Source organism: Methylobacterium sp. 391_Methyba4 (genome assembly GCF_029691625.1).
In the GTDB taxonomy this organism is placed as follows: Bacteria; Pseudomonadota; Alphaproteobacteria; order Rhizobiales; family Beijerinckiaceae; genus Methylobacterium; species Methylobacterium fujisawaense.
This window is the reverse complement of the sequence record NZ_CP121475.1, coordinates 54,400-107,818: the sequence shown is the minus strand read 5'-3', so window position 1 is coordinate 107,818 and position 53,419 is coordinate 54,400. Positions and strand designations below refer to the sequence as shown.

At 69.1% G+C, this 53,419-nt stretch carries 62 protein-coding genes and 1 tRNA gene (2 of these 63 running past the window's edge); 26 read left to right on the top strand and 37 right to left on the bottom strand.

What is annotated here, in order from left to right; translation table 11 throughout:
• The 3 genes from P9K36_RS00610 to P9K36_RS00600 all read left to right on the top strand — a co-directional run.
• Positions 1–452, top strand: partial view of a 2-dehydro-3-deoxygalactonokinase gene (locus P9K36_RS00610; protein WP_278306471.1) — the 3' portion only. It extends 427 nt beyond the left edge of the window; only the last 452 of its 879 coding nucleotides appear in the window; its start codon lies beyond the left edge, outside the window; the stop codon is at positions 450–452.
• Positions 449–1,084, top strand: coding sequence for a 2-dehydro-3-deoxy-6-phosphogalactonate aldolase (locus P9K36_RS00605; protein ID WP_043754915.1), 636 nt, complete (start codon positions 449–451; stop codon positions 1,082–1,084). The genes P9K36_RS00610 and P9K36_RS00605 overlap by 4 nt, the downstream gene beginning before the upstream one ends.
• 84 nt (positions 1,085–1,168) lie before the next feature.
• Positions 1,169–2,335 (top strand): alanine racemase, encoded by a 1,167-nt coding sequence (locus P9K36_RS00600; RefSeq protein WP_043754912.1) that lies wholly within the window; start codon positions 1,169–1,171, stop codon positions 2,333–2,335.
• A 15-nt stretch (positions 2,336–2,350) separates the two neighbouring features.
• Here the strand turns inward: P9K36_RS00600 and P9K36_RS00595 are convergent, their stop codons facing one another.
• The 5 genes from P9K36_RS00595 to P9K36_RS00575 form a co-directional block, all read right to left on the bottom strand.
• Positions 2,351–2,593, bottom strand: coding sequence for a hypothetical protein (locus tag P9K36_RS00595; protein ID WP_043353734.1), 243 nt, complete (start codon positions 2,591–2,593; stop codon positions 2,351–2,353).
• 145 nt (positions 2,594–2,738) lie between these two features.
• Positions 2,739–2,912, bottom strand: a complete 174-nt coding sequence (locus P9K36_RS00590; RefSeq protein WP_164706330.1) for a hypothetical protein — start codon at positions 2,910–2,912, stop codon at positions 2,739–2,741.
• Positions 2,913–3,059: 147 nt separating this feature from the next.
• A complete protein-coding gene (locus P9K36_RS00585) occupies positions 3,060–3,980 on the bottom strand; it encodes a histone deacetylase (protein WP_278306470.1) in 921 nt (306 codons plus the stop codon).
• A complete protein-coding gene (locus tag P9K36_RS00580) occupies positions 3,977–4,918 on the bottom strand; it encodes an FAD-dependent oxidoreductase (RefSeq protein ID WP_278306469.1) in 942 nt (313 codons plus the stop codon). The genes P9K36_RS00585 and P9K36_RS00580 overlap by 4 nt, the downstream gene beginning before the upstream one ends.
• 175 nt (positions 4,919–5,093) lie before the next feature.
• Positions 5,094–5,178: transfer RNA gene (locus tag P9K36_RS00575), tRNA-Leu, on the bottom strand.
• Positions 5,179–5,304: 126 nt separating this feature from the next.
• Between P9K36_RS00575 and P9K36_RS00570 the strand changes: the two genes are divergently transcribed.
• Both P9K36_RS00570 and P9K36_RS00565 read left to right on the top strand, forming a co-directional pair.
• Positions 5,305–5,886: a YqaA family protein gene (locus tag P9K36_RS00570; RefSeq protein WP_043353820.1), complete on the top strand. Its 582-nt coding sequence runs from the start codon at positions 5,305–5,307 to the stop codon at positions 5,884–5,886.
• Between the two features lie 2 nt (positions 5,887–5,888).
• Positions 5,889–6,377: a disulfide bond formation protein B gene (locus P9K36_RS00565; protein ID WP_043754907.1), complete on the top strand. Its 489-nt coding sequence runs from the start codon at positions 5,889–5,891 to the stop codon at positions 6,375–6,377.
• A gap of 25 nt (positions 6,378–6,402) precedes the next feature.
• Here P9K36_RS00565 and P9K36_RS00560 read toward each other — a convergent pair whose 3' ends face one another.
• From P9K36_RS00560 to P9K36_RS00545, 4 genes are all read right to left on the bottom strand, one after another.
• Positions 6,403–6,861 (bottom strand): DUF1178 family protein, encoded by a 459-nt coding sequence (locus P9K36_RS00560; RefSeq protein ID WP_043754906.1) that lies wholly within the window; start codon positions 6,859–6,861, stop codon positions 6,403–6,405.
• Positions 6,858–7,739: a carbon-nitrogen hydrolase family protein gene (locus tag P9K36_RS00555; protein ID WP_043754904.1), complete on the bottom strand. Its 882-nt coding sequence runs from the start codon at positions 7,737–7,739 to the stop codon at positions 6,858–6,860. Before P9K36_RS00555 ends, P9K36_RS00560 begins: the two co-directional genes overlap by 4 nt.
• Positions 7,732–8,001 (bottom strand): glutaredoxin 3, encoded by a 270-nt coding sequence (gene grxC, locus P9K36_RS00550; RefSeq protein WP_043353813.1) that lies wholly within the window; start codon positions 7,999–8,001, stop codon positions 7,732–7,734. Before grxC ends, P9K36_RS00555 begins: the two co-directional genes overlap by 8 nt.
• Before the next feature lie 118 nt (positions 8,002–8,119).
• Positions 8,120–8,476 carry a response regulator gene (locus P9K36_RS00545; protein WP_003603128.1) on the bottom strand — a complete coding sequence of 119 codons (357 nt, stop codon included), beginning with the start codon at positions 8,474–8,476 and terminating at the stop codon, positions 8,120–8,122.
• A gap of 206 nt (positions 8,477–8,682) precedes the next feature.
• Between P9K36_RS00545 and P9K36_RS00540 the strand changes: the two genes are divergently transcribed.
• Positions 8,683–9,585 carry an N-formylglutamate amidohydrolase gene (locus tag P9K36_RS00540; protein ID WP_043754900.1) on the top strand — a complete coding sequence of 301 codons (903 nt, stop codon included), beginning with the start codon at positions 8,683–8,685 and terminating at the stop codon, positions 9,583–9,585.
• 330 nt (positions 9,586–9,915) lie between these two features.
• Here P9K36_RS00540 and galU read toward each other — a convergent pair whose 3' ends face one another.
• Positions 9,916–10,785 carry a UTP--glucose-1-phosphate uridylyltransferase GalU gene (gene galU, locus P9K36_RS00535; protein ID WP_043380421.1) on the bottom strand — a complete coding sequence of 290 codons (870 nt, stop codon included), beginning with the start codon at positions 10,783–10,785 and terminating at the stop codon, positions 9,916–9,918.
• A 175-nt stretch (positions 10,786–10,960) separates the two neighbouring features.
• Between galU and galE the strand changes: the two genes are divergently transcribed.
• The 3 genes from galE to P9K36_RS00520 all read left to right on the top strand — a co-directional run bounded on the left by galE (position 10,961) and on the right by P9K36_RS00520 (position 14,672).
• Entirely contained in the window at positions 10,961–11,953 is a 993-nt protein-coding gene (galE, locus tag P9K36_RS00530) for a UDP-glucose 4-epimerase GalE (RefSeq protein WP_043353807.1), read from the top strand.
• Between the two features lie 4 nt (positions 11,954–11,957).
• The gene (locus P9K36_RS00525; protein ID WP_278306468.1) at positions 11,958–13,151 is read left to right on the top strand and encodes a lytic murein transglycosylase; all 1,194 of its coding nucleotides are present in this window, start codon (positions 11,958–11,960) and stop codon (positions 13,149–13,151) included.
• Positions 13,152–13,244: 93 nt separating this feature from the next.
• Entirely contained in the window at positions 13,245–14,672 is a 1,428-nt protein-coding gene (locus P9K36_RS00520) for a DUF459 domain-containing protein (RefSeq protein ID WP_278306467.1), read from the top strand.
• 28 nt (positions 14,673–14,700) lie between these two features.
• On the opposite strand, the gene P9K36_RS00515 is transcribed toward P9K36_RS00520, so the two are convergent.
• Both P9K36_RS00515 and gltB read right to left on the bottom strand, forming a co-directional pair.
• Positions 14,701–16,134: a glutamate synthase subunit beta gene (locus P9K36_RS00515; protein ID WP_043353802.1), complete on the bottom strand. Its 1,434-nt coding sequence runs from the start codon at positions 16,132–16,134 to the stop codon at positions 14,701–14,703.
• Between the two features lie 101 nt (positions 16,135–16,235).
• Complete coding sequence (gene gltB / locus P9K36_RS00510; protein WP_043754887.1) at positions 16,236–20,951, bottom strand: glutamate synthase large subunit; 4,716 nt, start codon at positions 20,949–20,951, stop codon at positions 16,236–16,238.
• Positions 20,952–21,489: 538 nt separating this feature from the next.
• Here gltB and P9K36_RS00505 point away from each other — a divergent pair.
• Positions 21,490–22,335, top strand: a complete 846-nt coding sequence (locus P9K36_RS00505) for a hypothetical protein (RefSeq protein ID WP_182592444.1) — start codon at positions 21,490–21,492, stop codon at positions 22,333–22,335.
• A gap of 37 nt (positions 22,336–22,372) precedes the next feature.
• Here the strand turns inward: P9K36_RS00505 and fdhD are convergent, their stop codons facing one another.
• On the bottom strand, positions 22,373–23,155 hold the full coding sequence (gene fdhD / locus P9K36_RS00500; RefSeq protein WP_236962036.1) for a formate dehydrogenase accessory sulfurtransferase FdhD: 783 nt from the start codon (positions 23,153–23,155) through the stop codon (positions 22,373–22,375).
• A gap of 360 nt (positions 23,156–23,515) precedes the next feature.
• Between fdhD and coxB the strand changes: the two genes are divergently transcribed.
• From coxB to P9K36_RS00450, 10 genes are all read left to right on the top strand, one after another.
• On the top strand, positions 23,516–24,355 hold the full coding sequence (gene coxB / locus P9K36_RS00495; RefSeq protein ID WP_043348479.1) for a cytochrome c oxidase subunit II: 840 nt from the start codon (positions 23,516–23,518) through the stop codon (positions 24,353–24,355).
• Positions 24,356–24,405: 50 nt separating this feature from the next.
• Positions 24,406–26,034, top strand: coding sequence for a cytochrome c oxidase subunit I (gene ctaD / locus P9K36_RS00490; RefSeq protein WP_043348481.1), 1,629 nt, complete (start codon positions 24,406–24,408; stop codon positions 26,032–26,034).
• 215 nt (positions 26,035–26,249) lie between these two features.
• Positions 26,250–27,200, top strand: coding sequence for a heme o synthase (locus P9K36_RS00485; RefSeq protein ID WP_043380432.1), 951 nt, complete (start codon positions 26,250–26,252; stop codon positions 27,198–27,200).
• A gap of 5 nt (positions 27,201–27,205) precedes the next feature.
• Positions 27,206–27,370, top strand: coding sequence for a hypothetical protein (locus P9K36_RS00480; RefSeq protein WP_043348492.1), 165 nt, complete (start codon positions 27,206–27,208; stop codon positions 27,368–27,370).
• Between the two features lie 10 nt (positions 27,371–27,380).
• On the top strand, positions 27,381–27,992 hold the full coding sequence (locus tag P9K36_RS00475; RefSeq protein WP_043348494.1) for a cytochrome c oxidase assembly protein: 612 nt from the start codon (positions 27,381–27,383) through the stop codon (positions 27,990–27,992).
• 154 nt (positions 27,993–28,146) lie between these two features.
• Positions 28,147–29,010, top strand: coding sequence for a cytochrome c oxidase subunit 3 (locus P9K36_RS00470; protein WP_043348496.1), 864 nt, complete (start codon positions 28,147–28,149; stop codon positions 29,008–29,010).
• Between the two features lie 146 nt (positions 29,011–29,156).
• Entirely contained in the window at positions 29,157–29,537 is a 381-nt protein-coding gene (locus P9K36_RS00465) for a DUF983 domain-containing protein (protein WP_051044717.1), read from the top strand.
• Entirely contained in the window at positions 29,534–30,298 is a 765-nt protein-coding gene (locus P9K36_RS00460; protein WP_043754874.1) for an SURF1 family protein, read from the top strand. The genes P9K36_RS00465 and P9K36_RS00460 overlap by 4 nt, the downstream gene beginning before the upstream one ends.
• Positions 30,299–30,510: 212 nt before the next feature.
• Positions 30,511–31,626 (top strand): dimethylsulfone monooxygenase SfnG, encoded by a 1,116-nt coding sequence (sfnG, locus tag P9K36_RS00455; protein WP_043754872.1) that lies wholly within the window; start codon positions 30,511–30,513, stop codon positions 31,624–31,626.
• A gap of 42 nt (positions 31,627–31,668) precedes the next feature.
• Complete coding sequence (locus tag P9K36_RS00450) at positions 31,669–32,925, top strand: SfnB family sulfur acquisition oxidoreductase (RefSeq protein WP_043754869.1); 1,257 nt, start codon at positions 31,669–31,671, stop codon at positions 32,923–32,925.
• Positions 32,926–32,930: 5 nt separating this feature from the next.
• On the opposite strand, the gene P9K36_RS00445 is transcribed toward P9K36_RS00450, so the two are convergent.
• From P9K36_RS00445 to P9K36_RS00435, 3 genes are all read right to left on the bottom strand, one after another.
• Positions 32,931–33,818, bottom strand: coding sequence for a cation diffusion facilitator family transporter (locus tag P9K36_RS00445; RefSeq protein ID WP_043348505.1), 888 nt, complete (start codon positions 33,816–33,818; stop codon positions 32,931–32,933).
• A 97-nt stretch (positions 33,819–33,915) separates the two neighbouring features.
• A complete protein-coding gene (locus P9K36_RS00440) occupies positions 33,916–34,134 on the bottom strand; it encodes a hypothetical protein (RefSeq protein ID WP_043754866.1) in 219 nt (72 codons plus the stop codon).
• Positions 34,131–34,388 (bottom strand): hypothetical protein, encoded by a 258-nt coding sequence (locus tag P9K36_RS00435; protein WP_043754863.1) that lies wholly within the window; start codon positions 34,386–34,388, stop codon positions 34,131–34,133. The genes P9K36_RS00440 and P9K36_RS00435 overlap by 4 nt, the downstream gene beginning before the upstream one ends.
• Positions 34,389–34,485: 97 nt before the next feature.
• On the opposite strand from P9K36_RS00435, the gene queA reads away from it, so the two are divergent.
• Positions 34,486–35,550 carry a tRNA preQ1(34) S-adenosylmethionine ribosyltransferase-isomerase QueA gene (gene queA, locus P9K36_RS00430; protein ID WP_043754860.1) on the top strand — a complete coding sequence of 355 codons (1,065 nt, stop codon included), beginning with the start codon at positions 34,486–34,488 and terminating at the stop codon, positions 35,548–35,550.
• Positions 35,547–36,683, top strand: coding sequence for a tRNA guanosine(34) transglycosylase Tgt (tgt, locus tag P9K36_RS00425; RefSeq protein WP_043754857.1), 1,137 nt, complete (start codon positions 35,547–35,549; stop codon positions 36,681–36,683). Before queA ends, tgt begins: the two co-directional genes overlap by 4 nt.
• A gap of 9 nt (positions 36,684–36,692) precedes the next feature.
• On the opposite strand, the gene P9K36_RS00420 is transcribed toward tgt, so the two are convergent.
• Together P9K36_RS00420 and P9K36_RS00415 are read right to left on the bottom strand one after the other, a co-directional pair.
• The gene (locus P9K36_RS00420) at positions 36,693–37,649 is read right to left on the bottom strand and encodes a hypothetical protein (protein WP_236962037.1); all 957 of its coding nucleotides are present in this window, start codon (positions 37,647–37,649) and stop codon (positions 36,693–36,695) included.
• Between the two features lie 714 nt (positions 37,650–38,363).
• Complete coding sequence (locus tag P9K36_RS00415; protein ID WP_124262915.1) at positions 38,364–38,636, bottom strand: hypothetical protein; 273 nt, start codon at positions 38,634–38,636, stop codon at positions 38,364–38,366.
• Between the two features lie 567 nt (positions 38,637–39,203).
• Between P9K36_RS00415 and P9K36_RS00410 the strand changes: the two genes are divergently transcribed.
• The 4 genes from P9K36_RS00410 (at position 39,204) to P9K36_RS00395 (ending at position 40,259) form a co-directional block, all read left to right on the top strand.
• A complete protein-coding gene (locus P9K36_RS00410) occupies positions 39,204–39,386 on the top strand; it encodes a hypothetical protein (RefSeq protein WP_278306466.1) in 183 nt (60 codons plus the stop codon).
• Between the two features lie 12 nt (positions 39,387–39,398).
• Positions 39,399–39,641 carry a hypothetical protein gene (locus P9K36_RS00405; RefSeq protein WP_278306465.1) on the top strand — a complete coding sequence of 81 codons (243 nt, stop codon included), beginning with the start codon at positions 39,399–39,401 and terminating at the stop codon, positions 39,639–39,641.
• Positions 39,638–39,940 (top strand): hypothetical protein, encoded by a 303-nt coding sequence (locus P9K36_RS00400; RefSeq protein ID WP_278306464.1) that lies wholly within the window; start codon positions 39,638–39,640, stop codon positions 39,938–39,940. The genes P9K36_RS00405 and P9K36_RS00400 overlap by 4 nt, the downstream gene beginning before the upstream one ends.
• A gap of 82 nt (positions 39,941–40,022) precedes the next feature.
• On the top strand, positions 40,023–40,259 hold the full coding sequence (locus P9K36_RS00395; protein WP_278306463.1) for a hypothetical protein: 237 nt from the start codon (positions 40,023–40,025) through the stop codon (positions 40,257–40,259).
• A gap of 271 nt (positions 40,260–40,530) precedes the next feature.
• Here P9K36_RS00395 and P9K36_RS00390 read toward each other — a convergent pair whose 3' ends face one another.
• The 19 genes from P9K36_RS00390 to P9K36_RS00300 form a co-directional block, all read right to left on the bottom strand.
• Entirely contained in the window at positions 40,531–41,112 is a 582-nt protein-coding gene (locus P9K36_RS00390) for a hypothetical protein (RefSeq protein WP_278306462.1), read from the bottom strand.
• Positions 41,112–41,459: a hypothetical protein gene (locus tag P9K36_RS00385; protein ID WP_043352743.1), complete on the bottom strand. Its 348-nt coding sequence runs from the start codon at positions 41,457–41,459 to the stop codon at positions 41,112–41,114. The genes P9K36_RS00390 and P9K36_RS00385 overlap by 1 nt, the downstream gene beginning before the upstream one ends.
• 17 nt (positions 41,460–41,476) lie before the next feature.
• Positions 41,477–42,019, bottom strand: coding sequence for a 3TM-type holin (locus tag P9K36_RS00380; protein WP_278306461.1), 543 nt, complete (start codon positions 42,017–42,019; stop codon positions 41,477–41,479).
• Positions 42,020–42,022: 3 nt separating this feature from the next.
• Positions 42,023–42,868: a hypothetical protein gene (locus P9K36_RS00375; protein ID WP_278306460.1), complete on the bottom strand. Its 846-nt coding sequence runs from the start codon at positions 42,866–42,868 to the stop codon at positions 42,023–42,025.
• 27 nt (positions 42,869–42,895) lie between these two features.
• Complete coding sequence (locus P9K36_RS00370; protein ID WP_278306459.1) at positions 42,896–43,054, bottom strand: hypothetical protein; 159 nt, start codon at positions 43,052–43,054, stop codon at positions 42,896–42,898.
• A 28-nt stretch (positions 43,055–43,082) separates the two neighbouring features.
• Positions 43,083–43,529: a hypothetical protein gene (locus P9K36_RS00365; RefSeq protein WP_278306458.1), complete on the bottom strand. Its 447-nt coding sequence runs from the start codon at positions 43,527–43,529 to the stop codon at positions 43,083–43,085.
• 4 nt (positions 43,530–43,533) lie between these two features.
• The gene (locus P9K36_RS00360) at positions 43,534–44,043 is read right to left on the bottom strand and encodes a hypothetical protein (protein ID WP_278306457.1); all 510 of its coding nucleotides are present in this window, start codon (positions 44,041–44,043) and stop codon (positions 43,534–43,536) included.
• Position 44,044: 1 nt separating this feature from the next.
• The gene (locus P9K36_RS00355) at positions 44,045–45,652 is read right to left on the bottom strand and encodes a hypothetical protein (protein WP_278306455.1); all 1,608 of its coding nucleotides are present in this window, start codon (positions 45,650–45,652) and stop codon (positions 44,045–44,047) included.
• 12 nt (positions 45,653–45,664) lie between these two features.
• Positions 45,665–46,345, bottom strand: coding sequence for a hypothetical protein (locus P9K36_RS00350; protein WP_278306453.1), 681 nt, complete (start codon positions 46,343–46,345; stop codon positions 45,665–45,667).
• 71 nt (positions 46,346–46,416) lie between these two features.
• Complete coding sequence (locus tag P9K36_RS00345) at positions 46,417–46,917, bottom strand: hypothetical protein (protein WP_278306452.1); 501 nt, start codon at positions 46,915–46,917, stop codon at positions 46,417–46,419.
• Positions 46,914–47,984 (bottom strand): hypothetical protein, encoded by a 1,071-nt coding sequence (locus tag P9K36_RS00340; protein WP_278306451.1) that lies wholly within the window; start codon positions 47,982–47,984, stop codon positions 46,914–46,916. Before P9K36_RS00340 ends, P9K36_RS00345 begins: the two co-directional genes overlap by 4 nt.
• 3 nt (positions 47,985–47,987) lie before the next feature.
• Positions 47,988–48,689 carry a putative phage tail protein gene (locus tag P9K36_RS00335; RefSeq protein WP_278306450.1) on the bottom strand — a complete coding sequence of 234 codons (702 nt, stop codon included), beginning with the start codon at positions 48,687–48,689 and terminating at the stop codon, positions 47,988–47,990.
• Between the two features lie 13 nt (positions 48,690–48,702).
• Positions 48,703–49,857, bottom strand: coding sequence for a baseplate J/gp47 family protein (locus tag P9K36_RS00330; RefSeq protein ID WP_278306449.1), 1,155 nt, complete (start codon positions 49,855–49,857; stop codon positions 48,703–48,705).
• A complete protein-coding gene (locus P9K36_RS00325) occupies positions 49,857–50,423 on the bottom strand; it encodes a phage GP46 family protein (protein ID WP_278306448.1) in 567 nt (188 codons plus the stop codon). Before P9K36_RS00325 ends, P9K36_RS00330 begins: the two co-directional genes overlap by 1 nt.
• A gap of 22 nt (positions 50,424–50,445) precedes the next feature.
• Entirely contained in the window at positions 50,446–50,958 is a 513-nt protein-coding gene (locus P9K36_RS00320; protein ID WP_278306447.1) for a phage baseplate assembly protein, read from the bottom strand.
• Positions 50,958–52,148 (bottom strand): phage baseplate assembly protein, encoded by a 1,191-nt coding sequence (locus P9K36_RS00315; RefSeq protein WP_278306446.1) that lies wholly within the window; start codon positions 52,146–52,148, stop codon positions 50,958–50,960. Before P9K36_RS00315 ends, P9K36_RS00320 begins: the two co-directional genes overlap by 1 nt.
• Before the next feature lie 12 nt (positions 52,149–52,160).
• Complete coding sequence (locus P9K36_RS00310) at positions 52,161–52,907, bottom strand: hypothetical protein (RefSeq protein WP_278306445.1); 747 nt, start codon at positions 52,905–52,907, stop codon at positions 52,161–52,163.
• Positions 52,907–53,392 carry a DNA circularization N-terminal domain-containing protein gene (locus P9K36_RS00305; RefSeq protein ID WP_278306444.1) on the bottom strand — a complete coding sequence of 162 codons (486 nt, stop codon included), beginning with the start codon at positions 53,390–53,392 and terminating at the stop codon, positions 52,907–52,909. The genes P9K36_RS00310 and P9K36_RS00305 overlap by 1 nt, the downstream gene beginning before the upstream one ends.
• Before the next feature lie 3 nt (positions 53,393–53,395).
• A protein-coding gene (locus tag P9K36_RS00300) for a hypothetical protein (protein ID WP_278306443.1) crosses the window boundary here: on the bottom strand, positions 53,396–53,419 show its final stretch. The gene runs 558 nt beyond the window's last position; the window shows 24 of its 582 coding nt (coding positions 559–582); its start codon lies beyond the right edge, outside the window; it ends in the stop codon at positions 53,396–53,398.

The following is a 53,419-nucleotide window of genomic DNA, read 5'->3' as shown; positions in this document are numbered from 1 at the left end:
GCACACACAACAAGTGGATCGAGACCGTCGATGGTGCGATCACGGATTTCACCACCGTGATGACCGGAGAGATCTTCGCCCTGCTTCGCGCACAGGGCATCCTGGCGGGGATGCTCGACGGTGAGGTCGGGAACGGAGCCGCCTTCCGCGCGGGCGTCGGGCGGGGCCTCGCCTCCCGAAACCTCGCCGCGACCCTGTTCGAGGTCCGCTCGGGACTGCTGCTCGACCGCCTCGCCCCCGATGACGCGGCCTCCTACGCCAGCGGCATCCTGATCGGCGCCGATGTCGGCACCCGGGACGACCTCCAGGGCCGTCCGGTCCATCTGCTCGGCGGCGGCCCCCTGGCCGCGCTCTACGCCGCCGCCATCGCGCAAGCGGGCGGGACTGCGGTGATCGTGCCGGACGGTTCCACCACGTCCGGTATCCACGCCATCTGGAGTCTGCGGACATGACCATCCACGACCGGTTCGAGGCGGCCTTCGCGGGCTGCCCGCTCGTGGCGATCTTGCGGGGACTCACGCCGGACGAGGCGCCGGCGATCGGGGAGGCCCTGGTCGGGGCCGGGTTCACCCTCATCGAGGTGCCGCTCAACTCGCCGGACCCGCTGCGGAGCATCGCGGTGCTCGCTGAGCGCCTCGCCGGACGGGCGCTCGTCGGCGCCGGCACCGTTCTCAGCCGATCGCAAGTCGCCGACGTCGCGGCCGCCGGCGGAGGCCTCGTGGTGTCGCCGAACGCCGATCCGACGGTCATCGGCGCGACCGTCGCGGCCGGTCTCGTTTCCCTCCCGGGCTATCAGACACCCACGGAGGCCTTTGCGGCCCTGGCGGCCGGCGCGACCGCGCTCAAGCTGTTCCCGGCGGACGTCGCGACGGCGCTGGCGCTCAAGGCGCATCGCGCGGTTCTGCCGCCGGGCACCCGAGTCCTAGCCGTCGGCGGGATCCTGCCCGAGACGATCGCGGGCTGGCGACAGGCCGGAGCCGATGGTTTCGGCCTCGGCTCCAATCTCTACCGCCCCGGCAAGGCGGCGGACGACGTGGCGCGCGACGCTGCGGCCTACGTGGCGGCATTGCAGCGATCTGCCTGAAGACACGTACGGGGTCCCGACGGCTTGGACCGGCGCCGAGGCTCGCCTATCAGCCTCTCGCGTCGGATAGGTCGGGAGCGGTAGATGATCGGTGACACTGCGGTATCGCCCGGTGGCGGCGGTTTCGACGGGCTGGAGACACCGTGCCTCCTCCTGGACGCCGACATCCTGCAGGCGAATGTCGACAGGATGCGCAGGCATATCGACGGGTTGGGCGTCACCCTGCGCCCGCATCTCAAGACGGCCAAATCCCTCGCGGTCGCGCGCCGGGCGATGGCCGGTCCCGCTGGACCCGCGACGGTCTCGACGCTCCGGGAGGCCGAGTATTTCGCCGAGGGCGGCGTGCGCGACATGATCTACGCTGTCGGCGTCGCACCGCAGAAGCTCGATCGGGTCGGAGCCATCCGACAGCGCTGGGGGGCGGATCTGGCGATCGTCCTGGATTCGGCAGCCCAGGCCGAGGCTGTGGCGGCCTGGAGCCGGCGCAGCGGCGATGCCCTGCCGGTGCTGATCGAGGTGGATGCCGATGGACATCGCTCCGGGGTCGGGCCGCGGGATGCCGAAGCGCTCGTCGCCATCGGCCGCGCGGTCGCGGACGGCGCGAGCCTGCGCGGCGTGCTGCTCCATGCCGGCGACAGCTATGGGCTGAGCGATCCCGCCGCCCTTCGTCGGGCGGCCGAGGCCGAGCGCGTGGCCGCCGTCGCGGCGGCCGAGATCCTGCGCGGCGCCGGCCTCCCCTGCCCTGTCGTGAGCGTCGGATCGACGCCCACCGCCCGGTATGCGGAGACCCTCGCGGGCGTCACGGAGGTGCGCGCCGGCGTGTTCATGATCGGCGACTTGTTCCAGGCGGGCGTCGGCTCCTGCACGATCGACGACATCGCCCTCACCGTTCTCGCGACGGTGATCGGGCATCAGCGGGACAAGGGCTGGATCATCACCGACGCGGGATGGATGGCACTCTCGCGTGATCGTGGCACCGCGCGGCAGGCGGTCGATCAGGGTTACGGCTTGGCCTGCGACATCGCCGGGCGCCCCTATCCGGACCTGATCGTGCGGGACGCCAACCAGGAGCACGGGATCGTCGCGGTGCGGAAGGGCGCTGCCGCCGGGCTTCCCGACCTTCCGGTCGGCGCGCGCCTGCGGCTTCTCCCGAACCATGCCTGCGCCACGGGTGCTCAGCACGACCGCTATCACGTCGTCGCCGATGGCCGCCTCTCCGGAGAGATCTGGCCGCGCATCAACGGCTGGTGAGGCGCGGCGCCGCGCCTAGCGGCGATTTGCGATGTTCCCTTTCGACCGGTCGGAACGGTCGACGACCGTCCGGCAGGCGGAACTCAACGCCACCCGATTCTCCCGCAGGCAGAGGGTGATAGCGCCCGCATTGGGAATCTGAGAGGCGCAGAGGCGCATCACGTCCGGCGTGCAGGCGGCCCGCTCGGCCCCCGTTTCCGCGAACGCCGAAGCCGTGCCGATGAGGACGACGAACAGTGCGAGGGGGGCGGACTTCATCGCGGTGGGTTCTCCTGAACGGGTCGGGTCGGCGTGCGGCCAAGCCTCGGCATCGGGCGAGAACGTCGACGCCGACCGAGATATCCCGTCACGCTTGTTTCAATCTGACGCAGGGGCGCCGCTCAAGACTACGCAGAGCGCAGGCTCAAGGACGCTCCTGCCGCGTAATCGTTCCGGTGGTGGCCGGCTCGATCAGTGCGGCGCCGACGACCGGTTGCGTTTTCCGCCGGTCGACCTTGTCCGCCGAGACGAGGGCGGCGGCGATCAGGGCCGACACCGCCAGCGTCGCCTTCACCACGTCCCAGACCCGCGCGAGCATGGCCGAACCCTTCCGATGTCACCGAATGCAAGCGGCGGATCCGCGTCGATCATCCGCGCACTCCGGATCCTCGACGGTGGCCGTTCCCAAAACCTTTCCTGCTCGACCGAGACCTGCAGATCGACGGTACCGTGATGCAATCAGGTCTCACTTCGACATCGGCCGAGCGGCCGCCTCGGCGGCCAGGGCTTCGAAGACCAGCGCGTGGCGCCGCGCGAGGGCCTCGACATCGCGGGTGTATCCGCCGCCGATCACCGCAGCGAGCGCGATCCCGCGCGCGCGAGCCTCGGCCACGACGAAGCGGTCGCGGGCGAGAAGGCCATCATCGGTGAGGCAGAGTCGGCCGAGGCGGTCGTCGCGATGCGGATCGACGCCGGCATTATAGAAGACGAGGTCCGGCGCGAATGCGTCGAGCAGCGGCGGCAGACGGGCACGCAGAACAGCGAGGTAGCCGGCTTCGTCGAGCCTGTCCGGCAGGCCGATATCGAGGTCGCCGGCGATCTTCTGCGCTGGATAATTGTTTTCGCAATGGATCGAGAAGGTGAAGAGCTCCGGGCTTCGGGCGAGACAATCGGCGGTGCCGTCGCCCTGATGCACGTCGAGATCGACCACGAGGACGCGCCGGACCAGCCCCTCGGCCTGGAGCGTCCGCGCCGCTACGGCGACGTCGTTCAGCACGCAGAAGCCAGCACCCTGCTGGCGCCGCGCGTGATGGCTGCCGCCAGCGGCGCTGCCCGCCAGACCTTCCGCCAGGGCGAGGCGCGCGGCCAGAAGGGTGCCGCCCACCGATGCGCGCGAGCGCCGGACGAGGGCCGCATCGACCGGTAGCCCGATGGCCCGCTCGATTTCAGGACCGACATCGCAGGCCAGCACCGCATCCACATAGGCGGCATCGTGAGCGCGGATCAGGATGTCCGCCCCGGCCGGCTCCGGCGTGACGAAACCGAGCGGAGCCAGCCCCTTCGCGATCAGCGTCTCCGCGAGCAGGCCGTACTTGCGCATCGGAAACCGATGGCCGACCGGGAGGGACGCCTCATAGGCCGGGTGGAAGGCGATCGGGGGAGTCACGCAGGGTGCCCGAGATCGTTCAGGATAGCGTCGGCGAGCGCCAGCCCGCTGTCGTATGCCGCCTCGATCCGGGCCCCCAGGCACCAATCCCCGGCTGCCCCGAGTCGGCATGCCGGATCGTAGAGGCAGGGCACCTGCAGGGCGTTCTCGACCTGCGCGTAGCGCCAGCGATGGGCTTCCATGTGGGACGGTCGAAGTTCGGAGCCGAGGCAGTCCCGGGTGGCGCGGACAAGTTCGGCGACGATCGTCTCACGGGGCGCTTCGAGATGCCGGCGCGACCAATCCGGGGTCGCGTGGACCGTGAGCCGGATCCCGGGGGGCCGCCCGGGCTTCGACGAATCGCACGCGATCAGGCCGATCGGACCGGCCCCCGGTTCGATCAGGACCTCCGGCGGGGACGTGTGCGCCGCGATCATCAAGGACCAGCAGGGTGCGTATGAAGCGCGGGCGATGTCCGGGAGGGTGACGCCGGATGCCGCGAGCAGCGTCATGACCTGCGGCGCCGGGACCGTGATCGCCACCGCGTCGAACGGCCCGTGAACGGCGCCGGACGCGTCCTCCAGCCGCCAGTGTGCCCCATCTCGGTGAAGACGCAGGATGGTCGTGGCGCTCTGGACCGGAAGACCCGACAGCAGGTCGCGCACGGGCTCGACCATGCTCGGCACGCCAACATGCCGTTCGGAACCGGCCCAGGGCGCAACGATGCCGCTTCGCGCCCATCGATCGATCTGACCCCCGAAGGCGGTACCGCGCGCGCGCATGAATTGAGCGCCATGGTCGAACTGGAGATCACCGACGCGCCGGGTTGCCATCCGACCGCCGACGCCGCGTCCCTTGTCGAACACCCGCACCCGCAGGCCCGCCTCGGCAAGGTGGCGTGCCGCAGCTGCGCCGGCCATGCCCGCGCCGAGAACCGCGACGATCCCACGCTCGTTCAAGTCCCTACTCCGCTCCGCAGGACGGCCAAGCCGGCCGCGTTGCAGCACAGATAGGGGTCAGCGATCAGGAGATCAGGGCGACCGAACTTCGCGCGTCGATGGGATTGGCGCGGACAATGGGTCGCCCCTCTTGGAGCTGCCGGACGGGATAGGTTGCGCGATCGCCGAACGGCCATGGTGCGGGTAGAGGGAATCGAACCCCCACGCCTTGCGGCTGGCGATTTTGAGTCGCCCGCGTCTACCAGTTCCGCCATACCCGCGTACGGAGGGCTCTTCGCATAGGTCGGCGGGTCCGGCCAAGTGTTGTTTTTGCGGTGGGCCCCGATCTGGCCAAGGCGGGACGCCTATGCTCAAAGGGCGACCGATCGCTCACTTCGGGACCTTGCATGCTCCGCCGGCTGTACGCGTGGATCCTGGCCCTCAGCGACAGGCCGTCCGCGCCCTATGCGCTCGGCGCTGTGGCCTTCGCCGAAAGCTCCTTCTTCCCGGTTCCGCCGGACGCGATGCTGGTGCCCATGGCGGTCGCCCGACCGGACCGGGTCTGGCTCTACGCCACGATCACCACCGTCGCCTCGGTCATCGGCGGACTCGTGGGCTACGCGATCGGGGCCCTCCTGTTCGATTCCCTCGGGGAATGGCTCATCCGTCTCTACGGATTGCAGAACTCGGCCGCGACCTTCCAGGATTCCTACGCGCGCTACGGCCACTGGGTGATCCTGCTGAAGGGACTCACGCCGATCCCCTACAAGCTCGTCACGATCACCTCGGGCTTCGCCCATTACAGCCTGTTCTGGTTCACGGTTCTGTCGATCGTGACCCGCGGCGCCCGCTTCTTCATCCTGGCCGGATTGCTTGGACGCTACGGCGTCCAGATTCGGGCCGTGCTCGACCGGCACCTCAACGCGGTTGCGGCGATCTCCGTCGCCGTCATCGTCCTCGGCTTCCTGCTCTTCAAGGTGATCCTGTAGCGATGAATACGGCGGCCGCCCTGCGCCTCAAGACCGCTGGCCTCTGGCTGGCAATCGCTTCCGCCCTCACCGTCGGAGCTGCGCTCGTTCTGCAGTACGGATACGGCTACGCGCCGTGCAAGCTCTGCCTGACAGAGCGGCTGCCCTATTACGCCGCGATCCCCCTGGGCCTTCTGGCCCTGTTCCTGCCGGAGCGCCTGGCACGGATCGCCCTCGGGCTCGCCGCCCTCGGCCTCCTCTACGGCGCCGGCATCGGGGTCTACCACGCCGGCGCGGAATGGGGCTTCTGGCCGGGGCCGGCCGATTGCGGGGGCGGCACCGGGACCAATCCGGGCCAGGTTGGCGACTTCCTCAACGCGCTCCAGATCACGAAGGTCGTCGATTGCTCGGTGGCGGCGCTGCGGGTGGCCGGGATCTCGCTCGCCGGCTGGAGTGCCCTTGTCTCGGCCGTGCTGGCGTCGTTCGCCGGGACTGCCGCCCTGCGGCCCTGAGGCTCGGGGCGGGTCTGGTATCCGCTCAGTTCCGGTCGTCCGGCAGGACCGGGATCGCCGCCACCTCGATGCCCTCGTCGATCAGCGCGCGCGCCTCCGCAGGGGTCGCCTCGCCATAGATCGAACGGCCCTCGGTCTCCCCGTAATGGATCCTGCGCGCCTCTTCGGGAAAGCGCGCGCCGACGTGCTCGGCATTCGCCACCACGTGCTCACGGAGCGCGCGCAGCATCGCCCGCAACTGACGCTCCGGCTCGGCGACCATGGTCACCGGCGCTTCCGCCTCCGCCTTCGCGGGCGGCGCAGATGCACGCGCCCGATCCGTGCGGGCGACGCTCGGCACCATCAGGGCCTTGCTGACCTTTGCGCTGTCGCAGACCGGGCACGTCACGAGCCCGCGTTCGACCTGCGTGTCGTAGGAGTCGGAGGACGGGAACCAGCTCTCGAAGCCGTGTCCGGCCTCGCAGACGAGACTGTAGCGGATCATTCTGTCGCTTGCTGTGCTGCCTGATGCGCCGCTTGAGCCTGGGAAGAGACGCGCTCGATGGTGAAGGGCCGACCGTGCTGCAGCGAGGGGATGCGGGCCCGGGCCTCGGCGACTCGCGCGAGGTCGATCTCCGCCAGAATGATCCCGGGCTCGGCCCCGCCGGCATCGGCCAGCACCCGGCCCCAGGGATCGACGATCAGCGAATGGCCGTAGGTTTCCCGCCCGTCCTCGTGCAGGCCGCCCTGCGCCGCCGAGATCACGAAGGCGCCGGTCTCGATGGCGCGGGCCCGCTGCAGGACGTGCCAATGGGCCTCCCCGGTCTGACGGGTGAAGCAGGCGGGTGCCGTCAGCACGTCCGCGCCCGCTTCGGCGAGGGCGCGGTACAGGGCGGGAAATCGGATGTCGTAGCAGATCGTCAGGCCGAGGGTGGCCCACGGCGTCTCGGCGAGGACCGCGCAGGCACCTCCGGAATACGTGGCGGATTCCCGCCACCGCTCGCCGCTCGGCAGGTCGACATCGAAGAGGTGCAGCTTGTCGTAGGACGCCAGGATCGCGCCATCGGCGCCGATCAGGTAGGCCCGGTTGGCGATCTTGTCGCCGGACCGGACTGCGATCGAGCCGATCTGGACGACCGTGCCGGTCTGGCGCGCGGTCTCGCGGAGGGCCGCCAGGGTCTGGTCCTGCTCCTCGGCGGTGACGTGGGCGAACAGGCGCTCGCGGCTCCGCTCCACCAGGGATGTCATCTCGGGAGTCTGCACGTAGGCCGCGCCCCGGGACGCCGCTTCGCGCACACCCGCCACGGCCGCGTCGCGGTTCGCCGCGGGATCGCGCCCCGACCGCATCTGCACGCAGGCGGCCGTGAAGCGGGCCTCAGGCATCGGCCGTGTCCTTGAGCAGCGGGTCGAGCTTGCCCGCCCGGTCGAGGGCGTACAGGTCGTCGCAGCCGCCGACATGCGTGGCACCGATGAAGATCTGAGGCACGCTCGTACGGCCGCCCGCGCGCTCGACCATCGCGGTTCGAGCACCCTGCGCGCGCTCGACGTCGATCTCCTGGAAGGCCACGCCCTTTTCCTTCAGCAGGCTTTTGGCCGCCGAGCAGTAGGGACACCAGCCCGTGGTGTAAATTGTGACCGGCTGCATCGCGAACGTCGTCCCGACCGTGAACTCCCGCCATATAGGAGTGCGGGACGCGACTTGCCTATGCCCGTGTCGCCACAGGCAAACTCGGTCGCGCCATGCCGGTGGCTCTGCGGCCGGCTCAGGCAGCCAGCAGTTTTTCGACCTCGTTCACGAGATCGCGCAGGTGGAAGGGCTTCGACAGGACCTTCGCATCCTTCGGAGCCTTGGAATCCGGGTTCAGGGCCACAGCTGCGAAGCCGGTGATGAACATGACCTTGATATCGGGATCGAGCTCGGTGGCCCGGCGGGCCAGTTCGATACCGTCCATTTCGGGCATCACGATATCGGTCAGCAGCAGCTCGAACGGCTCCTCGCGCAGCCGGTTGTAGGCCGAGAGGCCGTTGTCGAAGGACAGGACATCATAGCCCGCATTCTGCAGCGCCTTGGCCAGAAACCGGCGCATGTCGTTGTCGTCTTCCGCCAGCAGGATTTTCATCGGCCGGATCCGAGCCTTCGAGTCGAGAAGTTGATCCCATAAAGGGAGGCGATGGTAAACAAGGTGTTAGGATGGAGCGCGCAGCGGGAGCCGCGTGTCTCACGGGCGACTGCCCCATTCGCCGGCACGGAGTGGACAGGCGGTCGATCGCGCACCACAGTGAGCACCTGCCGTCCTCGTTCAACCGCCGGGGTGTCCACCAACCGATGACTGCATCCGAACCGGTACAGCCAGACGCCTTCGGATTTGCCCCGGCCTTTGCGGTCGACGAGCCCGCGGCGCACACCCTGCCCTTCGTCTTCAATACCGGTCATTCTGGAGCCGTCTACCCCCCAGACTTCATCGCAGCCTCGCGGCTCGACGCCCTGGCGCTGCGTCGTTCCGAGGACGCCTATGTCGAGCGCCTGTTCGCGCCCGTCGTCGAACTGGGCGCGCCGCTGCTGCGGGCCAACTTCCCCCGCGCCTTCCTCGACGTGAACCGCGAGCCGTACGAGCTCGACCCCCGCATGTTCGACGGGCGCCTGCCGCCCTTCGCCAACACCCGGTCGATGCGCGTGGCCGGCGGCCTCGGGACGGTCCCGCGCGTCGTCGCAGACGGTCAGGAAATCTACGCCCGGCGACTGCCCGTGGCCGAGGCGACCGCCCGGATCGAGGGCCTGTACAAGCCCTATCACCGCGCGTTGCGCAGCCTCATCCAGCGCACGGCGCGCGCGCATGGTTGCTGCATGCTCATCGATTGCCACTCGATGCCCTCATCGAGCCTGGGCCGCGACCCGGAGATGAAGGCCGACGTGGTGCTGGGTGACCGGTATGGCACGGCTTGCGCGCCCGCGCTGATCGACGGGTTCGAGGCCGCGTTCCGGGCTCGGGGTTTTCGCGTGGTGCGCAACAAGCCCTACGCGGGCGGGTTCATCACGGAGCATTATGGCGAGCCGAACCTGGATCGCCACGCGCTCCAGATCGAGGTCAACCGCGGCCTCTACATGAACGAGGTCAGCCTCGCGACGACGCCGGGCTTTCCGGCCCTGGTCGGAGCCTTGCGCGCCGTGATCGTCGAGGTCGCCCAAGATCTCGCAGATGTCGTTCCGCGCCAAATCGCCGCGGAATAGCGATCGCGCCGGGACGTTCGGCGGAGACGGGAGGACCAGACAGAAAAAAGGCCACTCCCGAAGGAGCGGCCCGAAGTCTAGGGAGGAAACGCCCAAGAAGGGCAGCGGAACCGCGACGCCATCGCGATCCCGCAACGCACAAATTAAAGTGCGCCGCACAAGAAGCAAGGGCAAATCGTCGGATCTCGCTGCTCTGCGTGCATACCTGAGCCGCGTGCGACGGACTAAAGAGGCCCACGCGGTCTCCGGGTGAGCGATCGGCCCCGATCACCGCGTTCGCCGGTCGGGGCCTGGACCTGGGCGGTTCGGCAGCCCCGGAGACGGCGCGCCTTAGCCCTGACGCTTCAGGAGCTTCTCGATTTCAGCCTTCAGCGGCCCCGCGAGGTCGTCGCGATCGAGGGCGTAGGCGAGATTGGCCGTGAGGAAGCCGAGCTTCGAGCCGGTGTCGTAGGTCCGGCCCTCGTAGCGCATGCCGTAGAACGCCTGCGTCTCCATCAGGTCGATCATGGCATCGGTGAGCTGGATCTCGCCGCCAGCGCCCTTCTTGCCATGCTCGAGAATACCGAAGATCTCGGGCTGCAGGATGTATCGGCCGGAAATGATGAAGTTCGAGGGCGCCGTGCCCTGCTTGGGCTTCTCGACCATGCCGGTGATCTGGAACGACTGACCGTAGGTCTCGCCGACGCTCACGATCCCGTACTGATGCGTTTCCTCCGGCTTCACCTCCTCGACGGCGATGATGTTGCCACCGTGGCGCTCATAGGCGGACAGCATCTGCTTCATGCAGCCGCGGCTGAGCATGTCGGGGAGCAGGACCGCGAAGGGCTCGTCGCCGACGATCTCCCGGGCGCACCACACCGCATGGCCCAGGCCCAGCGGGGCCTGCTGCCGGGTGAAACTCGTCTGGCCCGCCTTCGGCAGGTCCTTCTTCAGTTCCTCATAGGCGGCCGTCTTCCCCCGCTCCTGGAGCGTGTGGTCGAGTTCGAACGCCATGTCGAAATGATCCTCGATCACGGCCTTGCCGCGACCGGTCACGAAGATGAAGTGTTCGATCCCCGCCTCACGGGCCTCGTCGACGACATGCTGCACGACCGGCCGGTCCACGACCGTGAGCATTTCCTTCGGGACCGCCTTCGTGGCTGGCAGGAAGCGCGTGCCAAGGCCCGCGACGGGCAGGACGGCCTTGCGGATCGGTTTCATCAAACGGTAACCCCGGAACAGGATGGAGCGACGTGGTCGGCGGTGCCGTCAGTGAGATAGCTTAACGCGAGCCGTCGCAAGGGTTCTACGTCGATAGTATGAAGCAGCGGAGCGTAAATTTCCCGTCTGCAATCGCGTAATCAGGCTCGGCGGGACGGCGTCAGGGTGGGGGGTCATGGCGGTTCTGGTTACGGGCGGTGCCGGCTACATCGGCAGCCACATGGTGCTGGCGCTGCTCGATGCGGGCCACGAGGAGGTGATCGTCCTGGACGATCTGTCCACCGGCTTCGACTGGGCGGTTCCGGAGGGCGTCAAGCTCGTGGTCGGAGACGTGGCCGACCAAGCCCTTGTCACGCAGACGATCCTTCAGCATCGGATCGATGCCCTCGCCCACTTCGCCGCCAAGATCGTCGTGCCCGACTCGGTGGCCGATCCGCTGGGTTACTACCTGTCCAACACGGTCAAGACCCGATCGCTGGTCGAGGCCTCCGTGCGGGCCGGCGTCCGGCACGTCATCTTCTCCTCGACCGCAGCCGTCTACGGGGAGCCCGAGGTCGTGCCGGTTCCCGAGGACCTGCCACTGAAGCCGATCAATCCCTACGGCCGCTCGAAGCTGATGAGCGAATGGATGATCGCCGATGCCGCGGCCGCGCACGGCTTCTCGTACGTCATTCTGCGCTATTTCAACGTGGCCGGCGCGGATCCTGAGGGTCGGTCCGGCCAGTCGACGCCGAATGCCACCCACCTCATCAAGGTCGCCACGCAGGCGGCGCGAGGACAGCGCGCACGGCTCGACGTCTTCGGGACCGATTACCCGACCCCCGACGGGTCCTGCCTGCGCGACTACATCCAGGTCTCGGACCTCGCCGAAGCGCATCGTCTGGCCCTCGACCACCTCCGGTCGGGCGGCGACAGCCTGACGCTGAATTGCGGCTATGGCCGCGGTTACTCCGTGCTGGAGGTCATCGAGGTCGTGAAGCGTCTATCCGGCCGCGACTTCGAGGTCAGGCTCTGCCCGCGTCGTGCGGGAGATCCGGCCCGGATCGTGGCCGAGGGCGCGTTGATCCGCGAGCGTTTGGGCTGGCAGCCCCGGCATGACGATCTGGACGCCATCGTCGCTCAGGCCCTGGCCTGGGAGGAGCGCCTGGAAACGCGCAACCGGATCTGACCGAATGATGTCCCGCAGAGGGCTGCTCGCGGCGGCGGCCTGTCTCGCCGCGGGAGAGGTCCGCGCCGAAGATGCCTTCCGGGCCTTCGTGGCAGCGCTCCGACCGGACGCGGCGGCGCGGGGCGTCTCCGCGCAGACCTTCGACGCGGCATTCCGCGGAATCACCGGCCCGGACCCCGGCATCCTGGCGCATACGCGCCGCCAGAGCGAATTCGTCCGGCCCGTCTGGGACTACCTCGTCGGCGCCGTCTCCCCCGGACGCATCGCGCGCGGACGTGCCCGTGCCGCGGCCGTCGCAACGACCCTCCAGGCCATCAAAACCCGCTTCGGCGTACCGGGGCCGATGGTCACGGCGTTCTGGGGCGTGGAATCGGATTTCGGGGACAGCGCGGGCAGCGTTCCCACCATCCGAGCGCTGGCGACTCTGGCCGAGGCGCGCCACCGCGGCACGCTGTTTCGCGACGAACTCCTTGCCGCTCTCACGATCCTGCAGCGCGGCGACATCACGCCCGACCGGATGAGCGGCAGCTGGGCCGGGGCCATGGGCCAGGTCCAGTTCCTGCCCTCCACCTATCTGGCACATGCGGTCGATTTCGACGGGGACGGGCGGCGCGACATCTGGGCCAGCGCGGCGGATTCGCTCGCCTCGATCGCGGCCTACCTCAAGGATCTCGGCTGGGATCCGGCCCTGTCCTGGGGCTACGAGGTGCGCCTGCCGAAAGATTTCGACCTGAGCCGATACAGCGACGAGCTCGGCTCGTTCGCCGAGCGCGGCGTTGCCCGCACGGACGGGAAACCTCTGCCCGGCCGCGGCCGGGCCAGCCTGTTCCTGCCCGGGGGCCTCGGCGCCCCGGTCTTCCTGATCACCGACAATTTCGAGGTGATCCGAGGCTATAACACCTCGGATTCCTACGCTCTGGCCGTGGGCCACCTCGCGGACCGTCTCGGCGGCGGACCGCCGCTGGCGGCTCCCTGGCCGGCCGCAGGGGCGCGCCTCGACGGGCCGGGCCTTCGGGCCCTGCAGACCGGTCTGGCGGCCGCCGGCTTCTACGACGGTCCGACGGATGGCCGCGCCGGCCCGAAGCTGCGTGAGGCGGTGCGCCGCTATCAGATCAGCGTCGGATTGCCGGCTGACGGCTATGCCACGCCGGCCCTGCTCAGCCGGGTCACGGGACAGCCGGCGTCGCCGCGACGCTGATCCCCGCGAGAGGTTTAGACCCGCCGTCAGCTTCCACCTATACTGTGCGCGTTCCGAACGGGTTGGGTTCGGCGTACAGCGTACGGGATGCGCATGGTAGTCGCTCGTCGGCGTCACTCGGAACGCCCGTTGCTCCTCGGCCTCGCGGCCCTGCTGGGGCTCGCCGGTCTGTCCGTCCTCGGCGGGGGACCGGCCCGCGCGCAATGGGGCGACAGCTATCAGCAGCCCGGCGGCGGCACCTATTACGAGGCTCCGCCGCGGCGTCGGCCACGGGATGCGTATTACCGTGACGACGGCACATACGGGCGCCAACCGCGATATGCGCCGCAGCAGGAGGCGCCGCGCCAGTTCTACTGGCCCTGGGAGGACAGGCCGCAGCCGGTGGCGCCACAGCCGGAGCGCACCTACCGGGCGCCACGCTCACGTCCCCCCTACGCGACCGGGGAGGCACAACGACCGGCTCCCGCGGTGAAGCGGCGGGTCCGCCCGGCGCGGGCGCCGACGCCGCCGAAGCCGGCCGTCGCCAAGACCGAGCCGAACGTCCAGATCGCCGTGTTCGGCGATTCCCTGGCCGACCACCTCGCGAAGGGCCTCGACGACGTCTTCGAGGACAATGCCGACGTCGCCGTGATCGACCGTGCCAAAGGCGACAGCGGCCTCGTACGCAAGGACGTGGTCGACTGGCCGAAGGTTGCCCAGGACTATCTCCAGAGCAACGCGAAAGTGCGCTACGCCTTCGTGATGATGGGCGCCAACGATCGGCAGCCGATCCGCGACGGGGACGAGACGGTCGAGCCGCTGACGGATCGCTGGCGTGCCCTCTATCGCGCACGGGTCGAAGCGCTGGTGAAGGTGTTCGTCGATCGCAAGATCCCGCTGATCTGGGTCGGATTGCCGCCGATGCAGAGCGAATCGCTGAGCCGCGATCTCGCGTCGCTGAACGAGATCGTGCGCGACAGCGTGACCAAGGCCGGCGGCACCTATGTCGATATCTGGCCGGGCTTCGTCGACGATCGGGACCGGTACGCGGCGTCGGGACCGGATCCGGAAGGACAGATCGCCAAGCTGCGCACCGCGGACGGTGTCCACTTCACCAAAGCGGGTGACCGCAAGCTCGCGCATTTCGCCGATGTCGAGCTGAAGCGCCTCATGGGCACCGTGCCGGGATCGGCCGAGCCTTCGCCCACCGCAACCGTTGCGCCGACGGCGCCGTCCTCGACCTCGGGGCCCAGCCTCGACGGGCCCGCGCCGGCAACCGACACCGCGGCGATCGATCGCCAGATCACCGCCATGCTGCCGAGCCTGCCGGAACCCCCCGGTGTGCCGGCGCTTCCGGTCAAACCCGCGGCCGGACCTGTGGTCCCGCTGAGCCGCATGGAGGTCTCGCCCGGCGGCGCCCTCCTGAACGGGCGGCCGCGCGAGCCGGACAACCTCGGCACCGTGGAGCGGACGCTTCTGCGCGGAAACGCCCCCATGCCGCAGCCCGGCCGCGCCGACGATTTCCGCTGGCCGCCCGGCTGAGCCGGGCGCGCCTCTCTCTCGGTCGGCTTCAGCGCGGCAGGACGCTCGCGCCCATCAGGGTCTCGTCGATGGCGCGCGCCGCCTGACGTCCCTCACGAATAGCCCAGACTACCAGGGACTGGCCGCGGCGCATGTCGCCCGCCGCCCAGATCTTCGGATCCGAGGTCTGGTAGTCGTCCTCGTTGGCCTCGACGTTGCCGCGCTTGCTCACGCCGATTCCGGATTGCTCCAGGAGACCCTTCTGGACCGAGCCGGCGAAGCCGATCGCCATGAAGACGAGGTCGGCGGGCAGGACGAACTCGGTGCCGGGAATCGGCTGACGCTTGGCGTCGACCCGGGCGCAGACCACCCCGGTGAGCTGGCCCTTCTTGTTGCCCTGGAGCCGGAGCGTCGCGGCCTGGAACTCGCGCTCCGCCCCCTCGGCCTGGCTGGACGAGGTCCGCATCTTCGTCGGCCAGTACGGCCACACGGTCAGCTTGTCCTCCCGCTCGGGGGGACGGGGGCGGATGTCGAGCTGCGTCACCGACAGGGCACCCTGGCGGAACGCGGTACCGACGCAATCGGAGGCGGTGTCGCCGCCGCCGATGACGACCACGTTCTTGCCGCCCGCCAGGATCGGCAGCTCGCCGTTGCCGCGCATCGGCTCGCTGCTGACCCGGCGGTTCGACTGGACGAGATAGGGCATCGCGTAGTGAACGCCCTCCAGCTCCTGTCCCGGGAGCTGCGGGTTGCGGGGATCCTCGGCGCCGCCGCAGAACATCACGGCGTCGAACTCGGCCTTGAGCTCGTCCACCGACTTCGTCACGCCGATGTTCTGGTTGTAGTGGAAGACGACGCCCTCGGCCTCCATCTGGCGCACGCGCCGGTCGATGTGCCGCTTCTCCATCTTGAAGTCGGGGATGCCGTAGCGCAGCAGGCCGCCGGCCTTCGGCTCGCGCTCGAAGACATGGACGTCGTGACCGACCCGGGCGAGCTGCTGCGCCGCCGCCATGCCCGCGGGACCGGAGCCGACGATGGCGACGCGCTTGCCGGTGCGGGTCTCTGCGGGCTCGGGCTTGACCCAGCCCATGTTCCAGGCCCGGTCGGCGATCGCCTGCTCGATCGTCTTGATAGCGACGGGCTGGTTCTCGAGATTCAGCGTGCAGGCTTCCTCGCACGGCGCGGGGCAGATGCGGCCGGTGAACTCGGGGAAGTTGTTGGTGGAATGGAGGTTGCGCGCAGCCTCCTCCCAATCCGACTGGAAGACGAGGTCGTTCCAGTCCGGGATCTGGTTGTGGACCGGGCAGCCCGTCGGGCCGTGGCAGAACGGGATGCCGCAATCCATGCAGCGGGCCGCCTGTTTGGTCAGGTCGTGCTCGTCGAGCGGCAGCGTGAACTCGCGGAAATGCCGGACCCGGTCGGCGGCGAGCTGGTACTTCTGCTCCTGCCGGTCGAACTCGAGGAAACCTGTGATCTTGCCCATTGGTCCGCCCCTGGGCCGGCCAGTCCGTGACTGCGCTGCCCGCGTCGTCTCACATCATGCGTGCGTGACCGGGCGGCGAACCGCCCGGTTCGGGTGTCCGCCTATTCCGCGGCCACCGGCATCCGCGCCATCTCCATCTCGCGCAGCGCCCGGCGGTACTCCACCGGCATGACCTTCACGAACTTGGTGCGGTAGCCGCTCCAATCGTCGAGGATCGCCTTGGCGCGGGGGCTGCCCGTGTACTTGAGATGGTTGGTGATGAGCTGCGTCAGCCGCTCCTCGTCGTGCCCGGACATGTCGGCCAGGATGTCGACCCGCCCCTTGGTCTCCAGATCGCCGTCCTGGTGGAAGCGACGCATCAGGTCGTCCTCCTCCTCGACCGGCTCCAGATCGACCATCGACAGGTTGCAGCGCGCCGAGAACGAGCCGTCCTCGTCGAGCACGTAGGCGATACCGCCCGACATGCCGGCCGCGAAGTTGCGCCCGGTCTCGCCGATCGACACGACCACGCCGCCGGTCATGTACTCGCAGCCATGGTCGCCCATGCCCTCGACCACCGTGATGGCGCCCGAGTTCCGCACGGCGAAGCGCTCGCCGGCAGAGCCGCGAATGTAGCACTCGCCCGCGATCGCCCCGTACAGCACGGTGTTGCCGACCATGATGGTCCGGTCCTGCGGCGACTTCAGCGCGTCGCTCGGCCGGATGATCAGCTTGCCGCCCGACAGGCCCTTGCCGACATAGTCGTTGCCGTGGCCCGTCAACTCGAGGGTCACGCCGGCCGCCACCCAGGCGCCGAAGCTCTGGCCGGCGGTGCCGGCGAGCTTCACCACGATGGTGTCGTCGGGCAGGCCCTCGTGCCCATGCGCCTTGGCGACCATGCCGGACAGCATCGCTCCGGTCGCCCGATCCGAATTTCGGATCGTGTCGGTCAGGACGACGGGCTCGCCGGTCTCGATGGCGCGCTGGGCACCCGCGATCAGGCGACGGTCGAGGACCGTGTCGATCGGGTGATGCTGCACCTCCACGTGGCGGATCGCCGTGCCCTCGGCCACCTTCGGCCGGTGGAACAGCTTGGTGAAGTCGAGCCCGCGCGCCTTCCAGTGGGCGATGGCGTCGACCTTGTCGAGCAGGTCCGAGCGTCCGACCGCTTCCTCCAGCTTGGTGAAGCCCAGCGACGCCAGGATCTCGCGCACCTCCTCGGCCACGAAGAAGAAGTAGTTCACCACGTGCTCGGGCGTGCCCTTGAAGCGCTTGCGCAGCACCGGATCCTGCGTGGCAACGCCCACCGGACAGGTGTTCAGATGGCACTTGCGCATCATGATGCAGCCGGCGGCGATCAGCGGCGCCGTCGAGAAGCCCATCTGGTCGGCACCGAGCAGGGCCGCGATGATCACGTCGCGCCCGGTGCGGATACCGCCGTCGGCCTGGAGGGCGACGCGCCCGCGCAGGCCGTTGAGCACCAGCGTCTGCTGGGTCTCGGCCAGCCCGGTCTCCCACGGCCCGCCCGCATGCTTGAGCGAGGTCAGCGGCGCGGCACCGGTGCCGCCGTCGAAGCCCGAGATCGTGATGTGGTCGGCCCGCGCCTTGGCGACGCCGGCCGCGACCGTGCCGACACCGACCTCGGAAACGAGCTTCACCGACACGTCCGCCGACGGATTCACGTTCTTCAGGTCGAAGATCAGCTGGGCCAGATCCTCGATCGAGTAGATGTCGTGGTGGGGTGGCGGCGAGATCAGGCCGACGCCCGGCGTGGCGTAGCGGACCTTGGCGATCTTGGCGTCGACCTTGTGGCCGGGCAGCTGGCCGCCCTCGCCGGGCTTGGCACCCTGCGCGACTTTGATCTGCATCATGTCGGAATTGACGAGGTATTCCGTCGTGACGCCGAAACGGCCGGACGCAACCTGCTTGATCGAGGACCGGCGCGAGCGCCCGTCCGGCAGCGGCTTGAACCGCTCGACCTCCTCGCCGCCCTCGCCGGAGTTCGAGCGGCCGCCGAAGGAGTTCAGCGCGATGGCGAGCGTCTCGTGCGCCTCCTTGGAGATGGAGCCGTACGACATGGCGCCGGTGGCGAAGCGCTTGACGATCTCGGAGGCCGGCTCGACCGACTCCAGAGGGACCGGCTGACGGCCGATCTCCGGGGCCGACTTGATCCGGAACAGGCCGCGCAGCGTCTTGAGCTGGTGCTCCTGGCGGTTCACGAGATCGGCATATTCCCGGTAGCGCTCGGGCACGTTGAGGCGCACCGCGTGCTGCAGCGTGGCCACCGTGTCCGGCGTCCAGGTGTGGGTCTCGCCGCGCAGGCGGTAGGCGTATTCGCCGCCGACATCGAGGGCGTTCCGGTAGACCGGCGCGTCCCCGAAGGCGTCGCGGTGACGGCGCACCGTCTCCTCGGCGATCTCGGCCATGCCGACGCCCTCGATGGTCGTCGCAGTGCCGAAGAAGTCGCGGCCCACGAAGGTCGAGTTCAGCCCGACCGCGTCGAAGATCTGGGCGCCGCAATAGGACTGGTAGGTCGAGATGCCCATCTTGGACATCACCTTCAGCAGGCCCTTATCGATCGCCTTGATGTAACGGTAGATGATCTCGTCGTCGGTGAGATCCGGGGGGAACTCATCCTTCATCTCGAGCAGCGTCTCGAAGGCGAGATACGGGTTGATCGCCTCGGCGCCGTAGCCCGCCAGGCAGGCGAAGTGATGCACTTCGCGCGGCTCGCCCGATTCGACCACGAGGCCGACCGAGGTCCGCAGCCCCTTGCGGATCAGGTAATTGTGGACGGAGGCCGTGGCGAGAAGCGCCGGAATCGGGATCCGGTCCGGCCCGACCGCCCGGTCGGTGAGAACGATGATGTTGTAGCCGCCGCGCACCGCAGCCTCGGCCCGGTCGCAGAGGCGGTCCAGCGCCCCGTCCATGGCCTGCGCGCCCGACTCGGCCGGGTAGGTCATGTCGAGCGTCTTGGTGTCGAACCGGTCCTCGAAATGGCCGATCGAGCGGATCTTCTCCAGGTCACCGTTCGTCAGGATCGGCTGGCGGACCTCCAGGCGCTTGCGCCGGGAGGCGCCTTCCATGTCGAGCAGGTTCGGCCGCGGCCCGATGAACGACACGAGGCTCATCACGGCCTCCTCGCGGATCGGGTCGATCGGCGGGTTCGTGACCTGCGCGAAGTTCTGCTTGAAGTAGGTGTAGAGCAGCTTCGACTTCTCGGAGAGCGCCGAGAGGGGCGTATCCGTGCCCATCGAGCCGACCGCCTCCTGGCCGGTGACGGCCATGGGCTGCATCAGCAGCTTGAGGTCTTCCTGGGTGTAGCCGAAGGCCTGCTGACGATCGAGCAGGCTGACGTCGCCGCGCGACTCGCGCGGCTGCACCGGGCGCAGATCCTCCAGGACGATCTGGGTGTTCTTGACCCAATCGGCATAGGGGTGCGCGGCGGCGAGCTCGCCCTTGATCTCCTCGTCCGAGACGATGCGACCCTTCTGCAGGTCGATCAGCAGCATCCGGCCCGGCTGGAGGCGCCAGGATTGCACGATCTTCTCGTCCGGGATCGGCAGGGTACCCATCTCGGAGGCGAGCACCACGAGGCCGTCATCGGTGACGATGTAGCGGGCCGGGCGCAGACCATTCCGGTCGAGGGTCGCGCCGATCTGGCGGCCGTCCGTGAAGGCCACGGCGGCGGGGCCGTCCCACGGCTCCATCAGCGCGGCGTGATACTCGTAGAAGGCGCGCCGCTCCTCGGTCATCAGCGGGTTGCCGGCCCAGGCCTCCGGGATGAGCATCATCATCGCGTGGGCGAGCGGGTATCCGCCCTGCACGAGGAACTCGAGGGCGTTGTCGAAGCAGGCGGTATCCGACTGCCCTTCGTACGAGATCGGCCACAGCTTCGAGATGTCGTTGCCGAACAGGTCGGAATCGACGCTCGCCTGACGGGCGGCCATCCAGTTGACGTTGCCCCGCAGCGTGTTGATCTCGCCGTTATGGGCGACCATCCGGTACGGGTGCGACAGCCGCCAGGTCGGGAACGTATTGGTGGCGAAACGCTGGTGGACGAGGGCGATCGCCGAGACGAAGCGCTTGTCCTTCAGGTCGAGGAAGTAGCCGCCGAGCTGCGTGACCAGCACCATGCCCTTGTAGACGATGGTCCGGGACGACACCGAGACCGGGTAGAACTCCTTCACCCGCGGGTCTTCGAGGGCGTAGACCTTGTTGGAGATCACCTTGCGGGCGACATAGACCCGGCGCTCGAACGCGTCCTGGTCGGTGACCGAGGCCGGCCGGCCGATGAAGACCTGACGGTGATGCGGCTCGGTCGCCTTCACGGCCTCTCCGAGATCCTCCGGATCGACCGGCACGTCGCGCCAGCCGAGCAGCGGCAGGCCCTCGGCGGCGAGCGCCGATTCGACGATCTCCTGAATGATCGCCCGCGGCTCGTCCGCCTTCGGCATGAAGAACTGGCCGATCGCGTACGAACCCGCCGGCGGCAGCTCGAATCCGAGCCGCGAGCATTCCTCGGCGAAGAAGCCGTGCGGAATCTGCGTGAGGATGCCGCAGCCGTCGCCCATCTTGGGATCGGCGCCCACCGCACCGCGATGGTCGAGGTTCTCCAGGATCTTCAGACCCTGCGCGACGATCGCGTGGGTCCGGCGGTCGTGCATGTCGGCGATGAAGCCGACGCCGCAGGCATCGCGCTCGTTCGCGGGATCGTAGGAACCCTGGGCTTTCGGAAGGGCGGGATCGCGCACGATGAGCGGCATCGCGCCGCCGCGCGGGGCGGCAGCCTGGGCCGTGGACGCAGCAAACTCTTCGGCAGCCCTGCGTTGTGACATGCTTCGTCTCGTCCTTCCCTCGAACCCGTCCGCAGCCAAGAACCCGCGAGCATGTTTCATGCCCGCAAGCCGTCGGCGCCCGGCGCTTCGGCCTCTTGCCGCAGGCCATCCGGCCGGTCCGGGTGGACACGTCCGTCGGCTTGCGTTCATCGAGGACCCAGACCGCTCAGGGAGCGGTGCGCTGGCGCGCCCGTATCCGTCAGCCGAAGAACTCGCCCGCGCGCGAGACGGCGACGGCCGGGGTGCACGGCCGATGGGACAGTTGTGCTGTCCTAAGTCGCAAAACTGCCAGATTGAAATGTTTTCAGCAAGAGACTGCTGGCGGCTGCGGCGTCGCCGCTCTGGATGAGGGGGCGGACCCGGCTCCCGGCCTCCGCAATCTCGCCCGAATCGCGGGTTCTACCGGGCAGGCCGAGCACAAGCGGCATGCGGGGCAACGACCTCGCCGGCATGGTCGAGGTCCGGGTCCACCGGCCCGGACCATGCCGGAACCGGACACTCTGCCGGGTCTCCAAACCGAGAACGCACAAGAGTGACGATGAAGAGCAGAGTTGCACGCCTCCGACGACCGACGATCCTGACGCTGGGCGCGGTCGTCCTATCGGCCGCGACCTGCCTGGGTGCATCCAGCGGCGCCCACGCGCAATTCGCTTTCGAGGATGAGGTCCTCCCCCCGCGCGTCGTGGCTTGGCGCCTCGCAGACCGCGGCTTCAGCGGCCTCAGCCGCCCGCGCTTCGACGGGCGGGTCTACGTCGTCGAGGCCGTCGGCCCCGCCGGCGTGCCGGTGCGGCTCTTCGTCGATCCGATGACAGGGGCGATCGTGGGCCGCCAGCGGACGGGCGCGCCGGAAACCTACGCGCGGCTTGAGCGGCCCACACCCGGATTCGGTTGGACCGAGGACGAGGCCCTCCCCCGTCGCGCGATCCGCCCGGCCCCGCCCGCCGAGGACCCGATGGCGCGACCGCAGCGCCGACCGGGTGGCGAAGCCTTCCGACCGGACGTCAATCCCGACGGGCTCAACCCCGACGGCGTCGTCCGCAGCGCTCCGTCCAGAAAGGTCGCACGGGCGACGCCCGCGCGCACGCCGGAGCTGAAGACGCCCCACCGCACCTCACCCGAGGCGCCGGCCCCCAAGATCGCTCCCGCCGACACGGCCAAGAGCGATCCGAATCCGCCCTCAGCGCCCGAGACCAAGGCGGCATCGATCGAGAAATCCCCCTCGCCGGCCCCGACGACGCCTGCTGCAGCACCCTCGAAGCCGGCCGGAGCCCCCGTCGCGGACGCGGCCAAGCCGGCCGCGAAGGACTGGAAGGACCCGCCGTCGGACAAGAAGCCGGTGCGGGTGATCGGCGGTGCCACCATCGTCCCGGGCCCGTCCGAATAGGCGCGCCGGCTCTGGCCTCGGCGTCACCCGCCGGTGGTCAGCCGCCGGCGGTCAGCCTCTCTGCGCCCGTGAAGACCGTGACGGTATCGGCCCGCGCGATGGCGCAGAGCGTCAGGCCATAGGATCGGGCACGTTCGAGGGCCAGCGACGTCGGTGCCGAGATGGCGACGATCACAGCCGCGCCGAGCCGTGCGGCCTTTTCAACCATCTCGAACGAGCAGCGGCTGGTGATGACGAGAAAACCCTCGTCCGCGGGCGTGCCCGCCCGCATCAGGGCGCCGATCAGCTTGTCGAGGGCGTTGTGGCGGCCGACATCCTCACGGACCGCCGCGAGGCTGCCGTCGCGGCGAGCCCAGGCCGCCGCGTGAACGGCGCGCGTCTGCGCGCCGAGCACCTGCGCCCGATCCAGCTCGGAGAGCGCGCGGGCGATGGCCGGTAGAGCGATCCGGACTTCGGACGCGGCCCGCCCCCCGGCCCGCGGCAGTTGCGCCAGATCCTCGATGCCACAGACGCCGCAACCGGTCCGGCCGCTGATGGCGCGCTTGCGCGCCAAGTGCTCGCGAAGCCGACCGGGCGCCAGATCGACGTGAAGGCGCAGGCCGTCCTCGGCCATCTCGACCCGGGTCGCGCGGATCTCGTCCACGCTGTCCACGATCCCTTCCGTGAGGCTGAACCCGTAGGCGAAATCCTCCAGATCGGCGGGCGTCGCCATCATCACCGCGTGCGGCACGCTGCCGTAGACGAGGTTGACCGGCGCCTCCGCTGCGAGCGCCCGCGTGTCCGGCTTCGGCGCCGAACCGTGATAGGCCATCACCTGCATGGACACCGGCACCGCGCAGGGCGGCAGACCGGACGTTCGGCTTCCGGTTTCCGTCGACATCTCGAACTCCGATGGGGTGATACGAACGGCCGGCGATGGCTCATCCCCCGCGCCATGCGACCGTGAATGATTTCGCCGTTCCCTAGTGCGCCGACGCCACGAGACACCGCCAACTGGCTGGAAAGCGCGCGATGCGACGCTTGTGCGGTTGCACCTCGCCGGCCCTTGTGGTCTGAAGCCCCGGTCGGATAATGCCGGGTGACACAACCGGTACTCCGTCACGTCGGTACAATCCCGCACGCAGTCAAGACGGGACGGTTCGGCGGCAGCCAGATAGTTCAAGGGAGCCACGAGAGGCAGATGCGGACGGTGCGGACGATCAACCGGTCACTCTGGAGCCTCGCCGCTCTCGGCGCCCTGCTCTTCCCGATATCAGGCGCGCAGGCTGCGGGCTTCGGTCAGCCCGTGCCGTGGGAGATGGACCGGCAGATTCCGGTCACCGACAACGCGCGCGACATCCTGAACTTCGAAATCGGCCTGCACTGGCTGTCCCTCGGGATTTCCGTCTTCGTCCTGGGGCTGATCCTCTGGTGCATCTACCGCTTCAGCGAGAAGCGGAACCCGACGCCGTCGCGCACCACGCACAACACCGCCATCGAGATCGCCTGGACGATCGTGCCGGTGCTGATCCTGGTCGCCGTCGCGATCCCGTCCTTCCGCCTGCTGCGCACGCAGCTCTCGGATCCGAAGGCCGACATGATCGTCAAGGTCATCGGCCACGCGTGGTACTGGTCCTACGAGTACCCGCAGACCGAGGCCGGCGGCGGCTTCACCTTCGACGCCAACATCGACGAGGACAAGCAGCCGCGCCTGCTCCAGACCGACAACGAGATGGTCGTTCCGGTCAACAAGATCGTGAAGATCCAGGTCACCGCTGCCGATGTGCTGCATTCCTGGGCCATGCCGGCCTTCGGCTTCAAGATCGACGCCGTTCCCGGCCGCCTGAACCAGATGTGGTTCAAGGCCGACAAGGAAGGCACCTTCCACGGTCAGTGCTCCGAGCTGTGCGGCCAGCGCCATGCCTACATGCCGATCGTGGTCCGCGTGGTCAGCGAGCAGGCCTATGCCGAATGGCTGAAGGAGGCGAAGACCAAGTACGCCCGCATCGACAACGGCACGAGCTTCGCCGAGGCCCGCTGAGCCCCGGCTGACCGAACCGAACCCATCAGATTCACAAGGCATTCGAATCCATGGCTACAGCCGCAGCCCATGCCGGGGCCCACGAGGTCCACGACCACAAGCCATCGTTCTTCGCCCGCTGGTTCCTGTCGACGAACCACAAGGACATCGGCACCCTCTACCTGCTGTTCGCCTTCTGCGCCGGCATGATCGGCGCGTTCCTCTCCTTCGGCATCCGGATGGAGATGGAGGCGCCCGGCCTGCAGTATTTCTCGAACCCCGCGACCTACAACGTGTTCGTCACGGGACACGGCCTCATCATGGTGTTCTTCATGGTGATGCCGGCGCTGATCGGTGGCTTCGGCAACTGGTTCGTGCCCCTCATGATCGGCGCGCCTGACATGGCGTTCCCGCGCATGAACAACATCTCGTTCTGGCTGACGGTGGCGGGCTTCTGCTCCCTGCTCTGCTCGCTGTTCGTCGAGGGCGCGCCCGGCGCGTCCGGCGCCGGCACCGGCTGGACCGTCTACCCGCCGCTCTCGACCGCCGGCCATCCCGGCCCGGCCGTCGACTTCGCGATCTTCGCCCTGCACCTCTCGGGCGCGGGCTCGATCCTCGGCGCGATCAACTTCATCACCACCATCCTGAACATGCGCGCCCCCGGCATGACGCTGCACAAGATGCCGCTCTTCGCCTGGGCCGAGCTGGTCACCGCCTTCCTGCTGCTGCTCTCGCTGCCGGTGCTAGCGGGCGCCATCACGATGCTGCTGACGGACCGCAACTTCGGCACGACCTTCTTCGATCCGGCCGGCGGCGGTGACCCGATCCTGTACCAGCACCTGTTCTGGTTCTTCGGTCACCCCGAAGTGTACATCATGATCCTGCCGGCCTTCGGCATCGTGTCGCACATCATCGCCACGTTCTCGCGCAAGCCCGTCTTCGGCTACCTCGCGATGGCCTACGCCATGGTGGCGATCGGCGTCGTCGGCTTCGTCGTGTGGGCCCACCACATGTACACGGTCGGCCTGTCGCTGCAGACGCAGTCCTACTTCGTGTTCGCCACCATGGTGATCGCGGTCCCGACCGGCGTGAAGATCTTCTCGTGGATCGCAACCATGTGGGGCGGCTCCATCCGCTTCACCGCCGCGATGCACTGGGCGGTGGGCTTCATCTTCCTCTTCACCGTCGGCGGCGTCACCGGCGTCGTGCTCGCCAACTCGGCGGTCGATAAGTACCTGCACGACACCTACTACGTGGTCGCGCACTTCCACTACGTGCTGTCCCTGGGTGCCGTGTTCATCATCTTCGCCGGTGTCTACTACTGGTTCCCGAAGATGACCGGCCACATCATCCCCGAGTGGGCCGGCAAGCTGCACTTCTGGCTGGCCTTCATCGGCGCGAACGTCCTGTTCTTCCCGATGCACTTCCTCGGCCTCGCCGGCATGCCGCGTCGCTACGCCGACTATCCGGATGCCTTCGCCCAGTGGCACAAGGTGTCGACCTACGGCGGCCACATCTTCGGCCTCGGCATGTTCGTGTTCGTGATCGGCGTGGTCCTGGCCTTCCGCTCCAAGGAGCGGGCCGCGGACAACCCGTGGGGCGAAGGCGCCACCACCCTCGAGTGGACGCTCTCCTCCCCGCCGCCCTTCCACCAGTTCGAGACGCTGCCCCGCATCGTCGACGAGCCGGGCGCGCACTGATAGAGACCTCGCGAGGGCCGCATCCGCGGCCCTCGCCCTTCCCCGGAGGCCGGTCGGCCGACCTCCCGGCAAGGGCGAGCGTTGAGGGCGATCCGCACGGGCTGAGGACGACGTCCTGGGCCCCGCTCACGCCGACTCTTGGAACACGTCGAATTCGAGAACCGACTCGGCCGTGACGCGCGCGGCCGGGCGCCGACACAGCAGCGGCAGACGCGATGACGAGCCTGACGAACACGATCGGACCGGAGGTCCCCGCCCCGGCCCTCACGAGCGCCGGCGGCGACGTTCCGGACTATTTCGCCCTGCTGAAGCCGCGGGTGATGGTTCTCGTCATCTTCACCGCCCTGGTCGGCATGGTGGTCTCCCACGGGCACGTGCAGCCGGCGATCGGCGCGATCTCGCTGCTCGCCATCGCGGTCGGCGCCGGTGCCTCCGGCTGCCTCAACATGTGGTGGGACGCGGATATCGACGCCGTCATGAGCCGCACGGCGACGCGGCCGATCCCTGCGGGCAAGATCACGTCGGAGGAGGCCCTCGGCTTCGGCCTGTTCCTCTCGGTGGCGTCCGTGCTGGTGCTGGGCCTCACCGCCAATTGGCTGGCCGCGGCGCTCCTGGCCTTCACCATCGTGTTCTACGCGGTGGTCTATTCCATGTGGCTGAAGCGGGCGACGGCGCAGAACATCGTCATCGGCGGCGCCGCGGGCGCCCTGCCGCCGGTCATCGGTCAGGCGGTGGTGACCGGCTCGGTGGGCATCGAGTCCCTGATCCTGTTCGCCATCATCTTCATCTGGACCCCGCCCCACTTCTGGGCGCTCGCCCTAATCAAGGCCGACGAGTACGCCCGCGCCGGCATCCCGATGATGCCGAACGTCGCCGGCCCGGCCTCCACCCGCCGCCAGATCGTGTGGTACTCGCTGCTCCTCGCGCCGCTCGGCCTCGTGCCGGTTGCGCTCGGCTTCGGCGGCCTCGTCTACGCGGTGGTCGGCCTCGTGGGCGGCCTCGGTATGGTAGCCTTCAGCATCCGGGTTCTCCGGAACCGCGAGGGCGATGCCGAGAAGCGTGCCGCCATGGGCATGTTCGGCTTCTCGATCCTCTACCTGTTCGCGCTGTTCTCGGCGCTCCTGGCCGAGCAGAGCTTCGGCCTGTTCCGCCCGGTCCTGGGCTGAGCGCCATGGCGGATCCCGAGATCCAGTACCGGCCACTGACCCCCGAGGAGGAGGCGCGCCGCCGGAAGCGCTCCGTGGCCATCGCGCTGGCCCTCGGCGCCTGGGTTTTACTGTTCTTCGTGCTGACGATCGTCAAGCTCGGACCGCAGATCCTGAGCCGGCCGCTCTGAGGAGTTCGCGATGACAGCTGCCCCTTCCGGACCGGGTCGCGGCGCCAAGCGTACCGCCATCGCCTGCGCCGGTCTCGCCGTCGGTATGGTCGGCCTCGCCTTCGCGTCGGTCCCTCTCTACAACGCGTTCTGCAAGGCGACCGGCTACGACGGAACGCCCCGCCAGGGACCGGCGCTCGCCGCCTCCGCGGCACGCACCGACGACAGCATGGTCGTGCATTTCGACACCAACGTCGCGCCGGGGCTGTCCTGGAAGTTCGTCCCGGAAGTGAGCCGCGTCGAAGCGAAGCTCGGCGAGACGAAGACCGTCTTCTTCCGGGTGCAGAATGTCGGCAGCGCACCGTCGGCGGGTGTGGCCACCTTCAACGTCCAGCCCGGCCTGATGGGCGGCTATTTCGTCAAGATCGCCTGTTTCTGCTTCAACGAGCAGACGCTTCAGCCCGGCGAGACACTGGACGTGCCCGTGGTGTTCTATGTCGATCCGGCCGTCCGGGACGATTCGAACACCGCGCATCTCTCGGAGATGACGCTGTCCTACACGTACTTCGCCTCCAAGAACGGCCAGCCGGTCAAGGCGACGGTGGCGAAATCCGGTTCTTCGGAGACGAAGGGCGATTTCTGATCGCGGACCCGTGACAAGACGGGGCTGCACCGACTAAACGTTCGGGCAAGCTTGGGTGTGGTGTCGGCCGCGCCCGGCCAAGAGCAAGCAACGAACAGCGTAAGGCCGGATGCCGGGAACGGCGCGGGGCACGAGGGTGAGGAGCGACGGGACGATGGCCGAGGCGCACGCCAAGAATCACGACTATCACATCCTGAGTCCGAGCCCGTGGCCGTTGATCGGGGCCTTTTCAGGCTTCCTGATGGCGTTCGGCGCCGTGTTCTGGATGAAGAGCCTCCAGATCGGCACCCTGAGCCCAGGCCCCTACATCTTCGGGGCCGGCACGATCGGCGTCCTCTACACGATGTTCTCGTGGTGGCGGGACGTCGCCCACGAGGCCAATTCCGGCGATCACACCCGCGTCGTCCAGCTGCACCACCGCTACGGCATGATGATGTTCATCGCCTCCGAGGTGATGTTCTTCGTCGCGTGGTTCTGGGCCTACTTCGAGGCCGCGCTCTACACCGCCGATCCCATCCAGGTCTCGCGTGTGGAGTTTACCGGCGGCGTCTGGCCGCCGAAGGGTATCGAGGCCTTCGATCCCTGGCATCTGCCGCTCCTCAACACGCTGATCCTGCTGACATCCGGCACCACGGTGACCTGGGCCCACCACGCGCTGATCGAGGGCGACCGCAAGGGCCTGAAATACGGCCTGTGGCTGACGATCATCCTCGGCGTTCTGTTCACAGCCTGCCAGGCCTACGAGTACAGCCACGCCGAATTCGGCTTCTCAGGAAGCATCTACGCGTCGACATTCTTCATGGCGACGGGCTTCCATGGCGCCCACGTCATCATCGGCACGATCTTCCTCGCGGTCTGCCTGTTCCGCGTCTATGCGGGCCAGTTCACCCCGCGCCAGCATCTCGGCTTCGAGTTCGCCGCATGGTACTGGCACTTCGTCGACGTCGTATGGCTGTTCCTGTTCGCCGCCATCTACGTGTGGGGCTCGGGCGTCTTCCACGGCGGCGGCGCTCACTGAGAGCGAAGCATCCCGCCGATGCATGGCGGACCTGCGAAGGGCGGCTCAGGCCGCCCTTTTGCATTTCCGACGCTTCGTGATCCCCATATCGGATAGGACGGCCCGGGCGCGGGACGACCGGGGTCCGCGCGGAGCTGTTCTGGAGTATGCCCGTGGACAACCGAACCTATTCGCCGCCGCCCCCGATCCCCACCGGCCTGCGCGGCCGGTGCCCGCGTTGCGGCGAGGGACATCTGTTCAAGGGGTTTCTCACCCTGCGCCCCTCCTGCGAGGCCTGCGGCCTCGACTACGCGCATTTCGACTCCGCGGATGGGCCGGCCTTCTTCGTGATGTCGATCGTCGGCCTCATCGTCGTGGGCCTCGCCCTGTGGCTGGAGATCACCTACGAGCCGCCGATCTGGGTTCACGCCACGGTGGCACTGACACTCTCCGTCGGGCTCAGCCTGATCTTGGTTCGACCGCTCAAGGGCCTTCTGGTCGCCCTTCAGTTCAGCAATCGGGCCGAGGAAGGGCGCTTCGAGCCGTGACCGCTGCCGAAACGAAACGGGCTGCCTGGCGCGATCTCGTCGCGCCGGGAATCGCGTCCTTGATCGCTCTGGCCATCCTGCTCGGCCTCGGGACATGGCAGCTCGAACGCAAGAGCTGGAAGGAAGACCTGATCGCGCGGATCGTTCGGCAAAGCCGGGCCGAGCCCGTGGCGCCCCCAACGCCGGAGGCCTGGAATCCGGAGCGTGACGAGTTTCGGCATGTCCGGGTCTCCGGGCGCTTCCTCAACGACCGGGAGACCCTCGTCCACGGCCTGGCAGCCGGCGAGACGCCGGGACGCGCCCTGCAAGGCTTCTACGTTCTCACGCCCCTGCGCCGCGACGACGACAGCATCGTGTTGATCAACCGGGGCTTCGTGCCCACGGAACTGAAGGCGCAGGGTGATCGCCGGGATGGCCTGATCGAGGGGCCGACGACGGTCACTGGAATCCTCCGTTCCAGCGAGGCCCGGGGGATGTTCGTGCCGGAGCCCGACCCGGCCCGTGGCGAGTGGTTCAATCGGGATATCGCCGGCATCGCCGCGGCCCGCGGCCTCGGCACGGTGGCGCCCTACCTGATCGAGGCCGATGCCGTCCCGGGACAGACGACCTGGCCGCGGGGCGGTCAGCTGCGCGTCGACCTCCCCAACAACCATCTGCAATACGCGTTCACGTGGTTCGGCCTCGCCGCCTGTCTGATCGGCGTCTTCTCGGTCTTCGCGTGGCGCCGCCTGCACGATTCGGCCGAGCCCCGGGCGGCCTAGGACAAAATCGAACTCTTTGGCTCCCGGCGAGGAAAAGTCTCGCGGGGTCCGGCTGAAAAACAGCAACCCGTTCCTTTGACCGCGCGCCGTCGCTCCAGAATACTTTCTGTGTTCTGGATCGATCGGCCGCGCAGTGCATAGTGTATTCAGTTCGCGGCGATCTTCCAAAGACGACACGGCGCGTGGCCGCCGTGCAACTGAGGTAGCGCCGGATGACAAGCCATTTCGCCGATGACCCGCGGCGCGAGCCGATCCGCTTCGCCTACTGGGTGCCCAACGTTTCCGGTGGGCTCGTGATCAGCAAGATCCCGCAGTGGACGAGCTGGGATGCGGAGTACAATCGAAAGCTGGCCCAGATCGCCGAGGCGGCGGGGTTCGAGTACGGGCTGACGCAGATCCGGTTCACCGCCGGCTACGGGGCTGAGTACCAGCACGAATCGGTGGCCTTCAGCCACGCCCTGCTTGCCGCGACGACCAAGCTCAAGGTCATCGCCGCCCTTCTACCCGGACCGTGGCATCCGACCCTCGCCGCCAAGCAGATCGCCACGATCTCGCAGCTCACCGAGGGGCGCATCGCGGTGAACATCGTGTCGGGCTGGTTCTCGGGAGAGTTCCGGGCCATCGGCGAGCCCTGGCTCGATCATGACGAGCGTTACCGCCGGTCCGAGGAATTCATCCGGAGCCTGCGCGGGATCTGGACGCAGGACAACTTCACCTTCCGCGGCGATTTCTATCGCTACAGCGACTACACGTTGAAGCCGAAGCCCGCCCAGCCGCTGCCTGAGATCTTCCAGGGCGGTTCGTCCCGGGCGGCGCGCGACATGGCGACCCGCGTCTCCGACTGGTACTTCACCAATGGCGGCACGCCGGAGACGATCCGGGCCCAGGTGGACGACATCCGCGCCAAGTCGGCCGAGACCGGCAATTATCCCCGGATCGGCGTGAACGCCTTCGTGATCGCCCGCGACACGGAGGAGGAAGCCCGCGCCGTCCTTCAGGAGATCATCGACAATGCCGATCCCGAGGCCGTGAGGGCTTTCGGCCACGAGGTGAAGAATGCCGGCAAGGCCTCGCCCGAAGGCGAAGGCAACTGGGCGAAGTCGAGCTTCGAGGATCTCGTTCAGTACAACGACGGCTTCAAGACCAACCTGATCGGCACGCCCGACCAGATCGCCGAGCGGATCCTGGCGCTGAAGGATGCCGGTACGGACCTCGCGCTGCTGGCCTTCCTGCACTTCCAGGAAGACGTCGCGTATTTCGGCGCGCACGTGATCCCCCGGGTCCGCGCCCTTGAGGCCGCCCGGAACCGGCATGCCGAGGCAGCCTGAGCGTCGCACGCCGATCCGTATCCTGCCTGACTGGAGTGAGCCATGAACATCGCCGTCGATGCGCGCACGCTCGCGCCGGAGCGCCGTCAGGGCGCTCCCGGCCCTACGCGACCGCCCTCCCCCGCCCATGTGATCCGTGACGATGCCGAGGCGCTGGCCGTCGCCCAGCGGCTGGCTGCCGCGTTCCGGGGCGGCGCCTCGGAGCGGGACCGCCACGCCGCACGACCGCTGGCGGAACTCGACGCCTTCTCTCAGAGCGGCCTCTGGTCGATCAACGTGCCGCGGGCGTATGGCGGCCCGGAGGTCTCGTACCGGACCCTGGCCCAGGTGATCGCCATCCTTGCGGCTGCCGATCCATCGATCGCGCAGATCGCCCAGAACCATCTCGGCATCCTGGCTGCCATCCGGACTGTGTCGGACGAAGCGCAGAAGCACCTGCTCTTCTCGGAGGTGTTGCGCGGAACGCGGTTCGGCAACGCCTTCTCGGAGCGCGGCACCAAGCGGGCGGCCGATTTCGACACACGCTTCACCGATGACGGCGACCACGTCGTCGTGCGGGGCCAGAAATCCTACGCCACGGGCGCCCTTCTCGCGCATCTCGTGCCGATCGTGGCGCTCGATGGAGACGGGCGTGCTTGGTACGCCATCGCCGAGCGGGACGCGCCCGGCCTGACGGTAATCGACGACTGGTCGAGCTTCGGCCAGCGCGGTACGGCCAGCGGAACCGTGCTGATCGAGGACGTGCGGGTTCCCAAGAGCCATCTCGTCCCCGCCTGGAAGGGCTACGAGGCGCCCACCGCCGACGGCGCGGTGTTCCAGATTATCCAGGCGGCCGTCGATGCCGGGATCGGCCGCGAGGCCCTGGACGACACGATTCGCTTCGTTCGCGACAAGGCCCGCCCCTGGATCGATAGCGGGCTGGAACGGGCCTCGGACGATCCCTACACGATCCACGCGATCGGCGATCTGACCATCCGGCAGCACGCCGCCGAAGCGCTGCTCGACCGGGCCGGGCTCGTCCTCGACGCGGCCGTAGCGCGACCCGATGCCGAGGCGGTCGCCGCGGCACAGATCGCCGTGGCCGAGGCAAAGGTGCTCACCACCGAGGTGGCCTTGGCGGCGTCAAACAAGCTCTTCGAGCTGTCGGGCACCCGCTCGACCCTGGCGGCGGAGAACCTCGACCGGCACTGGCGGAACGCCCGCACGCACACGCTGCACGATCCGGTCCGCTGGAAATACGCGATCGTGGGCAACCACGCCCTGAACGGCGTGAATCCGCCGCTCCACGCCTGGAGCTGACGGTCCTACAGCACGGGCAATCCCCGGGCCTTGGCCTCCTCGCCGGGCTCGACATGGATGGTCACCACGGCGCCGGGAATCGTCGTCTCCAAGGCGGACTCCAGCCGGTCGCAGATGGCGTGGGAATCCTCGACGGTCATGGCCCCGGGGACGACGAGGTGGAAATCGATGAAGGTGGCCTGACCGGCGGAGCGGGTGCGCACGTCGTGCGCCTCCAGCGCGCCTTCACCGTGCTGCGAGATGAGCGACCGGATCTGGCTCACCATCTCGGCCGGGGCGGCCCGATCCATCAGGCCGTCCACCGATTCCCGGACCATGCGGAAGCCGGACCAGAGGATGTTGAGCGCCACGAGCCCGGCCACGACGGGGTCGAGGACCGGGTACCCGGTCAGGATGACGGCGCCGACACCGGCAAGGACGCCGCAGGACGTGACCACGTCGGCGAAGACGTGACGCGCATCGGCGATCAGAGCTGGCGAACGCCAGCGCTTGCCCCACCGCATGAGTGCCACCGCCCAGGCGGCGTTGATGATTCCGGCCCCGAAGTTGATCGCGAGGCCGATCAGGGGCGCGTCGAGGGGCTCCGGAGCGAGCAGCCCGGAATAGGATTCGCGCAGGATCAGCAGCGCAGCCACCACGATCAGCGCGCCCTCGATCACCGCGGAAAAGAACTCGGCCTTGTGGTGTCCGTAGGGATGGTCCTCGTCGGCCGGACGCGCGGCGACCCGCAGGGCCACGAAGGCGCCCACGGCCGCGACCACGTTGATGATGCTCTCCAGCGCGTCGGAGTACAGGGCAAGGCTGCCCGTGAGCCACGCGGCGTAGAATTTCAGCGCCGTAACGGCGAGGCCGATGCCCGCGCTGAAGAGGGCGGCTTTCTGGGTGCGGTCCATGGATTGCGCCGTTGGGGTGACGCCGCGCCCATACGGCACCCGCCGCGGCCAAGGCCACGGCAAAGGTTCGAGACCGTCGAAAACGTGTTAGCCGCGGCTATGTCTCCGACGGGGTCTCGCGGCCCCGGGCAACCTCGCGCCGTCGGCTCAGCTCCGCCTTGGCGTGGGCGACCTCGGCCTTGCGGAGATAGCGCCGACGCTGCCAAGCGAAGCGCGTCGCGGCGGCCAGGGTCTCCAGCCGGGCGGCCTCACGCTCCCAATAGCCGAGGAGCTGGCCGTCCAGGGTGATGGACCGGGGGGGCACGCGGGTCGTCACGCGGGGCGATCCCGCGACGCCGACGGCTCGCCCGTCTCGGCGACGACCAGCGCGTCCGGATCGCCGCGGAAGCTGCCGGCACCGGTATCCGGAACGGGGACGCCGGGGCTGCCGAAGGGCTGGCTCGGATAGGCCGATTCGAACTTCGCGCGCGCGGCTTCGGGATCCTCGGCCTTCAGCACGATCTCGGCTGTGCCGGGCAGCGGCCAGCGGGGGTCGGCGTCATCACGGGGGCGAACGGCGTACCAGGGCATGGATCGAGGACCTCGCGTCTCGGTGACGCGGAAACGGGCGCACTCCCCGGCGGTTCCGCGGTTGAAACCGCGTGCCGTTCGGTGCAGGCAGCCGGCGATGCGCGTAGACCTCTTCGATTTCGACCTGCCGGAAACCAGCATCGCCCTGCGCCCGGCCGAGCCGCGCGATGCCGGGCGATTGCTCGTGGTGCATCCCGGCCTGCCGCCGGCCGACCGGACCGTGCGCGACCTTCCCGGCGCCCTCAGGGCGGGCGATGCCCTGGTCTTCAACGACACGAAGGTGATCCCCGCGCGGCTGAACGGTGTCCGCACGCGTCCCGGCGCCCCGGGCCAGCGCACGGAGGTGTTGCTTCACCTGCGCGAAGCCCCGGATCGCTGGCGCGCCTTCGCCCGGCCGGCGAAACGACTCGCTCCGGGCGATGCACTGCGCTTCGGCGCACTGGGCGCCAACGTCATCGAGAAGGCCGAGGCCGGCGAGATCGTCCTGGCCTTCGACCGGTCCGGGCCCGAGCTCGACGCCGCCATCGCCGCCGAGGGCGCCCTGCCGCTGCCGCCCTACATCGCGGGCAAGCGCGCCACGGATACCCGGGACACCACCGACTACCAGACGGTCTACGCCCGGCATCCGGGAGCGGTCGCGGCGCCGACGGCGGGCCTGCACTTCTCCGAGGCGCTGCTGTCCGATCTCGATGCCGCCGGTCTACGGCGCCACCACGTCACGCTGCATGTTGGCGCCGGGACCTTCCTGCCGGTCAAGGCCGAGGATACCGACGCACACCGCATGCATGCGGAGATCGGCATCCTCGACGCAGCCACGGCCGACGCCCTGAACGCGGCGCGGGCCGCGGGGGGCCGGATCGTCGCGGTGGGCACCACGGCGCTGCGCCTTCTGGAGAGCGCCGCCGGCCCGGACGGAACGCTCGCGCCCTTCTCGGGGCCGACCGAGATCTTCATCACGCCGGGCTATCGGTTCCGCGCGGTCGACGCGCTCGTGACCAACTTCCACTTGCCGCGCTCGACGCTGTTCATGCTGGTCTCGGCCTTCTCCGGACTGGAGACGATGCGCGCGGCCTACGCGCACGCGATCGAGGCGGGATACCGGTTCTACTCCTACGGCGACGCCAGCCTGCTCTTCCCGGGCCCGCGCGCGGACATCCCATGACCGACAGCGTTCCCTTCGGATTCAACCTGCTGGCGCAGGACGACACCGCCCGAACCGGCGTCATCACGACGCCGCGCGGCACGATCCGCACACCGGCCTTCATGCCGGTGGGCACCGCAGCGACCGTCAAGGCGATGTATCCCGATCAGGTCCGCGACCTCGGCGCCGACGTGGTGCTGGGCAACACCTATCACCTGATGCTGCGGCCCGGCCCGGAGCGCATGGCCCGGCTCGGCGGCCTGCACCGCTTCATGAACTGGGATCGGCCGATCCTGACGGATTCCGGCGGCTTCCAGGTGATGTCCCTCTCCGCCCTGCGGAAGATCGACGAGCAGGGCGTGACCTTCCGCTCGCATATCGACGGCACCGCCCACCACATGAGCCCGGAGCGCTCCATCGAGATCCAGGGTCTGCTCGGCTCGGACATCCAGATGCAGCTCGATGAATGCGTGCGCCTGCCGGCCGACCATGCGGCCATCGAGAAGGCCATGCGTCTGTCCCTGCGCTGGGCCGAGCGCTGCCGCGTCGCGTTCGGCGAGCAGCCCGGGCGGGCCATGTTCGGCATCGTCCAGGGCGGCGACGTGCCGGCCCTGCGCGTCGAGAGCGCGCGCGCGCTGACGGATCTCGATCTCAAGGGCTACGCGGTGGGCGGCCTCGCCGTGGGCGAGCCCCAGGAGGTCATGTTCGCCATGATCGAGACCGTGGAGCCGCATCTGCCGGCGGCGAAGCCCCGGTACCTGATGGGCGTCGGTACGCCGGACGACATCCTGGGCGCGGTCGCCCGCGGCATCGACATGTTCGACTGCGTGATGCCGACCCGCGCCGGCCGGCACGGCCTCGCCTATACGCGCCACGGACGGGTCAACCTGCGCAATGCCCGCCACGCCGAGGACACCGCGCCGCTCGACGAGGCTTCGACCTGTCCGGCGGCCCGGGATTACTCCCGCGCCTATCTGCATCACCTCGTTCGGTCGAACGAGATCCTCGGGATGATGCTCCTGACCTGGAACAACCTCGCCTATTACCAGGACCTGATGGCCGGCGCCCGCGCGGCGATCCGGGACGGCCGCTACGCGGATTACTGCACCAGCACCCGCGCGGGTTGGGCTCGGTCCGAGCGCGCCGCCGCCTGACCGCATATCTCAGGGATGTGCCAGCACGCGGTAGACTCCGTCCGGATCGTCTTGGCCCGTCGCGACGGCGGCCTTCAGATCCGAGACGAGGCGCGCCGCCACGGGCAAACGGTAATGGAGCGCGTCCCAGTAATTCGCGTCCTCGGTCGTGAGCGGCGAGATCCGGCGGAAATCCACCACGACGGCGCCGCGGCGTTTCCCGATCATCGCGGTGCGCGCCTTGCAAGCCGCCTCGCGCCGGCCCGCTGCCGAATCCGGCGCTCCCTGCGCTGCCGCATGGACCGGCATGAACGCCACGATCTTCAGCGCCTCCCCCGGTACGCGGCCGAGCAGATCGTCGAGATGGGCGAGGGCCGGCATCGGGGCGCCCGGTGCGTCGGCGGCGGATGACTCGACGGCCCCCGCTCGGATATGCGCCCGCGCGCGGTCGAGGTCGTAGCGCACATCCGATGGCGTGAACACCGCATAGCCGTCGCCGCGGATCCTCGCCCGTGCCAGCCCGAGATCTGCGAACCCGGCTCCGACGGCCGTCGTGACCGAGCGCAAGCTCATCTGCCGCAACACGTCCCCCGGCGCTCCGTCCGCGTAGAGCCAGTCCGGAAAGGCGTTCGCGGTTCGGGCCGGCGGATCGGCGGCGCACCACGTGGCGTCGAGGCCGAACAGGACCGCGCGGATCGGCCTGCGTGCCAGGAACAATCCGGCGAGGCGGGTCTGCTCATCGGGGGTGGCGGCATTCATAGCCAGATTGGCGAACCGCACGCCGAAGGCCGCGTCCAGCGCGACCGGGTCGAGCAGACGTGCGGTCGAGGTCCCGAAGACCGCCGCGTCGAACGGACCGCCGCGGGCGATCTGCGGGTAGGAGAGCCGCTGATTGGTGTCCATGATCGGTCCCGGCGGACGACCGGGCGCGGCCCGCAATCCGTAGGGGTCGATTGCGGCCACGAGGCCGATCGCCGTCAGGCCCATGATTGCGGCGGCCACGACGAAGGTGCCGGCGAAGCCGCTCCATGCTGAAGAGTGGTCGATCGGGCGGTGAGACGGCGCGTCCATCGGCGGGCTCCATACGCCATTCCGCCGCCCGCGTCGCAGCCGGCGACACCGGGCGACGGCGCATCCCCGTGGGTTTGCTCGACCAGGGACACGGGCATGCGCGGAGCCATCACGCCGCCTCCACCGCGACTGACCGCTTCGTCGCGGCACCCAGACCCGTCTCAGATCGAAAAACCTTCGATTCACCATCCTGGACGGAGGCGAAGGCCAAATCCTGATCGAGGCCGTTGGAGGCGCATGGTCTCCTCCGCGCCGCCTGAGAAAGACCCCCTCGCGACGGCGGCGGAAGCGGTCGCCGATCTTCCGACGAATGTCTTCGTTACGCGGTGGCAGCAAATCACGGGTGAGCCGCCCGCGATTCTCTTGAGCTCGTATTCCGAGATGATCGCGCTCTTGGTGGCGAGCGTGCCCATGGCGCCGTTTCCACGTCACGGGCCCGAGCCCGACGAGGCGGGTCTCGACCCCGGTGCGGGCCGAGATCAAAACGAGCCATGACGATCAAGCCGTTGGCGGCCTGTAACTGGGTCCAGCGCCATATCTGGCGGCAGCACGCGCGCGACGCCCTAACGCCGTTTGAGGTCCCGTGCGATAGGCAGGAGTGATACGCGCTCCGTCCGGGTTCCTCTGCTGCTACCCGCCCGGCGTGCTTTGAATCGGCCATCGAATCCGCGCACCCAGGACATCAATCTGATCGCGGCACAGGAATTTGTACTCTGGGGCGCCCTGCGGCCAAACGCTGGGATCGCTGGCTATGCCGAGGCCATTGACGATGAACGAATGCAGCGAGCGGCCGGACAGATTGTCATCGAACTCTATATAGAATTTGTCGCTAAGCCCATTTATCTTTAACAGCTCTTTTAGAGCCGCGACCGCGCTGATTATTGCTTCTGCGCCGTTTGTCATGGCTTCCTCCGAAAACGGAGGTACCACAACCTACGGTAAGCGTCTGTGGCAGTATCGCTACAACCTACGGCGCCCTGTCAGCGCGCCGTCGATCTCCGCGGGGTGCGCACGCCCAGCCTCAGTGATGAACCATGCTGAGATTTCACGGCCCTGGCCCTGGGCGGATTGTGACACCACCAGCCCCAGCTTGAGCAGGACCGGCATCGCCGACGGGTAAGCCTCGTGCCGCAGCCCTTGCGGGTAGAGCAGGCAAGCACGGACCGCGGCGAGCTGTCGGACGCGGAGAGGTGCGGAGGGTTCTAAGGGCATCCGCAGAGAGGGTTTCTGTCGGGATAGCTGTCGGGGCAGCCATTCCGGTCTCTGCTAAGTTTTGGTCGGAGTGGCAGGATTTGAACCTGCGACCCCCACGTCCCGAACGTGGGCTGCGGAAAAACCGCCATTGATTTCATTGGCGAAATTCGATCGCGGTGGACCGGATCGGACCGGATTCGGTCCGCATTCGGTACATGAACCGGTACACGGCTTCGCGGCTCGACGCCCCTCCCCTGCCCGCGATAGCCTCGCCTTATGAGCGAGCCCGACGACCCGGTCCTTGAAGCAGTTGCGGCGCTCCGGGCCGCCGGCGTCGCGGTGGCGCCGATCGGCGACGAGCTCGAACGCTGGCAGATCGGGGATCTGGTCTTCTCGGACACCGATCTGAGGCGCCTCGCCGCGAGCCGAGGACTCGTCGAGGACGGCGAATCGCTGTAGCCCGTCGCTGCCATGCCCTCCGAACCGAAAGCCCCGATTCGCGGCCGCCACCTTGAGGCCCTGCGCGCCGTCGCCGAGAACCCCGGCGGACTGCGGCACGAGGCCTACCCGACCGTCATGCCGATCCTGCAGGAGCTCGGCTACGTCGAGGACCACCCGACCCGCGGGCGGACCAGTCGGCGCGCATGGCACCTGACCCCGGGCGGGCGCGAATTGCTGATCGCCCTCGGGATCCGCGAGAGCGCCGAGCCGTGACCTTCACGTGGCGACGGACGTTCCCGGGCACCCACCGCGACTTCGTGGCCGAGGAAGCCGGCCGGCACGTCGGCCGCATTAAGCGGATGGACGGCGGCCCGCAGAACGGGACGTGGACCTGGAGCTGCACCGGCTGCCAGCGCGGACACGAGGCCGAGGGCGTGCGGCCGCTGAACGGGATGGCCGACACCCGGGACGAGGCAATCGAGGCAATCGAGGCTCTGGCCGCGGCGTGGATCCGGGCGAAGGCGTGGAGCGCACGGACCGGGCTGCCACTGGCGCCGGGCGACCGAGGATGAGGCCGCGCGCGCGGGCAGCGCGGCCTTGATCCCAGGCGCGGGTTGGAGCAGAAGGCGCGCCCGCTCGCAACGTGAGGTCGTGATGATCAAGGAATCTGAGGGCATCCGCTCGAACCACTACACGCTGGCCGACGGTAACGGCGTCGTTGAGGTGAACCCCTATCAGGTGAAATACATCCAGGATGGTGGCGACGGCACCACCGTCATTCACTTCGACCGGGAGCATGTGATCACCGTGCTGGAGCCCTTCGCGAAGATCAGCGAGCACCTCAAGCACGTGTTCGGTTCCCGCGTGAAGCAATGGGGGCCCGGCGTCTAGGACGAAAAAGCCCCGCGCGGCGGTGCCGGCGGGGCTGAGTGAATCCCTGGGAGGAAGGCTGGCCGTCGCAAGGCGCGGGCCATCGGCACGAAAAAGCCCGCCGCGGCGGTGAGCCGGGCGGGCTTGCATGAGGGATGGCATAATCCGCGGCCGATTTCGTAAAATCAGCGCGGCGGCGGATCCTTCGGCGCGGTCCGGTTGCCGAGGATGATGCCGGCCAGGAACGCGAGCAGCGCCCAGACCAGCGAGAGGTCCTGCGCGTCGGGATCCTTCATGGCGCCACCGCCGCGCGCGGCAGGATCTCGAAGTCGAGGGCCGGCAGCATGACGATGATCGACCAGCCGAGCGCGCGCTGGAGCGGGTTGCAGTCGTAGGCGACCACGCCGAGCAGCCGGCCGCGGCCGGGCATCGCGTCCAGCGGGATCACCGGCCCGATGGTCTCTTCCTCACGGCCGATCGGGCCGTAGGCGTCGAAGCGCTCCGGCTCGAAGTCGAGCCGCCGGCCGGCCCCGTCGACGATCCACCAGCGGCGCGTGATCTCGCACGACCGGTCGCGAATCCGCACGCCGCGGATCAGCAGCCTGTCGCCGGCATGGACCTGCCGGCCGGGGTTCACCACCTCGCGAAGGACCTGCCGGACCGGCGGCTCGCGGTCGATCACCATCGCGAAGATCCAGCCCAGCGCCAGGATAAGGGTGCTGTAGTAGACCCCGTTCATGAGCGCCTGGAATCGCCCGCGTTTTCGCGCGACCGCCAGGGCGACCTCGACGCCGCGGGCATAGATCTCGTCGGTCCGATCAGCGTCGTGGAGCATCTGCACTTGGGGGAGGAAGGGGGGCTTGTCGCCGGGCATCAGTGCGGCACCCCGCCCTTCGACAGGACGAGGCCGACGATCGCCAGAACGATCGCGCCGAGGACAGATTTCACCAGCCAGCCGACGTGGTCCTTCAGCTTGGACACGTCGTCGACCACGTCCTTCAGCTCGGTCTTGGTGGCGTAGACGTTGCGCAGGTCCTCCCGGATGCCGCGCACGTCGGACTGGACCGCATCGAGCTTCGTCGCCGAGACCGCGACGTCGACCTGCATCTTCGTCCAGGCGACTTCGTCCTGTTTGTTCGGGGCTTCCGGCATCATGCCCTCTTGATCGTGGAACCGCAGGAAGGCCGGCGGCCGGGTCTGGGCTTCGCGGGCGGCGTCCATGGCGCGAGCATCCGCGCTCAACGCCGCGCCGGCTGCGGACCCGGAGCGGCGCCCGGCACGCCGGTCGTGCGCTCGTAGGTGCGCATCACGCCGAGCCCGAGCATACCGATCAGCACCGGCATGAAGTCGGACACGACGATCGTCGGCGGGGCGGGGAACGCGACGCCCAGCATGACGCCGATGATCGCACCCAGCCACGTGACCATGGGCGCGGCGAGGAATTGGTAGATGAAGGCCGCCACGCACGCCCAGCCGAGCGCCGGCCGCCACCTGGAGGAAAAGCGGTCGTTGCCCTGCGCTTCGGCGAGGTTGATGGCGTTCTGCTGCTCGTTCTGCGCCTGAAGGGCTGCCGTGAGCGCCGTCTCGCGAGCCGTGAGGGCCTGCTCGATCTCGGCCTGGGCTTCGGCCTTCTTCTGCGGGTCCGGGATGGTGCGGTCGACGATGACCTTTGCGATCTCAGCGATGCTCGGGATCGCCGCGCCGATTCCGGCCCCGAGCGCCGGGCCCGCGCCGCCCGTCAGGACGCCGCCGATGATCGAACCGATGATGCCGCCGGCCATGGGTCAGATCTCCTTCTTCGGATAGGCGGTGCGCAGCCGCGCGAGGGCGGAGGCCCAGAAGCCGGGCTTGGCCGGCGCTGTTGCGGGCGGCGGCGCGGCGGCGGCTGGCGCGCCGCTCTTGCGCGGCGCTGGAGCCACAAGCGGACCGGTCTCGGCCGGCGGCACGGGCGCGATCACGACCGGCGCAACCGGCGCTGCGGCAACGGCACCGCCCGGGACATGGCCGGCGACCCTCAGCGCCTTCGCGAAGGCATCGTGGTAGGCGGCGATCGTCTGCGCCTTGTCGGTGCCGTTGATGATCCGGCGAGCGTTGACCGGGTCTTCGAGCTTGCCAGGCCCGAAGTAGTCGGCGAGCTTCTTTCCGGTGAACCAGCCCTCGGCCATGCCCAGGAACATGATCGGCGCCGCGATGTCGGGCGTCATCGCCATGTCGGGCGCAGTGGTGAGATCAAGCGACCGATCCAAGTAACCGCGGTTTTGCAGCTCTCCGGTGGCGCGCCGATAGTTCGTCCGGCCGGTGAGCTGGACGTAGCCGCGGCCCGCGAACTTCGCCCCGTCGCCCGGGACCGTGTTGCCCAGCGTCTTTGCCGTCGCGGGCCGGTCGCCCTGCGGGTCGTACATGCGCCGGAAGTAGGCGTCTCCGCCCATCTCCTTGATCGGCAGCATGGTACGGGCCGTCTCGTGGAAAGCGGTGGCGAGGCAGTAGGCCAGCTCCGCGGTGCCGAGATCGGGAGGGCAGGCGTCGAGGATCGACGTCATGCCCGAGACCTGCCCCTGCGTCAGGGCATTCGGGAACGGGTTCTTGCGCGCAGCCGCGAAGAACGCGGCGCGGTCGAGGCTCGCAGCCATGTGGGTCTCTCGGTTGTGGGGAGGGGGTCAGCGGCGGCGCGCAGGCCGGGCTGAGATCCAGACGGTGCCGGCGCCTTCGATTAAGACCGGGACGGCGTTCGGGCAGCGATGGCGCCGGGCCTCGGCCGCGGCCGGCCACAGAAGCGCGCAGGCGAGCGCGGCCGCCACGAGGAGCGTGCGGGTCATCGAGCGTCCTCGGTTCCTGGTGGCGCGCCTAGCGCAGGGCGACGATGTCGAAGACGACAGGCGCGGTGCTGGCGGAAACCGCCAGCGTTGCCTTGCACGGGACGGCGACCGTGCCGTCGGCCGTAACGGACGGCAGCCCCATCTCGACGCCGGCCGGCAGCTTGGCCCGGACCTCGACCTGCTCACCGGCCTTCAGGATGTCTCCGGCCCGCGCAGGCACGAGCCCGGTCAGCGTCAGCGTGAAGGTCGCGAGCGCGGCGACGCTCGGGAGCTTCGCCGAAGCAGTGAAGTGCGCCACCTCCTCGGGCCGGCCCTCGAGCGCCGCGAGGCGGGCGAGGATCGGAGCGAGCGCGGTTGGGAGACCGAGCAGGTCGACCACCGCGGAAATGGGCGCCATGTAGAAGCGCCCATCCTTCAGGACCCGGACCATCTCGGTGCCGTCGAGCGGCTTGCGGTAGATCGGGGGCGTTGCCACGGGCTCAGCTCGGCAATGCGACGGCTGCGAAGGCGGCGTCGACCTGGGCGGTCGTCGTGATGGTCCCGGCCATCCTTCCTTCGTCGACCTGGCGATAGGCCGAGTAGCAGGCCTGAACCCACAGCCCGACGGCGATGGAGACCGTCTGCATGGTCTGGCTGTCGACGTCGGCCCAGCCGGTCGCCGCCTTGAAGTCGATGGTGTTGTCGGGACGCACCTGACTTAGGGCGTAGGCGCCGTCGATCAGGCCGCGGCTCTCGGCGTCGGTCTTGATGCGCATGCTGCCGACCGTGACCCCGCCATCGCGCAGGGCGGCGTGGGCGGCCGCGATGTAGGTGGCGAGATCCACGCCCGTGAAGGTGGCGAGCAGCGCGGTCGCCGCTCGCCGCTGCGAGGTTGTGGCGGCGGGGTCGAAGTCGATCCGCCATGTCGCGCGGTTGTCCGGGTCGCCGAGCGACACGCCCAGGATCGGGCAGACGGCCGCGAGGGCCGCGTGAAGAGCGGGCGCGTCCATCCTAGAACCTCAATTGCGCGGTGAAGCCCATGAAGCTGCCGCCGATGAACGTGATCGTGTCACCGGCTGAGTCGGAGGACTCCAGCGCCTGCAGGTAATGCAGGCCCAAACCTGGAGCGCCTCGGTAAGGGCTCAGCGGTGTGCCCTGGCCGCCCGCGGAGTTCGGGTAGAACATCGCCTGCACGGCACCGGCCGCGAGCGCCGTCGTGCTGTCCAGGCCGATCCCGATGAAGCCGTAGGCGGTCGTGGCGCCAGGATTGACCCGAACGCTGTACTCCGCCGACACGACGGACTCAGGCGCGCCGGACACGAAGGTGATGCGGTTGCCCGCGCTGTTGTCGGCCGCGCGCATGGCGGTGCCCGCGTAGGTCCAACTCGCATTGCTGTCGCGCACGAACACGGCCACTGGCTCGCGGTTGAAGGCGTTCCAGAACCCGATCCAGGCCGCACCGCCGCCGGCCGCCGCGGTTCCGGGATTGAAGGTGACGGTCGCGCCACCCGCATCGGTCGCGATGGTGCCCACGTGAACGCCGAAGCCAGCGGCCGGGCCGTTGGTGATGGCCACCGCGTTGACGAGGACTCCGCCGACGCGGGTCAGTGCGGACGAGCCGGCCCCCGAGCCACGCTGCGTGTTCGAACCGGCCGTCGCGCCCGCCGACCACGCCGGCCCGCGGGTGACGCGGAAGGTCGAGCCGTCAAGCCACGCGAACAGGTCGTAGACGTTTCCGGCCGCCGCCGCGCCAGGGCTCTTCGTGGCGTCGGACAGGGCCTGGGAGACCTCGGCGAAGACCACCGGGACGGGCGGCGTGGCGAGGCCGGTGCCGATGAGGGCGAGGTCGCCGCCATTGGGCGTGTAGTAGACCACCGCGGCCGCCGTGACCGCACCGGCAAGCACCGGCACGCCGGAGGTCAGGGTGAGGCGGCCCTGCGGCTGAAACAGCGCCCCGACATTGGCCAGCGCCTGGGCAATCGCCGCGGCGTTCGGGTTCTGTGCGGTGTCGTTGCGTACAGCGCCAGCGCCGGGCGAGGCCGCGGCGTAGACGAGGTCGGTGCCATTGGACTGGAGCGTGTAGCCGGATGCCCCGAGAGCGAGCGCGCTCCAGCCAGAGGCTGCACGCACCAGCACCGTGCCGCGGGTCGCGCCGAAGGCGGCGTCGAGAAGCGCCGCCGGCGTCGTGGCGATCGGCGCGGCAGCCGCCGGCCCCGCGCTCGTGTTGGCGAGCAGCGTGCCGGTTGCGATGCCGGCCAGCGCGAAGGAACGGTCGGCGGAGAGATCGCCGCCGCCCGAGAGGCCGGCGCCGGCCGTGACCTGCCGGCTGGTCGGGACCGCACCGAGTGTCTGAAGCGCGGCTGGCGCATCCGCCTGCGTCAGCAGCGAGCGCCCGAAGGCAGTCGTGGCCAGCGCGGCGAGCGCATCGAGCGACGCGCTCCACGCCTGGACCGACGAGCCGATGGCGAGCCCGAGCCCGGCGCGGGCCGCGGCGAGGTTCGGGGCGGTGAGCACCGCCTTCATGCCGGCGGTCACGTCGGTGAGCGCGGCGGCCAGCGTCGCACCCGCCGGACCGGCCGGGCCGCCCGTGAAGACGCGCTTGAGGTGGCCTGCGAGCATCGCGGCGGGTCCTTAAGTCTGAGGCTGGAGCACGACCTGGTGGGTGATCAGGCCGAAGAAGGCGATCACGCGCTGACCGGTTGCCGGGTCGGTGGCGTAAAGGTTGTACGGGTAGGCGGACTGCGACGGCGCGCAGCGCGCCATCGTCGCCTGCGGCACCCGCATCGCCAGCGTGCCGGCCGCGCCGCCGTTGGCGATCGTGGCCGCCGAGCCATCGCCGGGCACTGAGGTCGCCTGCAGCGCATAGGTCGCCGATCCCGCGGCGATGCGGCTGTCGAGGGTGAATACGAGCCCGGTGAGATCGACCGGCACCGGCAGCGTCGTGAGCGCGAAGGTATCACCGACTGCGAGTGCAGGCTGGCCGACGACCTGGCTGAGCGTGAAGGTGACGCCAGCCGCGTAGACCGGCAGCCCGACCACGCCTGATCCAGTGGCGCTACCATCGAGGTCGGCCACCTCGAGGTAGGTCAGGCCGCCCGCGACGGCGCTGACGCGGACGATCTGCACCGCCGCGAGATCGGCGCCAGCATCGACCGCACTGACGACGAGGCTGCCGACGCCGACATTGGCCACCCCCGGGATCGCCCCACCTGGGGCCGGGGTGACGATGACCGGCAAGCCGTCGAGCCAGTCGATGACCTGACAGGTGATGAAGTCCTGCCGCTGCGGCCGGATCAGAGCGAGGTTCGACATGGGGGCCAAGCCTCACGCGAGGATCGACGAACCGCGCCTCAGCGGTGCGGAGCGAGCGGGCTTCGAGAAGGTCAGGAGACGCTGCCCGACGACGCGGGCCAGGAGGCGGCCTCGACATCGGCCAGGGTCTTGATCTCACCCGACGCGATGGCCTCGAAAATCGCAGGCAGCGCATCGAAGGTCGCCTGGAAGAAGTCCTCGACCAACCTCGCCGCCTGGTCGAAATCGTCCGCGGCGATGGTCGCGAACTGCGTTGGCCCGACCTGCCAGCTCACACTTGCCGGCGGGTTCGGCTGGGCGAGGCGCATGGCCTTGCGGTCGAGCGCGGCGAGCGACGCCTCGTCAGTGGCGAACAGGACCGGTTGGCCGGCGATGATCGCGGTGAAGCCGCCGGTAGCGAGTGCCCACTGCCGGGCGTTGGCATGGGCCACGAGCTGCTCGGCGGACGGCGGCAGGGCGAGGGTCTCGGCCCATGCAGTCTGCAGTGCTGCGAAAGCCGGGTCGATATCGACCGCGACGTGCGTGCCGTCGGCCTCGACGGAAAGGGCTTTAGGCGTGGCAACGTCGCTCATGCGTACTTGAACCCCTCAATGCCAATGTACGACCCGCCTCGGATGAACTGGTTGGACCCGTTGGCGTAGAACCTAAGTTTCTGAGCCATGCCGCTTTGAAGAACATTCGACATGAATGACGAAGCCGAATATCCGATACCGTTCTGATAACCCTGAGATGAACCGAACATAGTCACAGGGCTTGTGGGCGAGCCCCGGTATAGATTGCTCAGCACCGTTGCGAACCCCAAGGACAGATCGCAGATCTGACCGAAGTTCAACCCAGAAGCAGCGTAAAGCGGATTTGTGTTGAACGGCGTACTTGCTGTGTACGTGCTGCCGTAGCCAGCGTTATAGTTGTTGGTACCACTGAGGAATGTCGAGCCGTCGAGTGAGACCAGCGCATTGACGTTCGGCACCTGCCCCTTGAGGAAGCCGGTCAGGCGGAAGAAGTCGTAACCGCTCGGGATCGACCAGTCGACGTAGGGCACGTCGCTCGGGATCGCGATGCCCGGCAGAGGCACGAACGAGGCGCCCGGGAACGAGGCCGCGACCGCGCCACCGGCAAGGCGGGCTTTGGCCGAAGCATCGATATCGAAGGTCAGGAACTGCCCCATCTTCCATGCGCCGACGCCGACCGCGCTGGCGCCGTCCGAGGCGACGATTGGGAACGTCACTCCACCGGCGGTCGAGCCGACACCGGTGAGCGTAAGCGTCGGTGTCGCGGTCGCGTTGGCCGACTTCGCGACGCCGCGGACCCGGGTCCCGGGGAGCAGGGCCGGCAAGAACACCGGGTCGGTGGCGGCGTCCGAGCCCGGCATCGTCGCGGCGAGCGCGTCGGCCGTGCCGCCGAGCGTACCGAGCCAGATCGGCCCGCGCGCCAGCCCTTGGACGAGCTGCGTCAGGTCGTCGGAGGGGGTGAGGCCCGCCAGACGGATGGCGGTCAGGATCTCCGCCTCCGCGTCGGTCGACAGGGCGTGCCCGGGAAACGACCCCTCCAGGCCGGCGACGGGATCGCCGTCGAACCACGGCAGCAGGCTCTGATCTTCCAGCCCGGTCGCGGGGCTGAGCGGGAAGTGACGGCGCATGGATCAGGCCCCGGAGTAATCGAAGATCAGGGTGGTGTGCTCGGGCTTGAGGCGCTGGAGGATGCACTCCAGATCCTCGGCCCGCTGGATCGCCAGGAAGGCGTCGTGGCCGAAGCTCGACTTGCCGAACTGGAAGCGGGTGACCCGCCGGCCGGTCACCTTCACGCGCCACGCGTGGCGGGCGCTGGCCTTCATGAACTGGCCGCGCGGACCGCCGAACGAGGAGCGGCCGAACTGGAACGGCCGGAACTCGGTGATGGTGATCGCGTAGCCGATGCTCGCCGCGAGGCAGACGTAGTAGGCCGGCGACTGCCCGCCGACGGCGCCGAAGCGGGCGCGCACGGCCGCGAGCCGGGCCGGCGTGCCGCCGGAGCCGGAGAAGCACGGGTCGGGCAGGCCGAGTTCGCGCTCCCAATCCGGCAGGGTGTAGGAGATCGCCGTCGGGAACGTCTGGGTCGCGGCCGTGAAGTCGAGGCCGAGGTGGTCGGCAACCCAGGAGGCGAGTGCGCGCCAGACCGAGCGCTGCACGGGCGAGGCGCCGCGGCCGTCGCCGACCTCGTCGGTGCCCCAGGCGGCCCCGCGCGGGGTGAGCGCAAGAATCTGCGGCAGCAGATCATCGGCGGTGGGCTGCGCCTCCAGGTCGAGCACCGAGGGCGGCGTCGTGGGCAGGCCCGCGCAGGGCCAGCCGCTCGGGATGTCGCTCACGGCCGGCCCCCGGTCACTGGTACGCGATGGTGCCGAGCACCGGGATCAGGCCGGCCGCGAACACGAGGTCTTCCATCAGAAGGCGATGGCTGTCCTCGCCGGTTGCCCGGGAGATCGCCTCGTCGATCCAGGAAGCCGAGAAGGTGAACGGCGCCGACGGCGTGCCGGGGCGGGCCCGGTCGAGGAAGGTCGCGGCGATCTCCAGCTCGACCGCCGCGCGGACGTTGACGGTATCGGGGTCCAGGTCGGCGATGACGATGTCGACCGGGACTCGGGTCGAGGGGGTCACGATCGGCTGCGCCGTCACCGGCCGCCGGATCGGGTCCTCGACATAGGCCTGCGCCGCCGCGATCTGCCCGGCCGTCGGGGAGATGATCGACGGGTCGGCCACGTAGGCGGCGAGCACCGCGGTCGGATTGCTCGGGTCGATCGACGCCGGCAGGTTGAGGACCGTGAACTGAATCCAGACCGACCCGGCGTTGGGCAGGAAGCGGTCGACGTAGACCGTGGCGCCGGCGACCGCCGCCTGCACCCACTCGACATAGTCCGGCGCGGCGCCGCCCTGGGGCGGGTTGCGCTTGCGGTAGAGCACCCGCACCCGGAACGCTTCGGTGTCCTCCTCGTCGGCGCCGCCGGACAGGCCGGAGCCATCCGCGGCCGCGAGCACCGTGATCGTGGCGGGCGCGCCTGCCGGAGCATCGTCCGAGTTCACGAGCGTGAGGACCGCGCCAGCCTCGGCATTGCCGACCGAGCCCGCCGCGTCGGCCTCCAGAGCGAGAGTCACCGAGTTGCCGGCGGCGGTCGCGGCGGTCAGGGTGGTGTAGGTGACGCCATCGCCGCGGGCGTATTGCAGGCCGGCCGGCACGACGAGGCCGGGCGGGCACGGCCCGACGCCCGAGCCGATCGCTGTAGTGGCCGGGACCGGCTGGAGGCCGAGCTCGAATCCGTGTCGGATCAGCCAGACCCGGTCGGCGGTCGAGGCGAAGAGCTGGCGCACCAGCCACGCGCGGCGCTGCTCCATCTCGAAACCGAGGAGCGCCAGGACCTTCGCCTCGACGCGCCAGACGCTAGGTCCGAGTTTGGCCGCCGTGCCTTGCACCGCCTGCACGAAGGCGCCCTTGGCCTCGGCCGCGAGTTGGGCGAGCGTCCGGACCGTGTAGCCCGCCATCACCTGCCCCCCATCGCGAGCTTCCAGAGCAAGTCGAATTTCTCGGAGAACACCTGCACTCCATCCCTGGCGAACAGGGCGATCGACAGCGTCATCCGATCGTTGACGTAGTCGGGCGTCGCGACGGCCGAGCACTTCACGGCCGCGCCCTGCGCGAGAAGCGGCTGCAGGGCGCGCTTGGCCTCCGCCTGCGCCCACATCGCCGTCTGATCGTTGAGGTCCATCCGGCGCAGGAGCCAGAGCTTCGAGCCCATGGGCTGCTCGCCGGAGGCGCGATCGACATCGAAGCCGTCGCCGGGCCAGCCGCGCTTGTCGCCGGCGCGGCCCGCGTCGATCTCGTAATCCTCGACGCGGCAGTCCGTGAACAGGCACAGGATCACGGCCGTGAGGAGCGGGTTCTTCGCCTCCAGGCCACCCGCGCCCTCGGCCGCGGAAGCCGCCACCGCGAAATCCCCGCGCACGCCGAAGCCGGTCCCGGCGCGGGTGCCGTCAGCCTTAAGCCAGACGATGTCGGGCGGCAGCGCGACAACGCCCGCATCGGCGAGCGGCGTCAGGGTCAGCAGCATGGCGAGCCCGGCGGTTGGTGTGTCAGGTCTTTGCGAAGACGACCGACGACGGGCCGGCCTGCGTCATCACGGGCGAGCCGCCCTCGCCGCCGAGATCCACCCGGTTTGCGGTCACGGTGACGGTCATGTTGTCGACCTTCACGACCACCTTGTCGGTGCCGGTGATCTCGATGGTCTTGCCGGTCAGCTTCTGCGGCCGGTCCTTGGCGTCGTGCCAGATGCCGTCGTCGCCGAGGTAGCGGGTCGCGTTGCCCTTGTCGTCGTACAGGGTCGTCTGCCCGGGCTTCTGCTTGCGCGGGCGGGACGCTGCATGCTCGAGGCCGAGCGCGGCGTTGAGGAGCCGGCTGCCGTCCTGGCCGCCGAACTGCAGGCCCATGCCGTGGGAGCCGACAGGCGGGTTGGAGCTGAGCCCGAAATGCTGGACCCGCGGGACCTTCTTCAGGGTCTCGTTCGGCAGGCCGTAGAGCGTCAGCGTCTGCTGATCGCCCTCGTCGTCGGCCTCGACGTGCTCGACCCGGAACAGGCGACCGCCCATCAGACACCCCCGCGCTTCGAGAACGCCCCGTAGTCGATCTTGGAATCGTCGAGCTGCGCGTCGTCCAGTCCGGCCGTGAAGTCGCTGTCGCTGCCGCCGCCGTCGCCCGCGCCGGACCCGGAACCCTTGCCACCGGACCGGGCGCCGAGCGTGCGCGGGTCGACGAGTGTGATATCGGCCCAGGTGCCGGAGCCCTCGCCCTCGCCGACCACCTGGTTGAAGGTCACGGTGGAGATCGCGAGGTCCTGGTCAATCTTGTCGCTCGGCTTCTTCACCGCCACGAGGTTGCCGGGCTCCCAGAGCTTGCCGTCCTCGTCACGCCACGACGCTACGCGGGCGATGATCGAGATCCCCGACCCGGACCGCCGGAGCTTGCGCCACTTCGCCCGGCGGTTCAGCTCCTGGGAGGTGTCCGAGCCCTCGTTGAACAGGATCTCCGGCCGGTAGCGCTCGACGCTGTCGTCCTGCTCGACCTCCTCCTGGCGGAGGCTGTCCTTGTCGGTGCCGAGGCTCTTCTGGCCGCGCACGTGGATGTGCGAGCGCTTGTGCTTGATCGACAGCCGGAGCTTGATGCTCTTGACCGGGGGCTCGCCCTCGACGAGCGCGCCGGCGTGCCGCTTGCCGCCGGCCCGGGTGATCTTCACGCGCCCGTCCGGCTGGCCGGTCAGGAGCAGCGCCTCGCGCCGCGCCTCCCGCTCCAGCGTCACGAAGAACGGCTGCCCCGGCACGTGCTGGACCATCGGGATCTTGGCCAGCGTCTGGTCGGTGAAGAACCCGATGCCGAACTCGTCGAACTCCTTGGCGACGCCGAGCAGGTCCTTGTTCTCGACCAGCCCGGTCTTGTGCTTCGTCGGCGGGCAGTCGATCGCGTCGCCCGCCTTCGACCGGCCGGCGATGCCGACATCCCGGCGGGCGCCAGGGCCGGTCTCGGACTCGTACTCATCGGCGTAGCCGGTGCACAGCAGGTCGCCGTCGCCGCGCGCGCCGAGCTCCTCGTCGGGCGTCGCGCGGATCTGAACCAGCCCTCCGCGACGAACAGCGTCGGCCTCATCGGTCCAGGACGGGTTCGTACACCGCATCGAGAATGAGATCGCCGCGGCCTCGGCCGACCGGGTGATGTGCACGCCCTGCCAGCCCTGGAGCGCATGGCCGCCCACGACCAAGCTGACGATCTCGCCGACATCGTCCATCGGATCGCCTCGTCAGGCCCTGGTCTTCGGCGCCACGGCCTCGAAGGTCGCGGGCATATGGAACGGCGTGCCGACGCGGTTGCGCGCCACGAGCTCGGAGGCCCGGTCCGGGTCGGCGTAGAGCGACCACGCCAGCGCGGTCGACGGGAAGGACCGCGCCGCCTCCACGCGGATCAGCGGCTGAAGGCTGCCAGTGAGATCGACGAGGTACGCGCAGGTCTGACCGGCGGCGGTCGTGAGGACTTGCGCCGCTGGTTGCCCGAGCGAGGCCGCGACGCGGTCGACGGCGCCGTCCAGCGCCGCGGTGATGCGGTCCCGGGCGGCGCTCGCGGCCTGCCGGTCGCCGAACTCGGTCCGCGCCTCGCACAGGAACGCCTCGCCGAGGCACGCCGCCTCAACACCGACGCACAGGGCCCGGGCGAGGCTGTAGGCCCGCGTCAGCGCCGGCGACGCGCTGATCGGCGCGCAGCCCCGTGTCGCCGCCGCGGCCGCGTAGAGGCTCGCGCTGGCATCGCTCGGCGGCGCGTCCCGCGCGATCGTCTGGACGATACCGACCAGCGCCGCGGCGACGCCCGCCACATCCGAGACGGTGAACAGCCGCGGCGCGGCGACGCTACCGATCCGGCGGCTGGCTGAGAGCGTGGACTGCGCGGTCCCCGCCGGCAGCGGCAGGCCGCGCACGAGGCCTGCCGTGACGTCCGCCAGAGCCATGGTCGAGACAGCTGCTGCGGCGATCGCCGAGGAGGGAGGCGACGCCATCACTGCATCTCGGGGACGAAGGCGGCGATCGCGTCCGCCACGACGTCGCCCAGCGTGTCGAGCACGCCTTGGGCGATGCGGTCGCCGAGCGCGATCGGCACCGGGCCGCCCGCCTCGGATCCGTGCTCCAGGAACTTGAGGTCGAAGGCGACCTTGCCCATTTCGGTCTTGCGGTTGTTCGTCGAGCAGCCGATGCAGTGGACCATTACCGGGTCGGTGATCGGCAGCACCAGCATGCCCGGCCCGTAGGTCGAGCACCGCTCCACGAACGCCATCGCCGCGGCGTCCGCGTCGTCGCCGACGATGTACGCCGTGACATGGTAGGTCCGGGCCTTGCGGCCCATGTCCTCGGTGCCGTGGACCTCGGCCTTGGTGTAGGGGTGTAGCGCGACGAGGCGGCCGGACTCGCCGATGCCCTCGTCGTCGACGTGGAACGGGAAGCCCTTGAACGAGGCGCCCGGGATCGTCTTCGGCCAGTTGCGCACCGGTCAGCGCCCCGCCACCGGCAGCAG

Excerpts from the sequence above, each read along its gene's own strand:
- P9K36_RS00380 (WP_278306461.1), bottom strand. The coding sequence starts at position 42,019 with ATGGCCGGCGGCATCATCGGTTCGATCATCGGCGGCGTCCTGACGGGC.
- P9K36_RS00410 (WP_278306466.1), top strand. The coding sequence starts at position 39,204 with ATGAGCGAGCCCGACGACCCGGTCCTTGAAGCAGTTGCGGCGCTCCGG.
- P9K36_RS00470 (WP_043348496.1), top strand. The coding sequence starts at position 28,147 with ATGGCCGAGGCGCACGCCAAGAATCACGACTATCACATCCTGAGTCCG.
- P9K36_RS00325 (WP_278306448.1), bottom strand. The coding sequence starts at position 50,423 with ATGCTGCTGACCCTGACGCCGCTCGCCGATGCGGGCGTTGTCGCGCTG.
- P9K36_RS00600 (WP_043754912.1), top strand. The coding sequence starts at position 1,169 with ATGATCGGTGACACTGCGGTATCGCCCGGTGGCGGCGGTTTCGACGGG.
- queA (WP_043754860.1), top strand. The coding sequence starts at position 34,486 with ATGCGCGTAGACCTCTTCGATTTCGACCTGCCGGAAACCAGCATCGCC.
- P9K36_RS00370 (WP_278306459.1), bottom strand. The coding sequence starts at position 43,054 with ATGACCCGCACGCTCCTCGTGGCGGCCGCGCTCGCCTGCGCGCTTCTG.
- P9K36_RS00475 (WP_043348494.1), top strand. The coding sequence starts at position 27,381 with ATGACAGCTGCCCCTTCCGGACCGGGTCGCGGCGCCAAGCGTACCGCC.
- gltB (WP_043754887.1), bottom strand. The coding sequence starts at position 20,951 with ATGTCACAACGCAGGGCTGCCGAAGAGTTTGCTGCGTCCACGGCCCAG.
- P9K36_RS00570 (WP_043353820.1), top strand. The coding sequence starts at position 5,305 with ATGCTCCGCCGGCTGTACGCGTGGATCCTGGCCCTCAGCGACAGGCCG.
- P9K36_RS00520 (WP_278306467.1), top strand. The coding sequence starts at position 13,245 with ATGGTAGTCGCTCGTCGGCGTCACTCGGAACGCCCGTTGCTCCTCGGC.
- P9K36_RS00435 (WP_043754863.1), bottom strand. The coding sequence starts at position 34,388 with ATGCCCTGGTACGCCGTTCGCCCCCGTGATGACGCCGACCCCCGCTGG.
- fdhD (WP_236962036.1), bottom strand. The coding sequence starts at position 23,155 with ATGCAGGTGATGGCCTATCACGGTTCGGCGCCGAAGCCGGACACGCGG.
- P9K36_RS00505 (WP_182592444.1), top strand. The coding sequence starts at position 21,490 with ATGAAGAGCAGAGTTGCACGCCTCCGACGACCGACGATCCTGACGCTG.
- P9K36_RS00340 (WP_278306451.1), bottom strand. The coding sequence starts at position 47,984 with ATGCGCCGTCACTTCCCGCTCAGCCCCGCGACCGGGCTGGAAGATCAG.
- tgt (WP_043754857.1), top strand. The coding sequence starts at position 35,547 with ATGACCGACAGCGTTCCCTTCGGATTCAACCTGCTGGCGCAGGACGAC.
- P9K36_RS00360 (WP_278306457.1), bottom strand. The coding sequence starts at position 44,043 with ATGGACGCGCCCGCTCTTCACGCGGCCCTCGCGGCCGTCTGCCCGATC.
- P9K36_RS00540 (WP_043754900.1), top strand. The coding sequence starts at position 8,683 with ATGACTGCATCCGAACCGGTACAGCCAGACGCCTTCGGATTTGCCCCG.
- galE (WP_043353807.1), top strand. The coding sequence starts at position 10,961 with ATGGCGGTTCTGGTTACGGGCGGTGCCGGCTACATCGGCAGCCACATG.
- P9K36_RS00465 (WP_051044717.1), top strand. The coding sequence starts at position 29,157 with ATGCCCGTGGACAACCGAACCTATTCGCCGCCGCCCCCGATCCCCACC.
- P9K36_RS00390 (WP_278306462.1), bottom strand. The coding sequence starts at position 41,112 with ATGCCCGGCGACAAGCCCCCCTTCCTCCCCCAAGTGCAGATGCTCCAC.
- P9K36_RS00480 (WP_043348492.1), top strand. The coding sequence starts at position 27,206 with ATGGCGGATCCCGAGATCCAGTACCGGCCACTGACCCCCGAGGAGGAG.
- ctaD (WP_043348481.1), top strand. The coding sequence starts at position 24,406 with ATGGCTACAGCCGCAGCCCATGCCGGGGCCCACGAGGTCCACGACCAC.
- P9K36_RS00525 (WP_278306468.1), top strand. The coding sequence starts at position 11,958 with ATGATGTCCCGCAGAGGGCTGCTCGCGGCGGCGGCCTGTCTCGCCGCG.
- P9K36_RS00320 (WP_278306447.1), bottom strand. The coding sequence starts at position 50,958 with ATGGGCGGTCGCCTGTTCCGGGTCGAGCACGTCGAGGCCGACGACGAG.
- P9K36_RS00415 (WP_124262915.1), bottom strand. The coding sequence starts at position 38,636 with ATGACAAACGGCGCAGAAGCAATAATCAGCGCGGTCGCGGCTCTAAAA.
- P9K36_RS00395 (WP_278306463.1), top strand. The coding sequence starts at position 40,023 with ATGATCAAGGAATCTGAGGGCATCCGCTCGAACCACTACACGCTGGCC.
- P9K36_RS00355 (WP_278306455.1), bottom strand. The coding sequence starts at position 45,652 with ATGCTCGCAGGCCACCTCAAGCGCGTCTTCACGGGCGGCCCGGCCGGT.
- P9K36_RS00405 (WP_278306465.1), top strand. The coding sequence starts at position 39,399 with ATGCCCTCCGAACCGAAAGCCCCGATTCGCGGCCGCCACCTTGAGGCC.
- P9K36_RS00595 (WP_043353734.1), bottom strand. The coding sequence starts at position 2,593 with ATGAAGTCCGCCCCCCTCGCACTGTTCGTCGTCCTCATCGGCACGGCT.
- P9K36_RS00450 (WP_043754869.1), top strand. The coding sequence starts at position 31,669 with ATGAACATCGCCGTCGATGCGCGCACGCTCGCGCCGGAGCGCCGTCAG.
- sfnG (WP_043754872.1), top strand. The coding sequence starts at position 30,511 with ATGACAAGCCATTTCGCCGATGACCCGCGGCGCGAGCCGATCCGCTTC.
- galU (WP_043380421.1), bottom strand. The coding sequence starts at position 10,785 with ATGAAACCGATCCGCAAGGCCGTCCTGCCCGTCGCGGGCCTTGGCACG.
- grxC (WP_043353813.1), bottom strand. The coding sequence starts at position 8,001 with ATGCAGCCGGTCACAATTTACACCACGGGCTGGTGTCCCTACTGCTCG.
- P9K36_RS00515 (WP_043353802.1), bottom strand. The coding sequence starts at position 16,134 with ATGGGCAAGATCACAGGTTTCCTCGAGTTCGACCGGCAGGAGCAGAAG.
- P9K36_RS00545 (WP_003603128.1), bottom strand. The coding sequence starts at position 8,476 with ATGAAAATCCTGCTGGCGGAAGACGACAACGACATGCGCCGGTTTCTG.
- P9K36_RS00345 (WP_278306452.1), bottom strand. The coding sequence starts at position 46,917 with ATGAGCGACGTTGCCACGCCTAAAGCCCTTTCCGTCGAGGCCGACGGC.
- P9K36_RS00560 (WP_043754906.1), bottom strand. The coding sequence starts at position 6,861 with ATGATCCGCTACAGTCTCGTCTGCGAGGCCGGACACGGCTTCGAGAGC.
- P9K36_RS00310 (WP_278306445.1), bottom strand. The coding sequence starts at position 52,907 with ATGGCGTCGCCTCCCTCCTCGGCGATCGCCGCAGCAGCTGTCTCGACC.
- P9K36_RS00555 (WP_043754904.1), bottom strand. The coding sequence starts at position 7,739 with ATGCCTGAGGCCCGCTTCACGGCCGCCTGCGTGCAGATGCGGTCGGGG.
- P9K36_RS00485 (WP_043380432.1), top strand. The coding sequence starts at position 26,250 with ATGACGAGCCTGACGAACACGATCGGACCGGAGGTCCCCGCCCCGGCC.
- P9K36_RS00385 (WP_043352743.1), bottom strand. The coding sequence starts at position 41,459 with ATGGACGCCGCCCGCGAAGCCCAGACCCGGCCGCCGGCCTTCCTGCGG.
- P9K36_RS00590 (WP_164706330.1), bottom strand. The coding sequence starts at position 2,912 with ATGCTCGCGCGGGTCTGGGACGTGGTGAAGGCGACGCTGGCGGTGTCG.
- P9K36_RS00605 (WP_043754915.1), top strand. The coding sequence starts at position 449 with ATGACCATCCACGACCGGTTCGAGGCGGCCTTCGCGGGCTGCCCGCTC.
- P9K36_RS00445 (WP_043348505.1), bottom strand. The coding sequence starts at position 33,818 with ATGGACCGCACCCAGAAAGCCGCCCTCTTCAGCGCGGGCATCGGCCTC.
- coxB (WP_043348479.1), top strand. The coding sequence starts at position 23,516 with ATGCGGACGGTGCGGACGATCAACCGGTCACTCTGGAGCCTCGCCGCT.
- P9K36_RS00330 (WP_278306449.1), bottom strand. The coding sequence starts at position 49,857 with ATGGCGGGCTACACGGTCCGGACGCTCGCCCAACTCGCGGCCGAGGCC.
- P9K36_RS00350 (WP_278306453.1), bottom strand. The coding sequence starts at position 46,345 with ATGTCGAACCTCGCTCTGATCCGGCCGCAGCGGCAGGACTTCATCACC.
- P9K36_RS00375 (WP_278306460.1), bottom strand. The coding sequence starts at position 42,868 with ATGGCTGCGAGCCTCGACCGCGCCGCGTTCTTCGCGGCTGCGCGCAAG.
- P9K36_RS00420 (WP_236962037.1), bottom strand. The coding sequence starts at position 37,649 with ATGGGCCTGACGGCGATCGGCCTCGTGGCCGCAATCGACCCCTACGGA.
- P9K36_RS00315 (WP_278306446.1), bottom strand. The coding sequence starts at position 52,148 with ATGGACGATGTCGGCGAGATCGTCAGCTTGGTCGTGGGCGGCCATGCG.
- P9K36_RS00565 (WP_043754907.1), top strand. The coding sequence starts at position 5,889 with ATGAATACGGCGGCCGCCCTGCGCCTCAAGACCGCTGGCCTCTGGCTG.